The following is a 57,671-nucleotide window of genomic DNA, read 5'->3' on the forward strand; positions in this document are numbered from 1 at the left end:
CCGACAATGGACAAACCCGAAGCATCCACATAATTATGACAAGGTGTTGTTACCCTCGTCACTTATTTGACTAAGAGTCACGTTGGCATATGATTGCATGGTCATCTTTCTCGATGCAAACATATATTCAGAATAGTAGCCTCTTTTATTCGCTGAATAAGCTATCTGATATTCATATTGTTTAACGTTCTTATCGGAATACAACCTGCATATTTGAGGCGCTTTGTCATAAGTGAGTATCCAGTTCCAATCCGGCTCAGCGACGAGGCGCTTCGCAACCAGAGAGTGGATGGTTTCGGTTGCATATGAATTATAAAGATTCCGTCCCTGCACATAGTAAGGAGGATCCGCAAATATGAGACTGTTCTTCATATCGCAGAATTTGCCATCAGAAAGCAATTTGAAGAAATGGCTGGCCTCTAGGTTGCTAACAGTGATTCTCTCTTTTTCCGCTGCTATTCGCTCTATCCTCTTCTTGAGTGTGCTTTTGTTAAATCGAGAAGAAATGTTGTATTTCCCGTCTTGGGCGGCACCTCCTATCGGCCCACCTTTGATGACACCACTTACGTTCATGCGATTAAGCATGAAGAAGTCGAATCCTTTCCGTCGAATATCCGAATAATGGTTGAAATCGTATCTTTTCCTGATAGCCTTCCAGTATTCCGAGTACTTCGAAGATTGAGCCGTGGGTTTTTCATCCGAATAGTCAAAGGGGACGCGGTCGATTTCACGTAGCAGATATTCGGGTTCGTTGACAAGAGAATACCAAAACGAATATACGCCGTCATCAAGGTCGTTGATAATAACTGCATCTACACGACCCGACAACAAAAGATTGATAGCAACGCCTGCTCCGCCTGCAAAAGGCTCGATATAGGTTCCGGTTATATGGTTAGTCTCCAACACGTTTGCCACGAAACGTGTGATTTTGCCTTTCCCGCCGGGGTATCGCAACGGGGTATTGGAACCATTTGTCAGCTTACTTTGCGCCATAAACATGAATGATATTAGAAGATTCCCATTTTGGCCAGTTCGTTCGAGTCATACACCCTGTTTTTTGAACTGCACATATTGCTGACAGAGCATAGCAAACAATACCGCATCATTCGACAGCCTCATGATGGTATCTATGTCGTAATCCTTCATAGACTTGTGCGACCCAAGCGATGAGTATTCAACGGACTCTCCGAAATCGGTATTTTCGATTACATTATGAGCCTCTTGGTAGGTGTCGAATACAATCCTCCCGGCCTGCAGATAGTCTTGGAATTTGTTGTTTTTAAACAGGCTATGGACATATGAGACGTTCTCTTTATGCTTTGCGCTGACCCCTGTGTTGGGAAGATGAATCTCATTGCAGGATTTGTCCAATGCAAGAAGGGACAGTTCGAAGATCACACGTATCGCCGGCGCAATCAAGAATGCTTTCGCCCATCTTTTGGTGCTGTCGTCCTCCAGTACTCCATATGCGTTCAAAGCGGAAAGCATAAAGTTCGTGTCTTCGAATTCCGGCGCGTCGGTCATCCATTCCGGATTGTTGTACATCGCACCAAGGTGCCGGTCTCGATTTGTGGCGAACTTGCTGGCGAAATCATGATTGAGGCGTTTCGCGGCAAGTCTTGGCGACCTGACCGTTCCTTGTCCTTTTTCCTGAAGAGGAATGATTATGTCCTGCTTGATGACATCGTTATTGAGGCGTGAAATAAGGGTGCCGTTCTCTTGACAATATCCCTTAACCTCATCAGCCAGTTCTTTGACTTTGTCCAGTTGCTCGGGGGTTATTATATCCGGATTCTTGATATCAAGATATTCCTTGACCGGAGCCGAGTTGAAAACCCTTCTCGTGCTGGTCGTAGCGTTCGAACCTCCGAGATAGCTTGTCAAGGAATCTCCAAACTGATTCTGGAACGGCGTTTCAAGCTTGTCCGAAAACGTCTGCCTTCCTGAGAAGCGGGCTTTGGCCTCAGTGCTCCATGGAATCGTGCCGGCACCGTCCTGAGGGCCGTTGTGCTTTCGATTGAGGATTTCCCTCAGCTTATCCTGTTCATTGTCACCGAAAACAACGATGTCCAGACTGCTCGGAATGTTCTGCGGATATTCCGCAACAAGGTTCTTCAATCTCTTGTAATCTCGGTCATCAAGAAGTTCACGGTAACAATCTGGGTTTTGCAGCAATTTGATTGCAGACAATCTCCTATTCGCATCGTGAATCACATACTTGTCGCCGGCCCTTGTCGCAAGGATCGGCTCAACATCGTTCTGATAGCCATTCTCCGCTATTGACGATGCAAGATTCATCAATTGCCGCTTTGATGTCGATTGAGACTGTGCACTGAAGTTATAGATTTTATTGAGTTCATCCATCTGGTCGATTGATGGTTCAACTCTCGGGTTCGTCTCCCAGAGACATAAATCCGATACATTGACATTTATACGTTCCATAAATAGTTCCTCCGCTCCACCGAAACAAACTCAATTCATTACCTTATCCTATGTCCAATGATATCCCCAGACCTCAGTGTTATCCTCTCCCCGTTATCTAATTGAAAGTACAACACACCCGTTAGACTCAGCTTGATGATCCCGAACACCGCGCACGCTTGGAGGAGCTGTGCCGGCGGTTGAGAGCACCCATGCATGAGTCAGTGCAGCCAACATGCGAGGAGGTCACCGACTGGGTGTGTAACCTCGCGTTGTCCGTCTGCCGGAGGGAGCATGAAGTCTTTGGCTTTCCCTGCGAACGGCCTCGCATTGGCTGACGCTCATGAAAGAGCGCGTTCCCGAATCAGTTTCGATGAAGCTCCCGTCACCCATCACCGTTCACGAATCAGAGCCCCGGATCGCTGCCGGGCAAGCCGGTGCCCCCGTCTGATGGCGCGGGCACGGACCATCCCGGCGAGGCTCCGCCCGTATTGGTGGAGGACGACGAGCCTCCCGAAGACGGACGTCGAACGGTTTCGGAACCGGATCCGGAACTTCCTTGGGATTGGGATTGGCTTCCTCCCGAATATGAGGGTGTTTGCCGCTGTGGAACCGATTGGGATTGCGATGCCTGCGCCTGCTGCGCGGCGGCCGCAGCGGCTTCCTGTTCTGCCTTGGCTTTCGCCTCCGCGTCGGCCTTTTCCTTCGCCATCTTCGATTCGTTGACCTCTTTCACGGCTTTTGCGATGGCGTCCGCGTCGCGTTTTTTGATGGCGTCCAGCAGGCTTGCGCGGGTCTTGTCGTCCGCCACCTTGCCGTCGGTCTGCTTGTACAGCGCGTTCGCGTCGTCCACGGTCTTGTCGAGTTTGCTGTCGGTGACGGCCTTGGCCGCGGTCTTGAGGTCGGTGAGACGGTTCTTGAGCTCTTTGGTCGTTCTGCGCAGCGCCGCAGTGGTCCTGTCCACGTCGGATGTGACGGCGTCGGGCGCGCAGGAACCCTTGATGGTGGACGTCTTTGCGTCCAGGAGCCGATTCAACGCATCAAGCGTCTTGGGATCCGCGACTTGGCCGCGACTGGTGTCCTTCAATAGTCTGGAGGCTTTGGCCGTGGTCCTGTCCAGGTCGGACTGGATGGTCTTGCGTGTCGCTTCGGCCGAGTCGCATGCGCTGATTGCGGTCTCATGCGCCTCTTGCCGCACGGCGGCGGCGTGGCGGGTTTTGATTTGCAGTCCCATCCAGGACACGGCGATGAGGCTCGCGGCCATGACGATCGCGACGAGCGCTTTCCCGACCGGGAAGACGCGACGCACCTTCAGATCGTCGGGGTCGGCCGAGTAAGTGACGGTCAACCCCGACGATTCCGCTTCCGGTATTGGAGGGATGTCCGCTGTATCCGATTCCAAGTCGGCGATTCGTTCGAGTGCGGCAAAATCGTCGTCGGCGTCCTTCAGGGCCTTCTCCGCCGGCGCAGACACGGGTTCCTGCCCCGGCTCGTCTTCCGGCGGCAGCGGCGCGGACGGTATGGCGACGCGACGGCGGCCGCGCATGGACGCGGGCGGCAGCGGCGCGGCGCCGGCCGTGTCAAAGCCTTGCTCCTGCGCGGTATGCCACCAGTCGGCGAGCTCCGGCCACGCGTGTGGGTGTTCGGCGATCAGGCGCATCCATGGACGCCAGCCGGGCTCGTTGGCCATGGCGTACAGCTGGTCGTCCGTAAGCTTGGGGCTGAGAATCGGCTCACCCGTCTTCCTGTCGATCCTGGTCATTCCTCTCCGCCCTCGTCTTTGATGAGGACTGGCTGATCCTGTTCGTTTGCCTTCATCACTTTTGTTCCTCTGGTTTGCCTTCATGCACCCGGTATCCGCCTTCCAATGGGCCCTTGACCGCCGTGCATCGCCAGCCGTCGTCAGTGAGCGTGTAGTCAAGCACCCAGGATGCCTCCAGCCCGGTGGATACGGCGCATGTCGCCACCCGCCGCCCCGTGGACACGGGGAAGCCGGTGAACTCGGTCTCGGGCAATGGCTGCGGGGCTATGGATGATGCCGGTATGTCGAGGCCGGCGGCATCCGGCGTGAAGTATTCGCCTTCGAGTTGGCCTCGTTCGTCGCCCATGTAGACGCCGAGCGCTTTCGGCGCGAGGTCGGCGCACGGATCATCCTCCGTCGGCGTCGCCGGCTCGGTCTCTTCGTCTCCAGCCGTTTTTTGTCCGGGTTCGGTTTTCGTTCGCGGCCGGGCGACGGTGCTTTGCGTGTCCTCCGCGGTTCCGTTGCCGGCGCATATCACCGCGACGTTTCCTCCCAGGATGAGGAGCGCGACCGCAAATCCCGTCGCGGCGATGATCCTGTTCCTCTTTGGTTCCATGCTTGGTTTTCCTTTCAGTGGATGTAGCGGACGCCACTTCCGGCTGCGGCCAGTTGGGAGGCGCTGATTTCGCGTGTGGATACGACGCCGAGGCCAAGCGCGTTGGACTCGCTGATCAGGATCGACCCGTCCCCGCGGACCTCCTCGACCATGGCGACATGCCCGTAGCCGGCGGACGCGCCCAATACTCCCGGTTGGAACACGATGACGCTGCCGGCGGATGGGGAGCCGTCCACCGTGTAGCCGGCCGACGCCGCGGAACCTGCCCATGTGGCGGCGTTGCCCCACCCTGGTATCGGTTTTCCTATGTCGGCTCTTCTGGTCGCGGCCCACCAGGTGCACTGCCCCCATGGGTATCTCGTGTCCGGCGTGATGCCGGCCGTGGACACGATGCCGCCGGAGACCGTCAGTTTCGGTTCGAGGGAGCCGACCGTGCCACCCTCGGCGGTCCCCGTTGCGGTGTATTTGGTCGCTGCGAGTTCCTTGATCCGCCGCACATAGTTGATGGTTTCCTCGAAGGGCGGCACCATGCCGTATCTGAGCACGCTGCCGAGGCCAGCGTTGTACGCCGCGAGGGTCAGCTCCAACGTGTCGCCGGTCAGTTTCCCGGACTTCTTAGCCGTCTCGACCTGCGAGGCGAGGCCGCACATGTAGTTGCCCTGGCTCCAGATCGCGTCGTGCGGGTTCCAGATGTCGGCCTTGCCGTCTCCGTCGCCGTCCTTGCCTGCGGACGCCCAGGTGGACGGCATGAACTGTGCGATGCCCTGCGCTCCGGCGGAGCTGCCGGCCTTCGGATTCCAATTGGACTCCTGGTCGATCTGGGCGGCGATGATGCTCGGCGTGACGACCTGGCAGATGGATCCGGCGCGGATCACGTCGGTCTCGTATTCCGTGGGAACGCCCGTGACCGTGGATTCGCTGGCGTTGGATCCGAGGAACGCGCCCATGGCGGCCAGGAGCACGCCGAGCACCGCGAGCATGGCCGCGATGACGGGCATGATGGGAAGGCTGATGGAGGCGGCTCCCGCGATGACGCGGGACGCGGCCATGCGCACGAAGTTCGCGGCGACGCGAGCGGCGCGCATGGCGGCCTGTCCGGTGGCTTTCACGCTGCGTACCGCCTTGACGGGCGCGCGGCGGTGCCGCCAGATGAATTTGGCCGACGAGTTGACGCCCTTCACGCCCGCCCGTGCCGCTTTGAAGGACAGGTCGCGTGTGGTGCTTCCCAGCTTCGACGCGAAATCGTCGTCGGCAGCGGTGAGCCTCGCGCCGGCTTCGTCCATCCAGCCCATGCCGGTGGATCCCATCCGTTTGACGCTACGGCCGGCTTTCCCAAGGCCCGCGCCTATGTGCTTGCCGATCCGCTTGCTCGCCTTGCCTTTCGCGGCAAACTTGCCTATCTTCTCGCTGGGCTTCGCCTCGGACAGCGCCTTGGGTTTGCCGGCCGTCTTGCGCATTCCCTTGCCAGACCGCAGGGCGCGTTTGCCGCGGTTCATGATGCGCCGCGCCTTGCCGGCCGTCCAGCCCACGCCGTGCATGGTGGAGGACATGCCGTGCATGCCGGCGCGTCCCGCCATCTCGGCGGTGGTGTGGCCCATGGAGTCGGCGATGTCGGTCCGGTCCGAGCCGAACTGGGCGGCGCTGGACACCACGCCGGTGGCCGCGCGTCCGATGCGGGCGCGTGTGCCTCCGGCGTGGTGGGCTTGGGTTCCGCTCATGCGTTTACTTTCCTTCCTGGAAGGTCGTGGAGTACAGCCGGTAGAGGTCGCCGCCCGCGGGGATGCGCCCGTCGAACGGCACGTAGGCGCTGCCGATCTTCATGAGTCCCTGGCCGGGCAGCACGCCGGTGAAGTACTGGCGCTGCTCCTCGCTCAGGGTCAGCAGCTCGCACAGGGCGTCCGCGTCGGTGCTGTTCTGGCTCAGGAGCATGAGGAAATCGCTGTTGGACAGCATCTCGCGCGCGTCCTGGAGGTCGAGGATCTCCTCGACGTTCTGCGTGATGCCGGTGACGCCGAGCCCGTATTTGCGGGCGCGCTTGTAGATGTCCTTGAACTGGGCAGCGGCGTACTGGTTGGAGAAAAAGCGGTGGAACTCGTCGACGTACAGCCAGGTGCGCCGCCCGTTGGCCTTGTTGCGGATGACGCGGTTCCACACCTGGTCGATGACGACCATCATGCCGAACGTGCGCAGCTCGCCGGACAGGCCGGACACGTCGAACACGGTGAACCGGTTGGACAGGTCCACGTTGGTCTGCCCGTTGAAGCCGCTCATGGAGCCGGTGATGTACGGGTTGAGCGCGTCGGCAAGGTACCGGCTCACCTGGTCGCCGCCCGCCTGCAATTCGTCGTGCAGGTCCTGCAATGTGGGCTGGACCACTCCCCCGCCCTGGTTGCGGTAACGCGTGTACAGGTTGCTGACGCACTGGTCGACGAGTCCCTTCTGGAGCGGGTCGAGGCCGTCGATGCCGCCTATGAGCGCGCCGATCATGGAGACCACGTTGTTGGTCTTGTCCTTGACGGGGTCGGAGGCCGAGTCGTCCTCCAGGACGATGTCCATCGGGTTGACGCGCGTGCCGGTGCCGGCGCTGATCTGGATGATCTGTCCGCCGAACGCGGCCGCGAGGGCGAGGTATTCGCGTTCCGGGTCGATGACGATGACCTCGTCGTCACGGTTGAGGAACATGCCGGCGATCTCCTGTTTGACGGTGAAGGATTTGCCGCCGCCGGACGTGCCGAGCACGAATCCGTTGGAGTTCATGTGGCTGCGCCGGTCCGCGAGGATCGGGTTGCCACTCCTCGCGTTGCTTCCGTAGAACAGGCCGTGCGGCTCGAACACCTCCTGCGTGGTGAACGGGATGAGGATGGCCGCGCTGTTCGTGGTCAGGGTGCGTTTCATGGGCAGAGGGTTGTTGCCCAGCGGCAGTTCGGCCGTCAGTCCCTCCATCTGCATGAACTTGAGGCTCTCGGCCGTGCAGGACTGCGCGTTGACCTTGGCCTTCACGTTCCTGCACGCGACTTCCAGCTCCTCCTGGCTTGCCGCGGACACTCCGATCACGATGATCGAGTCCACGAGCCTCTGGTTGGTGGAGCGCAGCTCGTCGCGCAGTTGGCCGAGCTGTTCCTGCTGGTCGGCGAGGTCGTCGGGAAGGTCGTCGGGGTCGAGGCCCTGCTTGCGGTTCTTGCGCCGCTGGTCCATGATCTGCATCTTGACCTCGGCGTTCTTGCGTCGCACGAGCGTCATGCTTTCGCCGCGGTCCATGGGCGCGAGGTGGATGCTCACGTCGACGCGGGCGCGCAGTCCGGTCAGGTCGTTGACCAGCTGGTCGGACAGTTCCGGCGGCAGGCTGGACACCCACATGGTGCGGTGCAGGTATTTCGAGTCCAGGGATTCGATGTCGAGCATGGTCGGGTTGCGCGCGTCGATGCTCCACGGGCACACGAGGTCCTTGGTGTCGGGTTTGCCGGGCTGATGCTCGAAGCGGCGTTCGTCGAACCGGAACTCTTCTCCGGGGCGGAGCACCTCGGCCATGAGGCGCAGCCGGTGCTCGCGGTCGAGGCGGGTGGCCTTGCATACGTCGATGGAGCGCATCTGGCTGACGAGGTTGTTGCACAGGGCGTTGAGGTTCGCGACGGCGGCCTGCTCGTCGCTTTCGCGGACGGTGACGGTCAGGGTCTTGACGGTGCTGGTGTTGCGGCTGACGGATTCGAGTTTGCCTTGGGCGAGGCGGTTGTAGTCGAGCCTGTAGTGGTCGAGGCTGTCGCCGGTCTCGTCCATCATCACGTCGGCGAGGAGTTCGCGTACGCCGCGTGAGCGCGTGTAGGAGGCGATCTGCACGCTTTGCCCGGCCTCGAAGCTGTTGATGAGCTTGGCCCACCGGTCGATGATCTCCATCTGATGAGATTCCGGGCTCAGCTGGTAGTTGATGTCCTGGAAGAGGATGGTGGCGCTCCACCGTCCGTCGCCCAGGCTGGCGATCCCGTTGCGCAGCATGGCGTCGTATCCGATGAGCTGTTTGACGCCTTTCGGCAGACGCGTCGCCTTCTTTCTCCGTGCCTTCGCCCTGGCTTCGGCACCACCTTCGTCCGACGCGACCGGGGGTTTCTTCTTTCCGAACATTCCTCACCTTTCCTTGATCGTTGGTTTCACGCCGGTGCGGTATGGTCTTCCCGGACCGTCGAGCAGGTAGACCTCGCGCTGCGTGTAGTGGCGCAGGATGTATTTCAGGTATTTCTCGGGCATGAGGCCCTTTGGCCTCACCCATCCCCATACGGCTATGGGCAGGCCGGGCGGGAAGATCAGGTACATGGCGAGGTTGGGGTCCATGCCCAGCCCGAGCCACAGTCCGACGTATCCTCCCCCGCACACGATGGCGAGGATGACGGCGGCGAGGCACTGCCTCCAGCTCATTCCCATGAACACCTTCGATTCGATGGTGGTCAGTTCCCTGTAGACGGGCATCTGCAACGCCATGATTGCTTCCTTTCGTGGATTGCGTTGTGTTTCATTCGCCGCCGAAGAGCTTCTTGGCGACGGAGTTGGCCGCCATGACGATGCCGATGAGCATGACGCTCGCCAGGAGCAGGCCGGTGAAGTTGTCCATCACCCAGCCGGAGAGGCTGTCGCCGTCCTTGAACTTGCTCGGGTTGAGCGTGCCGCCCACGAGCGTGCGGTACATGAGGATCGCCAGATACAGGGTCGCGCATTGGAACACCAGCGACGCATACTGTTTGAAGTAGTTGATGCCCCACTGGCGGGTCTCCTCCTGGGCGATGAACGCGATCGGCAGCGGGTTGAACGCGGTGAGCATGTATATCTGCACGAAACGCAGGAGGATGACGACGGTGACGACGATGGTCGCGCCCTTGGAGACGAGGAACGGGATGAGCAGCAGGATCAGGCACGGTATCTGGCCCATCCAGCCGGCGGAGTCGATGGCGTCGCGCATGCTGTCGCCAAGGCCGAGGCCCGACGACGCGCCGGTGGTGGGCGCCGCCGAATGGATGCCGCCTAGCACGCTGTCGCCGATCTCGTCGATGGCCTGGAGCATGAGCTCGCTGTGCTGGGCCGCGGTGAACACGAGCGTGAGCTTGAACATCGCCATGGCGACGAGCTTGACGCCCAGCTCGCGGTCGCCGTCCGCCCGGGTGCTGACCCTGGCGAGTTCCAGGACGCACATGATCGCCAGTATCGTGCTGGCTATGGGTTTGACCGCCGAGCGGGCGACGGTCAGGCTCAGCTGGTACATGCCCGCGTTGTATTCGGCGGGGGTCTTCAGCAGGTCGGCCACGAGGTCGTCGCCGACGCCGGACCCTATCGAGTTGAGGATGCCGACGATGAAATCGACCATGCGTGGCCTCCCGTCTACAGGGCGATGTTGGAGAACAGGGCCGCGGCCGCGATGATCAGGCCGCCGCCGACGACCTGCCAGACGCCCGACTGGGTGGCGGGGCCGTTCTGGTCCTTCAGTCCTCCGGCCAGGGTGACCACGCCCCACACGGCCCACAGGCCGCCGCCGATGATGGCGAACTGGCTGAAAAGCTGCAACGCGCTGGTGACGACGCTGCCGCTGTCTGCCGCGATGGTGATTCCGTACATGATGTTTTCCTTTCGACTTGTTTTGGATGACATGACCACGGTATGGCTGTCGAGAAGGCTCCGGTTTGGACGTTCCCGACGAAACCGAAGAGGCTCGGACGATGGTATGGAAAAGGCCCCGCCGACCGTTCGCCGGTGGGGCCGGGTCCCGCCGGCGCGCGCCGGGCTTCGAGTGCCATGGTTCCACGGGTTCACGGGTTCCGGGCATGGGAAAGGCCCTCCGCCGGGAGAGGCTGGCGAAGGGCCTGGGGGTTCGCACGCCGTCCGGGGCACGGGATTCGGAAGGTATGCCCCTTTCCGGCATGTGAAGTCGATGGAGGGCGTCCCGGCCGTCATCGGACGACGAGGCCGGAACGCCACGGGTCACTTGCCCGCGTTCACGGCCGTGTGGCGGCCGGAACCCTGTGCGCAGTGGCGCTTGCGGAACACGAGCAGGGAGCCGCCGGCGAGCAGCACCGCCAGGGCGCCGCCGGCAAGGCCGAGCACGGCCGTGCCGGTGGAGGCCAACGGCTTGGCACGGTATCCGTTCCAGTCGTCCGTGTTGGATTCCACGGTGGTGTCCTCGCACAGGGTCCTGTCGCCGACCTTGACCTGCTTGAGGCCGGTCGTGTCGGACGCGTCGCCGTCGACCTTCGTGTCGCCGGTCTGGTTGCCGTCGGTGGACTGCTGGCCGCCGAACTGGTCGGTGACGGGGCATTCGACGAGCGGCGTGCCGGTGACCTTGACACGGTCGGTGTGCTTGCCGCCCTGCTCGACGCCCTTGAGGGTGCCGGTGATGATGGTGGATTCGCCGGGCTTGAGCACGAGGGTGTCCCAGTTGTCCGGATACTTCAGGTCCGTGACGTCGCCCTCGCCCGCGATGGTCCTGTCGACCATCTTGAGGTCCTTGGCGAGATACCAGGCGCCCTCACCGGTCGAGGAGTCCGTCTTGGACGTGTTGGTGATCTTGAACGCGATCTGCTGGCTGTCGCCGGCCATCTTCAACGCGTCCTTCACGTCGTCGCGGTCGCCGGCCTGTTCGCCGGAGGCCACGTCGTACTTCTCGATGTGGATCGACGGGGTCATGTCCGGAGTGCGGGTCCACACGATGTTGGATTCGAGCTCCTTGTCGTTGAAGTATTCGGTGAACCGGTTTTCGACGCGGTCGGAGACCTTCAGGCGCTTGCACTGGATGTACGCGCGCCAGCCGTTCTCGTGGCTATTGTCCGCGGACACGAGGGTACGGTACGCTTCGGTCGCTTCGACGGTGACCACGCCGTTGGCGTCGGCCGCGGCGTCGAACAGGTCGCCGCCGAACTTCGAGGAGTCGAAGCCGCTGCCGGCGAGCTTGTCGCCCTTCGCGGCGATCACCTTGCCGTCCCTGTACAGGTCACGGCTCGCGTACACGGCCCACTGGCCCGTGTACTGGTCGTACTCGGTGTTCAGCGGGTCCACGATCCTCCACTGGTCGACCCGCGGGTAGGCGCGGCCGGCCGGGATGATGGAGCTGTCGAACAGGTAGAGGAACGTGCGGTCCTTGTACACGCTCCTGCCGTCGATGCTTTCGCCGCCGACCTTGACGGTCACGTCCTTGGCGGGGTTGATTTCCTTGAGCGGGTTGGACACCTCGTTGGTTTCCCGGGTCAGGTCGTTGGTGACCTGGATGGCCTTGTTCCTCACCGTGTAGCCGTCCTCGACCTTGACGACCTTGTACGGCATGACGATCCGGTATTCCTGGCCGAGGAGGTTCTGGTCGATGCTCGGATCGGAAAGCGGATCATGCTTGGACGAGGACGCGTAGGCGGCGAGGTCCGTCGGCTGGGGATCGCCCTTCACGGTGACGCCCTTCTTCGGAATCCACGTGTCCACGGTCTTCGCGTACACGTACGCGACGCCGTCCTTGATCTGGATGTTGAACTTGCCGGTCACGTCCTGGCCCTTGGAGTCGAGTACTTCGATCTTGGTTCCGTCGATGGCGAGATGCTCGTCGTCGAAATCATCGGTGATGCCGGCCTTCCACACGCGGTACGCGTTGTTGGTCTGCTTCAGGTCGAGGGTGACGACGTAGTTGCCGGTGTCGCCCAGCAGCATGGTCTTCCCGTCGATGCTGACGGACGGGTCGCCCTGCTCCTTGGACTGGTTGTCCTTCTTGGAGGGATCATGCTTCGGGGGTAGGTTGTCGACGATGTTGGACGGGGTGATCGAATTGTTCAGGGTGAGCATCCACTGGTTGTCCACCCTGCGGTCGGTCGGTGCGTCCTTCGCGACGGTGCCTTCGAAACGGACCTGGACCTGCGGGTGGGAGCCGGCCCGCCAGTGTTCGGCCACGTACTTGTCGGAGTACGTGATGGTGAACTGGTGGTTGGCGTTGTCCCAGGCGACGGTGTAGTCGCCTTCGACGCCCATCTGCGGATCACTGGTGGTCAGCTGGTCGCCGGTGGCGAGGTCGGTGACCTCCAGGGTCTGCTGGTCGGGTTCGAGGTACCGGTCGTACGTGTCGGTGTCGCGGATGGACACGATGCGGTACGCGAGGTCCGACGGGATTTGAGGACGGGTGGTGAGCCTGTATTCGACCTTCTGGCCCGGATACACGACCTTGTCGTTCGCGTCGTTGTTCGCGCCGCCCTGGCTGCCTTCGGCGACGACCTTCTTGACGACCGGCGGAACGTAGCCGCAGATGTACGGCTCGTTGGTCGGCTGGGACTCGTGGTTGACCTTCTCGGAACCCTTGTTGGTCAGTTTCGACCCGTCTGGATTCTCGCAGAACGTGAGCTCGTCGCCCGCGTTCTTCCCGAAGTCCTTGCGGACCTGGGCCGCGCCCTTGCCGTTCGCGAAGTTCACGACGCCCGGCAGGAGCAGGCTGATCTGCTTCGGATTCTTCAATCCGGCCTGCGCGGCACGGTATTCCGGCTTCGCGGTCGCGGTAACCTTGGTGCCCGCCACGGTGATGTCGAACTGGTCGGTCACGTCACGGCCCTTGTTCGCGATGTCCGCGACGGAGGACGCCGCGTCGGTCGTGGCGTCCGCCTCGTACACGCGGATCTGCGACTGGTCGGACGCGAGGTCCCAGATGTAGTCGGCGGTCGCGTAATCATCGGTCAGTTTGATGTCGGTGACCTTGACGAGGTCGGACGCGATGACGCCGTTGACGACGCTGGCGACCTGGTCGCCGTCGAGGAACTTCAACGTGTCGGCGCCGGTCTTGTTCGACCCGGTCGGATCGACCACGGCGGCCCACTTGCCGTCCTCGCCGAGACGGATCCAGCTCTTGTCCGGGTTCGGGCTCCACTCCTTGACGGGCGGCTCGTTGCCGGGCACGGTCTGCTGGTTCCACTTCTCCCAATCACCGTTGGTGAGCTGGACCTTCTGGCCGGCCTTGAGCACGTCCTTGAGGAACGTGCCCTTGATGGTCATGCGGACCTTGCGGTCGGCGGCCTGGTTGTAGGTCGTGTCGAGCAGCTCCTGCTTCGCGCTGACCCACACCCTGTCGTCCTGCTTGTGCACGTCGAACAGGTTCTTCGCGTCCTTGCCGTCGATGGTGACGGTCACGGTCGCGGAGTCGAGATCAATGTTCCTGGCGCTCTTGGAGAAATCATCGCCAAGCTCGTAGGAGCTCATCTTCCTGGCGAGGTTCCTGGGCAGCAGGCCGTTGACGGTCACGCCGAAATCGTCCTGCTGGACGAACGTGTGCGTGTCCGCGTTGACGTTGTTGGCCCACGCCGAGTCCTCGGCGTTCGCGGCCTGGCCCTGGTCGGCGCTCCATACCTTGTCGGGCTTCGGATTGCGCACCCAGACCGGCGGCTCGTTGGTCGGCCGGGATTCGTTGTTCCAGGTTTCGGTGGCCTTGTTGGTCAGTTTCTTCTGGTCGGCCGCGGCCTGGGCGTTCGGAACCTGCCTGACGATGCCGCCGATGTACAGTTTGACCTTGCGGTCGGCGGTGCCGAACGCGGTCTTCGTGAGGAACGACTGCTTCGCGGTCGCGGTGGTCGTGTGCTTCGCCGTGTCGATCGTGATGTCGAACTGGTCGGTCACGTCCTTGCCGTCCACGTACACCCTGACCTGGTCCTTGTGGTTCCAGTCGATCCACTGGGCCGACGCGGTCCAGTCGTCGGTGATCGAATAGGAGGTGAACGGGTTCAGGAGGTGGGCGGGGATGCGTCCGTTGACGACGGCGCCGATCGCGTCGCCGGTCACGAACGTGCGGTTGTCGCTGCCCTTGTCGTTCGTATGCTCCGGATCCTCGGCGTTCAACGCGCCGTTGGAGTCCAGCACCCACACCTTGTCGGGCTTCGGGGTGACCTTGCCGACCTGTTCGCTGTTGCCGGTCTGGCAGTGGCTCTTGTCCGTGCTGCCGTATTCGTCGCCGGTCCAGCAGGCCTGGCTATCGTCCGGAATGGTGTAGTCCGAACCGGTCGGGGTCGCGGACTGGGGCACGTTCAGCGTGTACTGTCCGGACGCGGGGTTCAACACGTGCGCCTTGACGATGCGCTTGCCCGGCTGGCTGTCATCGACCGTGATGTCGGCCTTGACGGCGTTGCCGTCCTGGTCGGTCACGGTGACCTTCGAAACGTCGTCCCTGTCGGTGCCGCCGATCAGGACCTTCTGCGCGGTCACGTCGATCGTGTCGTACAGCCAGAAATGCTCGCTCGCGTTCGACTGCGCGGCGATGTGCGCCGTGTACAAGGAACCGGGCGCGATCTGCTGCGCGTCGGAAGTGACCTGCTGGCCGGCCGCGTTGGTGAGCTTCTTCGACGGCGGGGTCGGTACCGGCTTCCAGGATTCCCTCGCATCGGCCGCGCCCGCATGGCCTGCGTCGGCCTTCATCTTGCCCTGCTTCGGGACGTTCACGTCGTAATAGTAGGAGCCGGCGGGCCAGGATTTCCATGTCTTGTCCACGTCCCTGAAACCGAACGACACGTTTTGGGTCGTGTTGTTGTCCTGCGTGAACTGTTTGGACGCGGTGCGGGTCGTGCCGTCCAGTCCGGTCCAATGCAGGGTGATGGTGCCCGTCACGTTCTCGCTGATCGAACTGTTGCCACGGCTCGTGGTGATCGCGTCGGACACGTCGCCGGTCGCGCCGGCCTGAGTGAACGTGCCGCCGGCCTGCGTGCTGACGGTCAGATCATAGTTCGGCGGCGCGGGCTGGTACTTGTCGAGCACGATGACCACGATCGACGGCTTCGAGGAAGCCCCCACATTACGACGCATGATCGCATCCACGCTGTTCGACGGATCATCCGAGAAACCATCAGATGTGCGGTAGCTCTGAGTACCCGCATAGTTATATGTGTTTGGCGCAACGTAGGTGTTCCAGTTGTCATACCAGCCGCCGGGCAAAGAGGGCGAATAGTAACCGGTGCCGTCGTAGATGAAGCTGCGGCCTGAGATGTAGGGCACCGCGCCGACGGCGACCACTCGGCAGTCACCATCGCCCTCGCCGGGATGGCGCTGCCGGAAACCGGTCTCGCATTCCGTGCGGGCCTGGTCCAATGCGGCCTGCGCCTTCGTGACGCCACCGCCCTGCAACGCGACGCCGGCATTGTTCATGGCGGTGCGCACCGAATCAAGACTCGTGGCCGGACCCCATGCGCCCGATGCGTCGTCCTTGTACTGCCAGAACTGCAACACGTCCATGTTTCCGCCCGCGCCGGGCTGGTTGCCGCCGCCACCGCCCGCGAACGCGGTCGATGCGACGACGCCGCCGGCACCAAGCGTGGCGATCGCAGCCACCGCCGCGACACCGGCCTTCATCATCTTCCTGCCAAAGTTCAAAATGAACCTCCGTTAACCTTGTCTGTTCATCCCCTCCCCTCAAACTTTCCGGTCATGGCCCCGCCGCCTTTTTTCAAGGGGTGGCGGGGCTTCCGACCGCAGGAATAACGGGAGGTAGCCGCCGGTTGGCCCGGCAGCCACCAACAAGCCTCACAGACGACACGCCGAACCACGGAGCATGGCGTCTACAAAAATCCGGAAGTATTTCCCGGCAACACGGATACACGGGAATGCGGGGACACGGGTTCACGGGGAAATGGGTTTCCTTTGCGAAATCCATGGAAAAGGCCCGTACCGGTTTCCCGATACGAGCCATAATCAGCCAATCGTCAATCAGTGATGAATCAAACCATCACTAGACGGCGGAGGGCAGCTATTGCCGCACCCGTGGCCTCCACTGAGGTTCGGCTTCGGGGCGGAGCCGCCGGCCGGGCCGGAGCCGGACGTGGAGCCGGAGCCGGTGCCGCCCGATGTGGTGCCACGGTATGTGTTGGAGCCGGAAGCGGAGCCTTCCGTGCGCCTGTACGCGCCGCCGGAGTAGGAGGAGCCGCCGTTGTAGGCGGATCGGGCCTGCGCCTGAGCCTGGGCGGCCGCTGCGGCGGCTTGCGCATCCGCGTCCGTCTTTGCCTGGACGCTCGCGTTCACGCCATTGATGGCATCCTCCACCGTCTTGCGCGCCCCGTCGATCTTCGCCGGATCGTTCCCGTCCTTCAGCCCGTTCGCCGCGTCGATGGCGTTCGACAATGCGTCGCGGGTGGCGTTGTCCGCGACCTTGCCGTCCGAATCCGCGAGCAGCTTCGACGCCTCGTCCAGCTTCGCCGTCAGATTCGTTTTCGCGGTTTCCAGGGTCTTCGCTGCCTTGGATTCGGTGACGGCCCTCACCGCCTTCGACAGGCTCTTCTCGTGGGTCCCGTACCAGTCGGCCTGTTCATTGAGCTTCACGGTGGCGGCATCCAGTCCTTGCGCGTCTTCGGCCACGCAGCCCTCGTATTCGGGCGCCATGGCCTTGAGCTCCTTGCCCAAGGATTCGACGGTCTTCGAGTCCTTGACCTGTTCGGCCCTGACGGCGGCGGCATCGGCGGCATCGCCGTTGAGCAGCGCGTTGTACTCGTTGGCATTGCTGCGCACGGTGTCGGCGGCGGCGCACGCCTCCTTGGCCTCGGCGAGCTTCGCGCCGCTGTAAGCGTTCCAGCCGACGACGCCGGCCGCGACCAGAATCACCGCGCAGACGGCCGCGACCAGGGGCGGCAGCCACTTCGGACACTTCCTTCCATCCTTGCTTGGCTCCGTGATGTTCTCGGCGGGTGTTTCGACGGGTTCGATGGCGCTGGTGGTCTTGCCGACCCCGCCCTTGAGGTTGACGAAGGCCACCTTTTTCGTGTTCGTGGTCATTGGGATTGTTCCTTTCATCTGTATCGGATTGCCTTCAGAAGAGGGTGTCCTGCATCGGTTCCTGTGTGGCGGCGGCCGGGGCCTTCGCCTTGCCGGTCGAGCGTGTGGCGGCGCGCCATCGTTGCTGGCGTGCGTTGCGCTGCTCGGTCTTGCGGCGTTTGCATTCCTTCTCGCGTGCCGCCGCCACGATCTCGGGGTTCTCGCGGATGTACCGGGCGAGCCGCCGTGCGGCGGTCGGGTCGTCGGGGTCGAACCGGAATCCGGCCTCCTGCGCGGTCTTCAGCACCTGGCGTCGGGCGCGCAGGGGCAGTCCGCCGTAGATGCCGTACTGGTCCCGGACCATGATGCCGAACGCGAGGCATTCGGCCCTGACCGGGCAGGCCTCGCAGATCCGCACCGCCGCACGGCGCAGATCGTATTGGCTTCGCTGGTTGGGAAGGTCGTCGGGCCCCCACATGCGGTCCGACCACGAGCCGGGGAAATCCGCGCACTCTCCCTTCAGGAACATTGTTCTCCTTGTTCATAGGTTCACAGCTTATTTCAAGCCCAGGTACGTTTCGAGGGCAGCATCGACCACTTCCTGAATGCGCATGTCATGCTCGGCGGCCCAGGTCTTGAGCCTGCGTCGGGTCGAGGCGCGCAGGCTCACGCTGGTCTTCACCCAGCCCTCCGCGTCGCTCGGTTTCACGGTCTTCCGGTTTTTCGGTATTTCGGTTTCCACCGATTCCGGTTTTCCGGTATCCGCCGGTGCCGGCCGGCCGCCGGTGAGCAGCATGGTCAGGTCGCGCGGACGGGGCGTCAAATTCATGTTCCTCACAGGTCCTCCCCCTTGAGCTGTCGCATGGTCCGCTTGAGTTCGGCTGCCAGGTCGCGGTACTCGTGCAGGCGGGACCCGCGGGGGCGGGTGGATTTCGCGTTGAGGATGTCCTGGCGTTTCGGGATCAGCGTCTCGAAGCACGCGATGCCCGCGTCGTCGATCCACGCCAGGGCGTCGCGCAGGGCGGTCGTGTTGGCCTCGGTGCGGCACAGGAGAATCGCGGCGGGGACGCCGCGCCGGTCGCACAGGTCCTTCACCCCGACGGCCTGGTCGAGGTCGATGCGGCTGGGGCTCGACGGGATGACCACGAGGTCCGCGTTGTTCACCGATTCGTCCAACGCGCGCCCGTACGGGGCGGAGTCGATCAGCACCCAGTCGACGGGGTCGTCGAGACGGTCGTTGATCCCGTGCAGGTGCGTGATGTCGGCCGGCGCGGCGGACATCACGTCGAACGGCAGCGGGTCGCCCAGCTCGGCGGCCCTGTACCACCAGTCCTTCGCGTCGCCCTGCACGTCCGCGTCGGCGACGAGCACATGCTGCTCGCCCCGGGACTGGTCCACGAGGGCGCAGGCCAGGAACACGGCGCTGGTGGTCTTCATGCTGCCGCCCTTGCCCGTCGCCAACGCGATCACCATCGGCTCGCGGTTCTTCTTGTCGTTCATCGGCTTCTCCTTATTTCGGTATGTCGGTATCCGGTTTTTCGGCATTCCGGTTAGTTGGTTTTTCGGTATTGCGGTTTATGCCGCGTCCCACGCGGATCACGACGGGAAGCGGTCAGAAGAGGCTGCCCTGGACCAGGCCCTTCGGCACGGGTTCGGTCGGAAGGGACAGCGGATCGTCGTGCGTGTATTCGCGGCGCGAGCGTTGGCGGCGTTTGGTCCGTCGCCAGTAGTCGCGGCCATCACGGCGCATGCGTTCGCCCCAGTCCGGATGTTCGGCCAGCCAGTCACGGACCCGACTCCGTGGGATCCGGTGCAGACCGCCGTCGGCGATGTGGAGGTCACGGGCGATCAGTCGGGCGAGGGTCCAGCGGCTCGCATAGTCGAGCCCGCCGTACACGGCCTTGTCCTTCCAGCCGTTGACGAGAGCGCGGCTGATGCAGTCGAGGCGCATGGGGCACGCGGCACACAGCACGCGGCCCTTGCCGCGCATCCGTTCGTCGACCAGGTCCCGGCCATCGTCGTCGGTCGTCGTGTTCCACATGCGATCCGCCATGGCCGGGTCGACCGCGGCGATTCTCGCGCAGGCCGGCATCATGTCCCGCCCGTTCATGGCCGCCGTCCTTGCGTCATCGGCGTCTTGCGGGCCTGGAGGCGTCCTATGGCGGTTTCGCCGGGATTGCGGGCGGCCCATGCCCGGGCGTATTGGATCAGCAGGCCGACGGCCTTGGGATGGCCGAGGCGCTTGTTGCGCCAGTAGACGGCATGCAGCTGCCAGATCAGGTCCCCATGCCCGTCGAGCTGCGGGTTGGCGAGGAGGAATTCGCTGAAGCCCGCCTCGGAACAGTCGATGCGCGTGATCATGCCGTCGCCTCCCCTCCGGCCGTCGCGTCCTGGCCGTCCAATTCGGCCAGCGTCTCCACGGCCCAGTCGGGCAGCCATGGCGCAGCATCCGGCTCCGGCACGGCCACCGGAACCGCCTGCGCGTGTGCGTCGCCGTCTGTGCGGCCGGCTGCGAGGATCATGTCGTCGTTGAGTTCGTCCCAGCGTCTGGCGAGGGCCCGGCCGGTGCGGATGCGTTTGGGCCACCAATCGCCGTTCATGGCGAAGCCGATCGCGCCGACCATCACAAGGGTGGGCCATTGCGCTCCCTGGTCGACGAGCCTGCGGTACAGGCCGATGATGGCCTTGCGGTCGGCTTTGGTCGGTGAGGGCGTGGCCAGGCCGAGCATCGAGCGCTGCACACCGAGCGAGGCGAGGACCCGTCCGGCCGCTTCGGCGATCTCGGTGTCGTCCTCGCCGAGTTGTTCGGTTTTATTTTTTCGGCGGCGGTCGCCCCGCTTGCGGGGAGATGCCCCGTAGGGGCAGAGGGGAAGGAGGGTTTACTCGGAGGGTTTACCTGGAGGGTTTTATCCTTATATAGCAGCCCTGCGAGATTTGCAGTGCTGGGGGTGCAGCTCTCGCAGTGCTGGAGGTGCGAGATTTGCAGTGCCGGTTCCGGGTCGTTTTCCAGCCCTGCGAGATTTGCAGTGCTGGGAATCGGCTTCGTTCCAGCGTTTTCCGGAGTCACGTCCTTGGATTCGCCGTTTTCCATGATGGTGGAGGCGGCAGGGTCCACGGTATTGCCCATGGTCTTCGGGTCGTGTTCCGCCGTGTGCGTCTCCTTGATCCATTCGAGGGTCGACGGGTCGGATTCGACCGCGAGGTCCCACACGATCTGGCAGTACTGGGGCAGACGGTTCCTGCCGCCCTTGCCGAGGCGCGCATACCGTTGGTCGCCACGGCGAATGAAGCCGCGCTCCTGAAGAGTCTTCAACGCGGCGCGCACGGTCCGTTCCGAGAGTTCGGTGACGTTGACGATGGTCGCGATCTTCGGATAGGCTGCGGTGCCGTCGTCGTCCGCGCGGTCCGCGAGGTAGACGAGCACGGCCTTCGCGCTGGCGTTGCCCACATGGCATTTGAAGGCCCAAGACAGTGCGATGTTGCTCACGGCCGCTCCTCCTCACGCTGCTGGGCGGCACGGCGTTCGTCGGCCAATCTGGCGGCCATCTCGTCGCCGAGACGTGCCGCCCGGCACAGGGCCAGCGTCATCAGCCATGAGAACGCGACGAACACGATCAATACGATTGCAAGCCAGTTCACGCGAGTCTCCCTTCCATGGACGGGTGCGCCATCATCGACGCCAGGCGACGGGAATCGACGGAGCCCGGACCGTTGTGGCGGGCGAATGCCACCACGACCGGGAACGTCCAAACCGGCGCCTGAAAATCCCGGTTACACTCGGGAAACACAGAGCAAGACATGCGGAATGCTTTAGTAAAGTCGTTCATGTGTGATCACTACTCCAAGACAATGCATTGGGCGGCCACGGACCGGGATCCGGCAAGATACGGGATCCGCGGCCGCTCGGAATATTGGTTGCACCGCCCGTCCCCGACGCTCCAACATCGGGAACGGGCATTTTTTATCGATTGCAGAGAAAGAGAGAATTCCAAATGAGATCAGACCATCGCACCACCTCCCTCAACGAACCTGATATTCGTCCGGCGCGAAACCACGCCGAGGCAGAGGAAATCGGAAGTCTCCTGCTCGAAGAAATCGCGCATCCAGGATTCATTCCTGGACCAGAGTTCGTCTGGCAGGGTCAAGGCTTTCTCAGGCCGACGCTCATAGGCGCATGGTCCCAGAACCGCTTGGTAGGTGGTGCCTCGCTCAGTCCATACATGGAACACACCAAGGCCTTTTTGGGGATTGGTCGAGCAGACGCAGCGAAGGCGGTCGCACGGCTGATAGCTGAAACTGACGGCATTGCCGTCAGACCCGACCATCGGTGCGAAGGCGTCGGACGAAAGATCAAGCTGTTCTGCGACTCCTTCGCGGCACAGCACCACGCTGCGATCATGGTCTCCGTCACCACCAACGAAGCAGCGGCAGGCCTCAACCACGAAGCGGGCCACATCGTCTTTGAACGGTGCGACGGCCTCGTCATCAAATACGTAGACACGGTCGGCGAGCCACTCATATGGCTTCATGACCTGGATGGGACGATCCCCGAAGCGGCATGGTCCGTCTCCGTACTCGGCAAAACGTATGGACCGACCATAATCGTCGGTGAGCAACGGGCCATACGGCGTGGAAACGCTGACAAGGACATCCAGTGGGTTTTCGCCGTTGACGCGGCGGGCCACACTGTCGCATGACATTTCGTTGCTCATGACGCCCTCCCCTCGGTCAACAGCAGGCCCGCCACCATCCGTTCGCGGGCGGAGAGCTGTGCATCGACCTCCCGGAAGGCATGCGTGTAGACATGCGTGGGGCGGAGCCAGGAGTCGGCCAGTCCGCGGGTCTCGCCGCGGCGCAGGGCGCGCACGGCGCAGGCCGGGCAGAGCTCCAAAATCTCCGTGTCGCCCGGGACGCAGTAGTTGCGCCAGCCGTTACGGGCGAAATAAGCGTCGCGGGCAGCCGAATCGTAGTCGTCCCAGAACGTGCTCCAGACCATTGTGTGGCAGCCATCGCACACCGTGACGCAATCCCACCGGCTGTCCGGCCATTCGGACTGTTCGTAGATTCCACCAGCCATCACGCCACCTCCTCATGATCAGCATCAAACCCCAGCAAATAGTCGGTAGACACATGGAAGTGCTCGGACAACACAACGATGTCTGAAGTTGTCCAGCCAATGCGTCCCAAGAGTTTTCCATTCGCCGAAGTTTTCGATAAACCAAGCAATGAACCGAGTTGGGCACAAGTAAGTCCCTCATCCTTTACCAGAGCACTTATTCTTTGGGTCACTACATTCATAGTTCTTTCTTCCTGACTTGGTTCATTTTTACTGTACTTCAGCATAGCGTACAGTTTGACTGAACGCAAATCGTATGAGACACTTAATTAAGAAATTCTGAACCATTTTGGGAAGTGATCATATGTCCACATCGGAAGTCTCACCAGAAACACCTTTGGATAAAGGACAACGTGCTGAAGCGGCGATCCCGACCAACGTGAGAGTCTATCTAGGACTAAGCGGAAAAACACAAAAAGCACTTGGAGAAGCTTTGGGCATTACCAAAAGTGCTATGTCCATGAAGATGTGCGGCAAAGTTGGATGGTCAGTAAGCGATCTTGTAACGACCGCCGATTTTCTAGGTGTCACGCCGAGCGCCCTAATGGATGACACAATTCTCAGCAAAGCCGAGGCTGGATATGCAAAATCGGCCGAGTATGGAGTTTTTGCCGAGAAGCCAGGTGCTTTGGTAGGTGCTGGCTCCCCCAGGTTCCTTGTCAGTCCCTTCAACCCCGACGCCCCGATCGAGGGCAGAATCTCGGGTGCTGCTAAAGGCGCCTTGGCTGGTTTCGTGCCATCCGGGGTCCCGTCCGGCTCGAGTTTCCCGTCCATGCCCTCAAAGCATGACGGGATTGGGGTTCCCGGCCGGTCTCAAGCCCATGAGACACTTAAGACCATGACTACCGTAATCATGCGCACCTCTGAGGGCGATATCACCATCGACCTGTTCGACGACAAGGCCCCGAACACCGTGGCCAACTTCCTGGGCCTCGCCACCGGCGAGAAGGAATGGGCCGACCCGTACACCGGTCAGCCTTCCCACGGCAAGTTCTACAACGGTCTGACCTTCCACCGCATCATCAAGCAGTTCATGATTCAGGGTGGTTGCCCGCTCGGCACCGGCGGCCCTGGCTACGAGTTCGACGATGAGATCGATCCGAGCCTGAAGTTCGACAAGCCGTATCTGCTGGCCATGGCCAACGCTGGTCTGCGCCGCGGTATGGACGGCAAGGTGCACGGCACCAACGGCTCCCAGTTCTTCATCACCACCGTGCCGACCCCGTGGTTGGATGGCCACCACACCATCTTCGGTGAAGTTGCTGATGACGCTTCCAAGAAGGTTGTCGACAAGCTCGAGGCCGTCGAAACCGATCCGATGGATCGCCCGCTCGAGCCGGCCGTGATCCTCTCCGTGGACGTGGCTGAGTAAGACCCACCACAACCGACAACAAAGCCCTCTGATCGATTCCAATCAGAGGGCTTACTCGTTCTTGGCTCCCCTCTGGAGGGGAGCCAGAGTACGGTACGGACTACTTCATCTTGCGCATACGCGGCTCAGCGGACTCCTTGGCACCGGTCAGACGGTACACGTCAAACACGCCATCGATTTTGCGCACGGCGGCCAGCAACGTGTTGAGGTGCTGCGGATCGGCCATTTCGAAGCTGAACTGGCTGGTGGCCACACGGTCGGAACCCGTGGCGATCGTTCCGGAGATGATATTCACGCCATGATCGGACAGCACGCGTGTCACGTCGGACAACAGGTTGCGACGATCCAAGGCCTCGACCTGGATCTTGACCATGAACAGACCTTTGGTGCTGGTCCATTCGACCTCGACCACGCGCTCGGGCTGCTTGTTCTTCAGATCGATCATGTTCTGGCAATCGGTACGATGCACGGACACGCCCTGATTACGGGTGATGAAGCCGATGATCTGATCTCCCGGCACCGGCATGCAGCAACGAGCCAATTTGACCCACACGTCGCCCACGCCCTTGACGGACACTCCGGTAGAGCTGCTGGAGCTCTTACGCTCAACAGGCTTCAGAGGCAGGGCTTCCTGCTCGACTTCCTCATCGACCTCGTCGGCCCCGGCATCCTTGACCAGATGCGAGATGACGTTCTGCGTGGAGATCTGCCCATCACCGATGGCGGCGAACACAGCGTCGGCGTTCGGGAAATTGAGGTCGTCGGCCACACCGATCAGTGCCTCGGTGGTCAGCAGCGCATTGACCGGCAGGTTACGCTTGCGCATAGCGCGGGTCAGTTCGTCGCGGCCTTCCTCAATGGCCTCGGTACGACGTTCCTTCGAGAACCATTGGCGGATCTTGTTTCGTGCCTTCGGGCTCTTGACGAAGCTCAGCCAGTCGCGCGAAGGACCGGCAGTATCGGACTTGGAAGTCAGGATCTCCACCGTATCGCCGTTATCAAGCGTGGTGTCGAGCGGCACCAAACGCCCGTTGACACGCGCGCCCATGGTGCGGTGGCCCACTTCGGTATGCACGGCATAGGCGAAATCAACCGGTGTGGCATGAGCCGGCAAGGAGACGATCTTGCCCTTCGGCGTGAACACATAGACCTCGGACGAGCCAAGATCCTCTTTCAAAGAGCCCAAGAATTCGTTGGAATCCGGGGTTTCGCTGGTCCAATCGGCGAGCTGCTGAATCCACTTGAGGTTATCGGCCTCGGACAGCTCCTGATTGTTCACATCGCGCTTGCGGTCGGACTTGTCTGGCGAGCTCAGGGCACGACCGGCCTGGCCGTTCTCCTTGTACTTCCAGTGCGCGGCGATACCGAATTCGGCACGACGGTGCATGTCCCACGTACGGATCTGGATTTCGACCGGCTTACCGCCGGGGCCGACCACCGTGGTGTGCAACGACTGGTACATGTTGAGCTTCGGCATGGCGATGTAATCCTTGAACCGGCCGGGAACCGGATTCCACCGCGCATGCACGGCACCAAGCGCCGCATAGCAGTCCTGAATGGTATCGACGATGATACGTACACCTACCAGATCGTAGATGTTCGCGAAATCATGGCCGCGCACGATCATCTTCTGGTAGATGGAGAAGTAGTCCTTCGGGCGTCCGGTGACGTATGCCTTGATGTTCTGCTCGTCCAGATCCTCGTTGATTTCGGCCAGAATCTGCTTCAAGTACACGTCACGCTGGCCAGCCCGACGAGCCACCAACACCACGATCTCGTTGTAGATCTTCGGGTAGAGTACCTTGAAGCTCAGTTCCTCGAGCTCCGTCTTGATGGCGTTCATACCCAGACGGTTGGCCAGCGGCGCATACACGTCGAGGGTTTCGCGCGCCTTCTTCTGGGCGGAGGTGGTCTTCACGTATCGCCAAGTGCGGGCGTTGTGCACACGATCGGCGAGCTTGACCACCAAGGTGCGCACGTCACGGCTCATGGCCACCACGAGCTTGCGGATGGTTTCGGCCTGGGCCGAGTCTCCCACTTCGAGCTGGCTCAACTTGGTGACGCCGTCAACCAGACCGGCCACAGTATCGCCGAACTCGGCACGGCACTGATCCAGTGTGTAGTCCGTGTCCTCCACAGTGTCATGCAACAGACCGGCCGCCACCACGATCGGGCCCATGCCCAGATCGGCAAGAATCTGGGAAACGGCCAATGGGTGGATGATGTACGGCTCGCCGGACTTGCGGCGCTGAGCGGAATGCTGGATGACGGCACGCCGATAGGCGCGATCGAGGATGGACAAATCCTCTCCAGGGTGATGAGCCTTGCACACCTGTTTGATTGGTTCAAGCGGATTAAGCGGATCAGCACTGATCTCGCATCCCAGCTTACGGGCGGCATACTGCTCGCCATCGATCTCCGACATGCCAGTCACCTCCCTCATATGACACTCATTGTAGCCGTGTATCGGGGTTGACTGCGTGTTGGCAATCGCATCCAGACCCCGCCTACGGTTGAATCAGGACGCCACTCCCGTGGATCCGAATCCCCGTTCCGCCCTGTCTGAGCCGGGCAAGGTCTCGGCGGGGATGAATCGGGCTTCGACATAGCGCTGGATGACCATCTGGGCGATGCGGTCGCCCGGGTGGAAGACGGCGGTATGCTCCGGGTCGAGATTGATCAGCGGCACTTTGATCTCGCCACGATATCCGGCATCGACGGTGCCGGGCGCGTTGAGCACGGTGACGCCTTGCTTGGAGGCAAGGCCGGAGCGCGGATGGACCAGTGCCACATATCCTGCGGGCAGGGCTATAGCCACACCGGTGGGAACCAGTGCACGCTCAAACGGTTTCAGGGTCACGTCAACGGTGGTGATCAGGTCGGCGCCGGCGTCGCCCGCATGGGCGTAATGCAGCCGGGCCGGGTGCTCGGGGTCAAGGCTTTTGACCAGGACCTCGGTGGACTCAGGCTCATTGTAGGTCTCGTCAAACGCCATCAGGCGGCGCACTCCTCACACACCGGCTGGCCATCCTCGTCGGTGTAGGCGAGCTGGCTGCGGTGCTTGACCAGGAAGCACTGGGAGCAGATGAACTCGTCACCCTGCATGGGGATAACGGTCACCGAGGAGTCCTCGTTGCTCAGATCGGCACCCGGCAGTTCGTAATCCTCGGCAATGGCGTTCTCATCATCGTCGATGTCGCTCGAGGTATTCTGCGCGGACTTTCCCAGAGCCTGCAGCGATTCCTCGTCCTCGTCCTTGTTACGGGGGGAATCATAATCCTGAGCCATTATGGTCCTTTCGTCGTCTACCGTTGGCGTTCGCGCGGTTTCGCCGCGTTGTACTCGCCCATAGGATACATGATTTGAAATACTTGTAAAGTTCGACACGTGGGGCATACTGGGAATAAGTAATGTCTTTGCGACGGAAAGTGGTGTGCATATGCCTAAGGATCGGCTCGAGAAGGCCCGTTTCGAGCGCGTAAGCGAAACGGGGGACCTCGTATTCTCCTTGGGAGGCCGTCAGTTCGCCGTCAGCTTGGACGACACGCTCGAACGGGCGATTCTCGAGGCCAAGCAGATTCGCAGCGAACAGCAGCAGCCGGAACAGCCCCATGAGCAGTCCACACTTCCCATCTCGCAGATCCAGTCGCTGATTCGTGCGGGCGCCGACCCGTCCCGCGTGGCGGAACGCTACGGACTGAGCACAACGCTGGTACGGCGTTTCTCCGCCGCGGTGGAAACCGAAAAACAGTATGCGATCGAACAGTTCCTGACGGTGCCCGCTCCGAAGGACAGCAAGGTGCGCACCATCAATGAGCTGGTCGAACGCACTTTGGCGGCGGCGTCCATCGGCATGGAGTCGGTGACCTGGAAATCCACCCGCCGTGGGCTGGAACCATGGCATATCGTGGCGATTTTCACTTCCGCCGGACGTGAGATCCACGCCGAATGGACCTGGAACATGCACGACAATTCCGTGGTCTGCCTGAACAATGCCGCACGCAAGCTGCTCGGCGAGCAGAATCCGAGGACCGAGAACGCAGGCGGCGCAAAGGCTTCGCCGGAACCTGCGCTGCCGGGCGATTCCGTCCGTTCGGCGCGTATCGAGCGTGCCGTGTCTGCATGGGCCGCGCCAAAGCCGTCTGCTCCGCAGACCCGTCCGGCGTCCTCGAATCCGGTGACCTCCACCGGCTCGATGCCTCCGATCGATCTCTCCGCCTCCGGGTCCATGCCGCCGGTCAAGCTTTCCGCACCGGTTTCGACCGGTGCCGCGAGTACGCAGACGCCGCCCGATGACGGCCGGATTCCGGCTGCCCAATCCGATGCCCCGATCCATGACGAAGTCACCTCCGATTCCGGTGCGGCGCCAGTGGAAACCGGCAAAGCCGCAAAAAAGGAACAGACCGCAGCACCCGCCAAAGCAGCTCCGGCGGAACCCGCTGCGAAGCCGTCCAGAAGGAAGTCGGGACGCTCGGCGGTGCCCAGCTGGGATGAGATTCTGTTCGGCGACTGATTATTCGCTATATCTGGCATAGCCGGATATAGCCGCCTGACGATACGACTCTTTTCCCCGGAATCATATGACTATGCCATGTCGATATCGGTCAGACGATATCGGTCAGGCGACGTCAATCAAACAGGGAATATCCATCTCCATCATCGTCTGCGACCCATGCACGCTAGGCAAATGGGTGGCCTTATCCCCCTGAGTACGCGAATCCACGAATGTGGCCGCGCCGGCAGCCTGTACCATCACGTCGCCGAGGATCGGCCGAATACGTTCCGATACAGGGCCGAACAGCCCATCGGCACATGCCTGTTCCTTGGTACGCACCAACGCCGCGTCCCCCAAGCGGTCACGCCAGCGATCGGCTATGGCGTCCGGTGATTCGCCGGGTTCGGCGTACAGCATCAGAGAGCGCGGCTCTCCCCCCACCAGTTCCACGCCATGGATCAGCGAAGGCTCCGTCGCGATGTCGAGCCGCTGATCCATGTCGGTCTGCACCATGCCATGGTCGGCGATGATGACGATCAAGGTGCCGGCTGACGCGCTACGTTTCAATAATGCAAGCTGTGCGTCGATGTGTTCGAAAGCCGCCACCCAATGCTCGGAATCCCAGCCGTAATTGTGACCCACCTTGTCCGCGTCACGGATATACAGATAGGTCAGGCCGGGCCTCCTGGCGGCGCGTGCTGCGGCGAGCACGCGATCACGCGGGGTGACATTGGCCTGATAATCAGTGCCGCGCAAGGCTGCCTCGGTCAGTGGAGAGCCGGCAAATTTGGGCAGTCCGGAACTGGTGACGCGCACCTCCTGACGGCGAAGCTTCTCGAACACGGTCTGTTCACGTTGCAAATCATGAGGATCGACCATGGGAGGGGTGGTGATTCTTGGATTGACGGGTTTGGGCGCCAGTGCATCCTTGAATTGGATGAGTTGGATGAGCTTGTGGTTGTTCGGCTCCAGCTGCGTGTATCCGGCCATACCGGTCAATCCCGGGCAGGTGCCGGTGCCGAACGTGGCCATGGCGGCTACGGTGGTGCTGGGCGCGCAGGTCGCGATGGGACGCTGGTTGGCGCTCTCGTTCATCAGCGAGCGCAGGTAGGGTGCATGGCCGAGGCGCATGGCGAGATTCCAGTAGCCAAGTCCGTCCACGAGCACCACGATGGCCGATGTGGCGTCAGGCAGCCCGAGGGCTTTTTTGCAGGCTTGGGGATCGGCGTGGACCTTGGTCGAGATCGGATGACCAATGGCGGCGGAAAGAGCCGGCAATACGGCGGAAAGGTGCAGCGCTCCCCCACGGCCCGCAGCTGTGTCCCCATAAGTCACTGTGGGCACCAATCGCAGCAATTCGTCCATATCCGGCGTCTCAACACTCATAATTGCTCATTATAGGGCTCACAGAAAACCGTGCCCCATCGCAAAAGTGTGAGCCAAACGCACAATATCAATCAATCGCACATAAGTCATTGTGCTGAAGTTCCGCCATTTTTCGTCGTCTTATGTGCGATTGGACTGGCCGAGCACTCACACTTTTCCTATTGAGAACCATTCGCTGCGCGCCGTTTCGCGACCTGACGCTAATATAGGGCGAGTTCGAAAGGGAGTTTCATGGCATCACACCGCAAACCGTCCGCGCAAACCTATGATCCGCGTACGGTCAAGGAGCATATCGTCGAGACGCCGCTGAACGAGGAGATGAGCAAGTCCTTCCTCGAATATGCGTATTCGGTGATCTACGCGCGAGCCCTGCCCGATGCGCGCGACGGCCTGAAGCCGGTGCAGCGCCGCATCGTCTACCAGATGGGCGAGATGAACCTGACCCCCGACCGCCCGTACATGAAGTCCGCCCGCGTGGTGGGCGAGGTGATGGGCAAGCTCCACCCGCACGGTGATTCCGCAATCTACGAGGCCATGGTGCGTTTGGCCCAGCCATTCGCGATGCGTTTGCCGCTGGTGGACGGCCACGGTAACTTCGGTTCCTTGGACGACGGCCCGGCAGCCTCCCGTTATACCGAGGCTCGACTCGGCCCGGCAGCTCTCGGCATGAACGCGGATATCGACGAAGACACCGTTGACTTCACGCCGAACTACGACAACAAGCTCAAAGAGCCGACCGTATTGCCGGCCGCAATTCCGAACCTGCTGGTCAACGGCGGTTCGGGCATCGCCGTAGGCATGGCCACCAATCTGGCCACGCATAATCTCGGCGAAGTGGTGAATGCTGCAAAGTTCCTCATGGCTCACCCGGATGCCACGCTTGAACAGCTGATGCGCTATGTTCCGGGCCCCGACTGGCCCACCGGAGGTACGATCATCGGCCGCGACGGCATTCGCGAGGCCTACGCCACCGGCCGAGGCACGCTCACCACGCGCGCCGCCACCCATATCGAGCATGTCACAGCCCGCAAGCAGGCCATCGTGGTCACCGAGCTGCCGTACATGGTAGGTCCGGAAAAGGTGATCGAGCGTATTTCCGACGGTGTGAAGAACCGCAAGCTGGAGGGTATCTCCGGCGCGTTCGACCTGACCGATCGTCATAACGGCACACGTATCGTCATCGAGATCAAGACCGGTTTCGATCCGCATGCGGTGCTCGTCCAGCTGTTCAAGCACACGCCGTTGCAGGACAACTTCGCCATGAATAACGTGGCGTTGGTGGACGGCCGTCCGCACACGATGGGCTTGAAAGAGATGCTGCAGGTATGGGTTGATCACCGTCGCGTGGTGATTCGCCGCCGTAGCGAATACCGCAAGAAGAAAGCCCTGGAACGCCTGCACCTGGTCGAGGGACTACTCCTGGCCATGCTGGACATCGACGAGGTAATCCAGGTGATCCGCACTTCGGATGATGCGGATGCCGCGAAGACCCGTTTGATGGCCGTATTCGATCTAGACGAGGTCCAGGCCCAGTACATTCTGGATCTGCGTCTGCGCCGATTGACCAAGATGAACCGCATCGAACTTGAGGCCGAGCGTGACGATTTGAAGAAGCGCATCGAGGAGCTCACCCGCATTCTGGCCTCCGCCGAAGCGCTCGACCATGTGGTCACCAGCGAAATGGATGAGGCCGTCGATAAGTGGGGATCGCCGCGTCGCACCGTGCTGTTGGACGCCGATCCCGACGGCACGTTGACGCCGGTCGTGGCACAGGGTTCCGGCACTTCCGGAATTTCGAAATCCGCGCTGGAGGCTGTGAAGTCCGCCACCACCATTTCCTCCGCCGAGGCCGATGTGGCTGCCGCCGCTGCGGCCGCCAAGAAGACCGGCGAACAGTCCGCTTTGACCGGAGCCCTGAAGATCGAGGACGAGCCGTGCGTGGTGATGATGAGCGCCACGGGCCTGATCGCCCGTACCACGCCGAGCGCCATGGATGTGTTCAACTCACGTTCCGCGTCCGACGAACGTCTGCACGATGATCAAATCACCACGATTTTCCGGACTTCCACCCGCGCCACCTATGGTCTGGTCACCTCGGCCGGACGCCTGGTGCTGGCACATGTGGTCGATCTGCCGGCCTTGCCGGCGTCCGCCACGCTTTCTCTGCAGGGCGGAGTCCAGGCCGACGACCTGATCAGCATGACCGAATCCACCGACCCCGTACGCGGGGAACGAGTGGTGACCGCAATCGCCATGGAGCAGTCGGCCGATAACGGCGAAAACGGCGGCGACGGCGAAACCACGGCGGAGGCCAAGCCGCTGCCGTCGCTGGCCATCGGCACCCGCAACGGTGTGGTCAAGCGTTGGAACCGAGAAGCTCCTACCACCATGGATTCCTGGCCGGTCATCGACGTGAAGGACGGGGACGAAGTGGTGTTCGCCGCCGTGGCTGAGAATGACGACCGTCTGGTGTTCGTTTCCTCTGATTCCTCGCTACTCACCTTCGATGCGAAGAACGTGCGCCCGCAGGGCCGCACGGCCGGCGGCATGGCCGGTATCAAGCTCGCCGAGGGTGCTCATGTGATGGCCTTCAATGTGGTGCCCGCCGGCAAGGTGGCTTGGACCTACGAGGAAGGCGAGAACGGTCTGACTTCGGGTGCGGGCGCGGTAGTGCTCACCGTGGCCGGGGATGAGGATGCTCTGCCCGGTACCGAAAACGGCGCCGCCAAGGTGACTCCGCTGGAGATGTATCCCACCAAGGGTCGTGCCACCGGTGGCGTGCGTTCCCAGCGCTTCCTCAAGGGCCAGAACACGCTGATTCTCGCCTGGGTGGGCCCCTATCCGCTGCACGCCTCCACATCCGCCGGCTCCCCGGTCGAGCTTCCCAAACCCGACATGCGCCGCGACGGTTCCGGCGTGGACCTCGCATCCCCCATCGCGTTTATCGCATAGGAATGCTCACAATGAGGCGGGTCCACCGTTTCTGGTTCCGCCTCATAACTTTTCCAAATTCAACGCAGTAAGTGACAACCCGGTTTATTACGGCCGAATCACACGACCCATACGTTCCGCAATCAGGCCGGCGATGACATCGTATCCCCGCTGATTTGGATGAATGGTGTTACCGTACAGTACCCTTCGCTGATTGAAATTCGACGCATAATCGAGGAATCTCCAGCCTTTGTCCTGGCACATCCGTTGGTAGCGTTCGTTTAGTTGCTCGACCGCGTGGTTCAATTCCATAAGAGTCCTCATGTTGAAACGAGTCATGATTGGCTGCTCGAGCGCGAATTCCGGGACGGAAAGAATAGTAACGTCCAATCTCGGCTGAAGCGCAATAGACTCTTCTATGATTCCCCTCATCCGAGCTGCCACGGTCCATATGTCTGATAGTCGACAGTGCTGGCACCGCAATATCCGCAGTTGACGACGTTGATGCCCAGTCGTTCCCCCACTTGCTCGGGCCATGGACGGTGAACAGCCTACCGGCGACTTTGATATTCAATTCGCCTTCCCTGATGTAGGCAAGCATGAAATTATCCATTGATCGGTGACGAAGCGAATAGCCAGGAAGATATGACAGAGAGCCGGCAATCAAAGGATACAGGAATGTATCCTTTACCTCATTGTTCGGGGAGGCCAGATAATAAGTCGATTCCGTGGAATCAAATCCTGAGCCGCTCATTCTCATGAATATGAGTGTATCAGCGTCTCATCAATCGCACTGGATCGTTCTGCCGCAATGATTCTGACAGATACTGCGTTTTCTCATTATGAGCGCAATGGTATGCCTGCCATACGGAGTTTATGCAAGAGTGGGGTACGCTTCATCACTTCGTCGAATCCGAAACGCACGATGGCACTGACTCCGCCTCGCTTCAGACCTTCTTCGCGAATGCGCTCGTCAGCAACGACTTCTCTCACACCTTTGTTATCCGTCATTTCTGGGTCGACGTATTTGCGGGTTCCATCATATTCGCCCACGATCATGCGACCATCTTCAAGCCGCCACAGAAAATCAACACGATATGCCATGCCGGTTTGGGGGTCGATAATGGTCTGCTGTAATTCGGGAATCTTGTATCCGCCTTCGAGGATGGTGCCACGTGTCAATGATTCGCCGCCATTTTCACTGGTAGGATCAGCATAATGCAACAACCGCAGCGCCGCAGTGCAATCGCGTTGCATACTGGCGCATATGCCGATGATGTCGTTAATAGCAACGCCCCGACGCAATGCCGAGTCGACAATGGGCAGTGCATAGCGGAATTCAAGAGTCAGCGCGCAATCCACCACTGTTCGTGCTTCACTGGTCACGGCAACACCATCAATATGCCGTATATCCGTCTGCTGGCTTTTCGGTATGAACAATCGCCGTATTCGTCCGTTACCGGTATCACTTCCCTGAGTATGTGTGGCAATGGTTATTGTGCCGTCATGCAGTAACCATTGATGTTCGAACCCGTGAAGATTTGCGGCGGTCAGACCGGCAAACACCCAGTGACCATGGCGGAGTCCCAATGTGCGCGCAATATGAGCGGACTTCTCGGCAGGGTTCAGCGACTTCCAAAAGTCAGGTTTCACAAACAGGCCGGGGAATACCCGTTCAAGCTCCTGTGCAGAAGCCCGTCTTTCCAATGCGCTTCGCTCTGCTTTGGTTCTGCCGAATGCACAACGACGCTCCTGTTGCGACACTTCCAATAATGTTTCCACTGCTTTGTGATGCTTCATAATATCGACGATATGCAATGATGCACTATTCCAGAAACCCGAACAGGTAATGTGGTTCCAGCTTCCTTTGGTCCCGTCTGGTTATCCGACGAAGACAATATCTCATACCGTTTTTGCAATATGGCAGTGTCGGTTTTTCTCAAATCGCTCACGCCCGGATGCATTCGTTATCGTCTTTCCCCTGCAACTAATTCGCAATTCGTGACTGGACGAAATCCATCATCTTTTGTTGATCGCATCCGACCGAAGTCCACCACCCGGTGCCGATCTCGATTCATTTGCGATCATTTCAATAGAGCGGAACAGAGAGGTATCGCAGTTTTGCCCTGCTAAGCTCACTTCATCGAGGCGAATCGGATATCCCAACCACGAAATTCCCCTCATGGGAAATCCAAACGAGGCAACACCAAGATGGCAGTCGTACTATTGCCCCGTTCCAGATACCTTATCGAGGCCCTGATAAGGCTGGAATCACGAAATTGCCCTACTGACGACATCTAAGCAAGGCAACGGCAAGAGAGCTATCAACATTCTGCCTCGCTCACTCATCTCAGCAAAGCAATTCCAAGACCGCCATCACGGTGCAACCCCACTAAAGCCATACCAACAAGACGATTCCAAGACCGCCATCATGGCATTGCCCCGCTGAAGTCATCCCAACAGGGACAATCCCAAAACCGCTATCACGATGCCACCCCACTAAGGCTTTTTGGCGAAGTGACACCCAGACCGCCATCGCAATGTCGCCCCGCTGAGCCAGCCATGGAAAGATACAATCCTCGACAAAATAATGCACGATGCCATAATTCCCACGACAATGCGGCGTAGTAGACCGCATGCATCCATCCAGTACAGCCGCATGCCTCAATGCGACCACATGATGTCTCAGTACAACCGCATACCTTGTGGCACGGGGATGAATCCGGCCTGATGAAGAATGCGGGCGAAGGGATGTCGGGCATTGAGAGGCTCGCCATTCATATCGCTGAAAGTTACGGTGCCATTGCCGCTGCGTTTGAGGGCATATGCGAGTTCTGTGGCCGCCTTGCGTAACTGTTCATCATTCGTCATGCCGAAATCAGGGGAAGTCTCAAAAGCTGACTCGGTAGAAGAGACACCACCCTCAGTCAGCCCATTAGACGCTGCACCAGTTTCAATCGACCCAGCGGAAACGACACCGACATCGGCAGATCGCTGGAATGCGGTCAAATGCTTGGCTTTGGCGGCTGCATAGAGCAACGCACCTTGCGACCCAAGTACGACTACAGCTCCGGCACGGCGTACAGGCCTGCCTGCACTTACTGGCACATCAGGCCAACCGATTGCCGAACCACTGAGGTTCGCGGGATCAAGTACGCTCACGGCCACCACGGATTGGCTGCGATGCTCCGACGGATGTCTCAGCTCATCCACCGTGTCGCTTTCGGCGAATTGCGCCGCGCCGAAGCCATGTATGAACATGCCACGCACCAGTCGTCCATGTTCCTCCATGCGTTTCAATATCGGATAGACGGCCGAATAACCACCCGGGATATCTTCCTTGTCGATCAGCGGCTGTGCGATCACGCCGTAGCGGTCCAACAATGTTTCGACTAATGCGAGCGCACGCTCCGTCGACTCGTCCTCCCCCATACCGGGAACAGCCGACCATAGGCCGCCCAACGTCATATCCGCAGAGGCACGACGAATTGGTGTCACGCGACCGCGGCGACGCAAGGTCGAAGCCTTGCGAGAGCCACCAGTTCCCGCAGTCAGCGCACGCACAGGTGCAAAACTGGAATTGCTGATTCTGCCTTGCCACACCAGACTCCACAAGGCGTCCTTGAATTGCCGTTCGCTCCACTCCTGCGGGATAATCTCGCCGGTATCTGGGTTGATGTCCGGCTCGGAGGTCTCATTCCAGACGCGCTTGGCGGCATCTGCCAGCTGACGGGCATGAAATGCGCCGCCCGAAGTCAACGCCGTCATTATCGATTCAGGCATGGTCTCGCTATCGCCATCAGCCGATGCATCCGGCTTGGAGTCGAACCGTCCGGAGGATGCGGCACCTGCCGAAAGTTCCGAGGCCTCGGTATCGCCAAGCAGTACCGAATCCGCGGGATGGAAGGCGATCTCTCCGGGCTCCAAGGCACCGGTGCCGCCGGCTTTGGACCCCACCCACACCACATCGCCACCGGTAAGAAGTTCGTCCAGCATCGACGGTTGATAGTCACGCACGCGAGCGGGGAATATCGCGGTCTCCCAGAGACCAGCCGGCAGCGCGACACCCTCCAGCTGCTCGATGACACGCATGAGCCCATCCGCACCCTCGTATCGCTCACCGCCGACCGGACCGATGCCCTGCCTGTCGATAAGGAACATTTGGAAGGCTTCCGGTTCCACTGGCCGCACTGCCTTGCGTGCCTTGTCCAATGACCGCGAACGAATACGACGGAACACGTCCTTATGAAGCCATTGCTGTTCGCTCCCGCTGGCGGGAGCTGTCGACGGAGTCGACTGAGGGCGACCCTTCTCCGGATATGGACCACCCTCAGTCCGCTTCGCGTCCAGTTCCCGCCAGCGGGAGCATGAAGTGGAGTCCACGAAATGACCTTGGAGAAGGTCCCCTTTGGCGGCCAACTCGTCCAATGCATGTACGACGCTTGCGGCGTCAAGATGCAGGTAGGCGATGATCTGATCTGCGGTGAACGGACCATGGGTTTTCGCGTAACGGGTCACTCGCCCGGTCACGTCATCGGCGGCAAGTTCGTTCCAGAAAGTCCGCTTCTCCAGCTCCTGCTCAACTTCTCGGATCACATCAGGATTGAGCACCTTGGCCATGTCGGTGGTGCCGAGCAATCGCTCAAGCATCTGCGAGTCCAGGGACAGCAGTTGTGTGCTGCGCTCGGCCTGAGGCTGATCGTATTGGTACATCACCGTGCCCACGAAGCCGAAGAGGATATTCTCGGCGAACGGCGAAGGCGACTCGGTTTCCACGTCCTTCAAGGCGATGGTTCCGGAGTGCAATCCGGTCATCACCTCGTTCAGTGCGGGCATGTCGTAGACGTCCTGCAGGCATTCGCGCGCGGTCTCCAGAAGCAGCGGAAAGTTTTTGACCGTGCGTGCGGATTGCAGGAGTTGTGCGCCACGAAGACGCTGTTGCCAGAGCGGCACACGACGACCAGGATCGGAGCGGGGCATGAACAGTGAGCGTGCGGCGCATTCGCGGAATCTCGAGGTGAACAACACGGATTCGCCCACTTGGCGTTCCACGTCCGCCCTGAGATCTTCAGGGTCGAACAGGAATAGGTCACACGCGAGAATGTGTCCGTCGCCTTCCGGCAACTGCAGTACGATGCCGTCATCAGCGGCATATACCTGACCGTCAAATCCATAGCGTTGGCTGAGTCTGCGACTGATGGCCATGGACCAGGGTTCGTGGACGCGGCGGCCGAACGGGCTTAAGAGCACAATGCGCCAGCCACCATCTTCATCTCGGGTACGTTCCACGATAAGGGTCCGATCACTGGGGACCGCACCGGTGGCGGCCCGTTGTTCGGAAAGTAGACGGGCGAGGTTGGCGATGGCGTTAGAGTCGAGACCGTCTTGGTGGAGGCGGGTGAGGATTGCGTGGGTGAAGGTCGGAGTGCTCCTCCCCTCAGTCCGCTCCGCGGACAGCTCCCCTCGGAGAGGGAAGCCAGAATAGCCACCTTGCTCCATCACCAATCCGTCGGCGATTTCACGGGTGAAGCGGGCTATGGCGCGGCTGAAACCGTAGTCACGTCCAGCTCCCTCACCATGCCAGAACGGCAGTCGGGCGGTTCGTCCGGGCGCCGGAGTGACGACCACACGGTCGCGCGTAATGTCCTGAATCTGCCATGTGGAAGTGCCGAGTGTGATCACATCGCCGACACGCGATTCATAGACCATCTCCTCATCGAGTTCGCCCACACGGCGCTGCCCTTTGCCGGCATCCACCTCAGGCAATACCACGGTGTACAGGCCTCGATCAGGAATCGTACCGCCTGAAGTGACCGCCACTTTCTGCGAGCCAGGACGTGCCGAGATAAGACCGTTATCCCGATTCCACACCAGTCGCGGCCGGAAGGCGGAGAACTCCTCGGTGTTGTATTCGCCGGACATCATGCCGATCACCGCGTCGAACATGTCACGCGGCAAATCGGCAAACGGTGCCGACCGGCGCACGGTGACATACCAGTCGTCCGCTTTGAGGTCATGCATCACGGCGGCGGCCACGGTCTGCTGGGCAAGTACATCAAGCGGATTCTTCAATACGGCAAGCGGCTCGATATCGCCGGCGATCATGGACTCCAGACTGGCGGCGCCGGTAACGATCTGCTGGCGGGTCAACGGATAGAACAACGCATGCGAGACACCGCCCACCTGATGGTCGGCACGGCCCACCCGCTGCAAACCCGAGGAAACAGACAGAGGCGTGTCAATCTGAATCACCAGATCGACCGAACCCATATCAATGCCCAGTTCCAAGCTCGAGGTGGCCACCACACAACGCAATTCGCCGCGTTTGAGCCGTTCCTCGATCATCTTTCGTCGCTCTTTGGAGACCGAACCATGGTGGGCCATGGCGATGACGTCATCGCCTTCATGCGAGCCGACCAACATGGTGGTGGAACCGACCACCGCATCATAATGCGAGGCGAAACCCTCACGGCCTTCGGGCGACCCCATGTCCCGTACCAAGTCGGGATCGACTTCATGCCGGGTTTGTGCATAAAGGTCATTGAGCCGCGCAGTGAGCTTCTCGGCCACGCCACGCGAATTGACGAACACCAACGTGGTGCGATGTGCCAGAATCTCATCAAGCACGCTGCGTTCCACAACCGGCCAGATGGAGCCAGAAGTCCGGTCTCCGGCCGCACCGACCAGCACAGCGGAGTCAAAGGCGCCGCCTGTCGTACGCTCGCCCGACAACAGGGCGCCATCTCCACCAGCACCGGCTTCGCCGCCGACCAGCACGCCATTCCCACCCGCAGACAAACCGGAATCGCCCGTTTGCACGATTCCCTTGCGCTCCGCCAACCGTTGCATGGCCGGCGTAACACCGCTGATATGCGGAGTCGGACGTTCGGAGTCCACGCCGCCGACGCGCTGCTTGGCGTTCACAGATTGCAGATCGCGCATGTTTTCCAGTGGTTCGACCATACGCAGATCCATCGCGGGCCTGCCGCCGGGATTCACGATGGTAACCGGTCTGCCGCCTGTCAGAAAACGTGCGGCTTCTTCGGGCGGATTGACCGTGGCGGACAGCCCGATACGCTGCAGAAGAGGTTCATTACCGGAATCATCCGAAACCTTGGATTCGCCGTCATTGCGGTCCATCGCGTCGCGTCTGCGCGATTCGGCGACCAGGTTTTCCAACCGTTCAAGGCTCAATGCCAGATGCGAACCACGCTTGGTACCGGCCACCGCATGAATCTCATCGACAATTACCGTGTCGACGGTGCCGAGAATCCGCCCGGCCTTGGAAGTGAGCAGCAGATAGAGCGATTCGGGCGTGGTGACAAGGATGTCCGGCGGACGGGAGGCGATGCGCCGACGCTCCTGAGCAGTGGTGTCGCCGGACCGGTTGGCAACCGCGATTTTCGGCGCGGGCAGCCCCTGCGCCTCACATTGCGCAGCGATACCCTCCAACGGCTGTTCGAGGTTTTTGGCCACGTCGACTGCGAGCGCCTTCAATGGCGAAACATACAGCACACGCACGCCCGCACGCCGCGTACGAGACACGGTCATCAGCCGGTCAATGGCGGAAAGAAACGCGGCCAATGTTTTACCGGAGCCAGTAGGAGCGATGACCAATACGTTCCGTCCGGAATGGATCGCCGGCCATGCCTGAGCCTGTGCCTCGGTCGGCTGACCGAAGGCATGTTCGAACCACGCTTTGGTAGGTTCAGAAAACAGACTCAAGCTTTCGCACATATGTTCGATTATAGCGATGCGGGGAAACATCGTGAAGATTCCGGTTGGGAGTCCATTGCTCGCAGGCGGGGCCTGCGCATCTCTCCCTCACCCGCTTCACGGGAGCCCCTCGTCAGAGAGGGGGCAAAGGGAATCACATCATGACCGTCCTTTGTGAGGAATCAGTCTTATCACAGAGGGGAACCGATCGGGTCTCAGCTGAAGTATGCGATGACCTCGTCGGCGGTGCCGTAGGCGCTTTGGGCGCCGATCTTCGTGGCGGCATAGGCGGAAACATAGGAGCCGATCTGCGCGGACTGCAGCAGCGTATAGCCGGCGGCAAGCCCCGCAAGCACGGTGCCCATGAACGAGTCGCCGCAACCGGTGGTGTCCACCGCCTTGACTTGCGCTGCAGACACACGATGCCAACGGCCGTTTTCGATCACCACGGAACCGGATGCACCAAGCGTCACGATGGCGCGATCAAAGCCGTAATCCGTGAATCGTTCGGCGACTTCATACCAGTCGAGCGACTCCACATCGCCGTCCGGCAGCCCCAACAGCTGGGCCACTTCATGCTGATTGACCAGCAGGATATCGGTAACCTCCACCAGTTCATGGGGCAGCTCATCCATGAACGGCGAGTCGTTGAGCAGCACAGTCACACCGGCGTCATGCGCAGTCTGAGCGGCGGCGACCACGGTGGAAATCGGGCTTTCCAGGCACAGTCCCAGCACCGAGCAACCGGCGATGGTCAATCGATGCGACTGCACATAGCCCGCAGCCGCCTTGGAATTGGCTCCCGGAGAATAGACGATGGTGTTCTCTCCCTCGGCACTGACGGTGATCACCGTGGTGCCGCTGGGGCCTTCGACATGCAGGATATCGGCGGTGCCAACGCCGGCCTCGTCCAGTTTGCTCAGCAGGAAATCCGCATTGGCATCGTCGCCCACTGCACCCAGCAGCTGGACGTTCAAGCCGAGACGGGCTGCAGCGGACGCCTGATTTGCACCCTTGCCGCCGGGCATCACCTTCATGGCACCGCCCTGGACGGTCTCGCCCGGCTTGGGCAGTCGTTTAGTCGTCACTGTGTAATCGGCATTCATCGAACCAATTACGATTACCGAGCCCTGCGCATCCTTCAGCGCTTCCAGTCGTTCCCGTACGGGCTCCGGCATCTGTTCATGTTCTTCTTCACTTATCACCATGGGCTACAAGCATAGTAAGCGGAGAGCCCAAACGTGCACACGGTCAGCCGCGCAGCTTGCGCAGACGCTCATGCATAGCCACCATGAGCACCAACAGCACCAGCAAATACCATGGATACAGGCTGATGGTCACATACTGCGCGATGACGCCGAATAGCGGCGGCATCAGCAGCGATCCCACATAGGCACAGGCCATCTGCACGCCGACAATGGCCTGGGAATTATCCTCGCCGAAGTAGACGGGAGTCGAATGAATCACGCATGGGTATATGGGCGCACAGCCGAGGCCTACGATAATCAGCCCCGCAACCACACCAAGATGATGCGGCAACGGCACAAACATAACGAGGATACCGGCCAATACCAGTACCTGGCCGAGGCGGATCATAACCGGGTCCTTGAATCGCATGGTCAGGAAGCCGGAAAGCGCGCGGCCCACAGTAATGCCTACATAGAATAGGCTGGCCCAGCTGGCGGCGGTGATCTTATCGATACTGCTGTGCATCACCATGTAGCTGGAGGCCCATAGACCAGCTGTGGATTCGATGGCGCAGTAGCAGAAGAACATCACGAGGATTTCTTTGGCGCCGCGTATGGCCAGTACACCGGCAACGCCGAGGGGTTTACGCTCGGCGACCGTCTCTCCATCAGTGTTTTCGTCCGACTGCGCGGTTTCGCCGGATGATTCGCCGGCTGCGGCAATACCACGCTTCTTCCACAACGGCAGGCTGAACACCAAAATGACGGTCAGCATCACTTGCAGGATGGCGATGTACCGATAACCCCATGGCCAGCCTTGGCCTTGCGAAAGCGCATAGCCCATAATGTACGGCCCCACCGATGCGCCGACGCCCCACATGCAGTGCAACCAGCTCATATGCCGGCTTTCGTAATGAATGGCAACGTAGTTGTTCAACGCCGCATCAACGCCGCCTGCGCCAAGACCGTATGGTATGGCAATCAGCAACAACACCCAGTAATTCGGGGCGACGGAGAAGCCGGCCAAGGCCATTGCGGTCAGCGCCACGGAAACTGCAGTGACTTTGCCTGCGCCGAATTTCAACGTCATACGGTCCGAGAGCAACGCCGAGACGATGGTAAACATGGAAATCACCGCGGAAATGCCGCCCGCCCAAGATACCGGCACGTTCAGATCTTGGCTCATGGTGGGCCATGCCGACCCCAGCAGGGAATCCGGCAACCCCAAGCTGATAAACGCCACGTAGATGACGGCAAGCAGCAGACTGGCCATAACCCACTTCCTATCCCATAGACGACACTGGCTGTGATAACGATGTCATCAGTCTATCGAATAACTCATGGGCAACACGCATAAAACATATGACAACGTGCTCACCTCAAACGCCAATTACGGAAATTCTCGGTAAGCACGATGTCATTATCAGCGACGTCTTCGATCAGGTATCGATCTTGGAACGGTCGAAGTCATCGGCGTTATCCACGATGAACTGTTTGCGAGGCGGCACTTCATCACCCATCAACAGATTGAAGATCTCGGAAGCCTGGGCGGCGTCTTCCATGCGAATGCGGCGCAGCATGCGCGTGCGCGGATCCATGGTGGTGTCTGCCAGCTGATCGGCATCCATTTCGCCGAGACCCTTGTACCGCTGAATATCATCGTTGTAGCCGATGCGCTTCTTATCGAGGTCGGCCAGTTTGCCGGCCAATTCGTCATCGGAATACGTGTAGATGTATTCGCCCTTATGCGAGCCGGTCAGCGCGATACGGTGCAGCGGAGGCACGGCCGCATACACGTAACCATGTTCGATAAGCGGGCGCATATACCGGTAAAACAACGTCAGCAGCAGAATACGAATGTGCGCGCCATCCACATCAGCATCAGTCATCATGATGATCTTGTGATAACGCGACTGTTCGATGTCGAAGCTTTGGCCCGAACCAGCGCCCACCACCTGGATGATGGCCGCGCATTCCTTATTGGACAGCATCTGTGTGATCGAGGCCTTCTGCACGTTCAAGATCTTGCCTCGAATCGGCAGCAGCGCCTGAAAGCCGGCGTTGCGGGCGGCCTTGGCGGTACCGAGTGCGGAATCACCTTCGACGATGAACAGTTCGGCCACGTCGTCGTTGCCCGGCTGGCAGTCGGACAGCTTGGCCGGCATGGAAGCGGATTCGAGCGCGTTCTTGCGGCGCGTGACCTCTTTGGCCTTGCGCGACTGGATACGCGCGTGCATCTCGCCGACGATCTTCTCCAGCACGCGGGCGGACTGCTCCTTGTAGCCGCGCTTGGAACCGGTGATCATCTCGCCGAACTGCTTGTCGGTGAGCCTGGTGACGATCGGCTTGACCTGCGCGGTACCAAGCACATCCTTGGTCTGCCCCTGGAACTGCGGTTCTGCCACACGTGCGGTGACCACGGCCACGAGCCCGGCCTGGATGTCGTCACGCTCCACCTTCATGGCGGAGTCCTTGAGGTTCACCTTGAGCTTGCGGGCGTTGTCTTCCACGGCCTTGCGAATCTGCTTGGTGATAGCATTCATGAAGCCGTCCACGTGCATACCGCCGCCAGGCGTCTCCACGATGTTCACGAAACTCATGATCGTGGTGTCGTAACCATTCACCCAACGCAGGGCGATGTCTACGCCGCAAGTGCGTTCGATCTCCTGGGCATGCAGTTCGCCGCCCTCGCCCACGGCCTGGGTCTCTTCCTTGTAGGTGCCCTCACCCTGAATACGCCAGATATCGGAGATGGGCTCGCCTTTGGACAGGAAGTCCACGAAATCCTTGACGCCACCGGTGTGCAGGAATTCGACCGTACGCGGATGGGCAGGCTGTTCGCCAAAAGCGCCATCAACCACTTCAGTGGCGGATGACAGCGAGAAATCCTCCTCGTCCGGAGCCTCGGTGTCGCCGTCAACAGACGCATCGTCCGAAAGCTCGGCGAATCCGTCAAGTGGGGAGTCTTCGCCGGAGAATGACTCGGTTGCGTTAGCCGTTTCGTCCGCATTCAGTGATTCGGCTACGACTGCGACATCTTCGTTGGGCTCAGTGCCGACCGTATCGGCCCCGTTGGTTTTCGGCACATTCTCATCGACGATGGTGATTTTAAGACCGGGCACTAGGAAACTGGTCTGACGCACACGGTCGATGAGCTGCTCATATGAGAATTCAGCAGTTTTATTGAATATTTCCGGATCGTACCAGTAACGAATGCGGGTTCCGGTGGTCTTGGGCGAAACCTTGCCGATGATTTCCAGCTCGGTGGGCTTATTCTTACGGGTACGTTTGAACGGCGAGTCCGGAGATGGGTTGACTGGATCAGCGTCTGCGTATACGCCGGGATGCCCTTGATGGAAGGCCATGTGATGGGTTTTGCCGTCACGATCGACTTCCACATCAAGACGGGAACTCAATGCGTTGACCACAGAAGAGCCCACACCGTGCAGGCCACCGACCGCGTTATAGGACGAATTGCCGAACTTGGCGCCCGCGTGCAGCTTGGTCAGGACAACTTCCACGCCGGATAGCCCGGTTTTCGGTTCCTTATCGACCGGAATGCCTCGGCCGTTGTCTGCGACTTCCACCGATCCATCAGTGTGCAGAGTAACGACAATGTTGTTGCAAAAACCGGCCAACGCCTCATCGACGGAGTTGTCGATGATCTCCCACAGGCAGTGCATAAGACCCTGCGAGTCCGTGGTACCGATGTACATACCCGGACGCTTGCGTACCGCGTCCAGACCCTCAAGGACGGATAAATCCTTAGCGCCGTATTCTTCTTTGGGCATACAGTCCTATTTTCTAATAATTTGGCTCCCCTCTTCAGGGGAGCCTTCAACGGATGGCTCCGTCGTTTGACAGCCCTGTGGGCTGTCAAACTCCTCGCGCAGTCGGCCTGCTAAGCGGGCCGACCGTCATTGATCCAGGAAGTCGCGCAGGGTCTGCGAACGGGACGGGTGGCGCAACTTGGACATGGTCTTGGATTCGATCTGGCGGATACGCTCTCGGGTCACGCCATATACACGGCCAATATCGTCCAAGGTCTTCGGCTGGCCGTCCTCCAAACCGTAACGCATCTTGATCACACCGGCCTCACGCGGAGACAGGGTTTCCAGCACCTGCTTGAACTGCTCCTGCAGCAGGGAGAACGCCACTGCATCGGACGGAGCAATGGCATCGGTATCCTCGATGAGATCGCCGAACTCGGAATCGCCGTCCTCACCGAGCGGGGTGTGCAGGGAAATCGGCTCGCGGCCGTACTTCTGCACTTCCTGCACCTTTTCGACCGGCATGTCCAGCTCGCGGGCCAGCTCGTCCGGCGTAGGCTCACGGCCCAGATCCTGCAGCATCTGGCGCTGCACACGGCTCAGCTTGTTGATCACTTCGACCATGTGCACGGGCACACGAATGGTACGGGCCTGATCGGCCATAGCACGGGTAATGGCCTGACGAATCCACCACGTGGCGTAGGTGGAGAACTTGAAGCCCTTCTTCCAATCGAACTTCTCGACGGCACGAATCAGACCAAGGTTGCCTTCCTGAATCAAATCGAGGAACAGCATGCCGCGGCCGGTATAGCGCTTGGCAAGCGAGACCACGAGTCGCAGGTTGGCCTCCAGCAGATGATCCTTGGCCTTTTTGCCGTCGGCGGCGGCCCACTTGAGTTCACGCTTGCGCTTGAACTCCATGCCTTCACTTTCGGTATCGAGCAGATGCTGGGCGTACAGGCCGGCCTCGATGCGCTCGGACAGGTCAACTTCCTGTTCGGCATTCAACAGGCTGACGCGACCAATCTGCTTGAGGTAGTCCTTGACCGGGTCGGCGGTGGCGCCTGCCGCAATCACACGACGCTTCGGATTGCCGGCGGGGATGATGTTCTCTTCTTCATCATCCGTGTCGGAAACCACATAAGCACCCTTTTCCTTGGGCTGCTCAGGAGCCTTCGATGCGGCCTTGCCTTCGTCTTCCTCGTCTTCGTCATCCTCATCGTCAATGTCTTCGTCGTCCGACTCGGCATCGGCATCTTCAAGATCATCGACGTCCTCGGATTCGACGTCGTCAAGATCCTCATCAAGGTTATCGACGTCAAGATCTTCCGGGTCATCGCTTTGGCTGATGTCGTTCTGAGGAAGCTCCTCCTCTTTCTTGACCTTCTTGGCCGAAGTCTTACGTGAAGTCTTCTCACCGGTCTTGGCAGCCGTGGTGCCCTTCGTGGCCTTGGTCTTCTTGGCGGAGGTCTTACGCGCGGTGGTAGAGCTGGCCTTCTTCTTGGTCTCGGTCTCCTCGCTGGACTCGGCTGTCTGCTTGGTTGCCGTCGTTTCCTTCGTGGCCAAAACTGCTCCTCCTGATCTCTTGCCTCGCAGTGCGCATACCACATGGGCACACTTCTGGCAAGGGCAAATCGTCAACTATGTGAGTAAACCACCCTCCACGGACGATTATTCCCATATCGAACAAGGTTCATGTCACTGTCCGAGCACGCCACTCTTCACACCGCCCCTTCAAGGCACAGCCGATTACACCATTTTGAGCCCTCTACCCCGAGCACCAAGCCGGCGCCACACCCCGCTGCGCAGCGGAAAACACCATGGCCGCCAGAGAACATTCCTCATCGAGCAATAGGCACTGCAGGGCCATGGTCACTGCTCGGGAATCGCCCAACCACCATAAGGTGTAGGCCGCCACAGCCAGTGGCTGTACACAATATGGCACTGGCGCCGCATCGGCTATATCGAGAAGCATGGCAATGCCTGCATGGCAGCGTTCCTTATCTGGCACGATGCCCTCGTCCTCGAAAGCCACAGTCAGCAATTCGCCCATACGACGCTTATTCCGTTTGCTGTGCGGACGTGCGGCAAATTCCATAAGTTGCGTTTTGGGGCATCGTTGTTCGTCAATAATCAGAGAGAGAATCAGGGCATCGCGTATCGAGAGCGTTTCATTCATGCCGACCGCGAACGCAGCCATAGTGTCACGATCCAATACCGTCTCCCCGCTGTCCAGATTGACCAGCCACTCATCCAGTGGATCCGACATCCAGTCGGCATCTGCCTGCTGCGGACCAAGCGTCTGCCTGGTCTCATGGAACAAACGAGAAAGTTCCTCCAAGGCATCGGCATCAAAAAGATTAGATTTGGATTCCGCATGTTTGCGGGTTTTCCGTTTCGCGTTCATCATGTCCTCCTCGACGTGATTTCCATGCCTCGCAAATTAAGGCTTTATCTTGTGTGCGCCCGCTCGAATGGGCGTATGCCCACTATGCATGAGCGGCGCCGTAAACCGGGCAAAAACCGACCTTTGTGGTTCCAGCTTCGCAACCCCCGGTTTTCCAACGTTCTTGTGTTCTTCATAACCTGTGGATAAGTTATTAGTCATGTGGACAACTGCTGACGACCTTGCAATCATCGAACCGCGCATCATACAGCTGGTGCGTGAGCTGACTGCCGCCCCTGATACCGATGAGGTATCCGACGCCTTGAAACCCGTGATGGCACAGGTCGTCGATCAGGCCGCAGCCTCCAGCCAGGGAGGCAAACGACTGCGGGCGTTGCTGACCCTGGATGCCTTCGATGCTCTGATGGCCCAGACCGGCAGCTCTACTCCTGATATGCGTGACGCCATGACTGATCTCGCGTGTGCCATAGAAGTATTTCAGACCGCTGCCCTGGTGCATGACGACATCATCGACGAATCCGATTTGCGCCGCGGCAAACCGTCCGCGCACCGTGCTCTTGAACAGGCTGTGCACAGTGGCGCCATCGGCCACGGGCTTGGTCTGATGCTTGGAGACATTCTGGCCACCGCATGCATCGAAATTGCGCGCCGGGCCGCGCGCCGTCTTGACAACACCGACGCCATCAACGAAGCGTTTCTGACCATGCAACGCGAAGTGGAAATTGGCCAGGTACTGGATCTCGCTGTAGAATTAACGCCACTCGAAGACCCGGATGCGTTGGTAGACGCCTCGCTGAACGTCTTCCGGTGGAAAACCGCAAGCTACACCACCATTGCACCGTTGCTGTTCGCTCTGCTGGCAGCCGGCGCTGACCCCGCTGAAGCATGGCAGCAGGCATTGGCGGTCGGACGGCCTCTTGGTCTGGCTTTCCAGCTTGCCGACGATCTTCTGGATGTTGTCGGTTCCAGCCGGAATACCGGCAAACCAGTGGGTGGCGATATCCGAGAAGGCAAGCGCACGGTGCTGCTGGCCGACGCACTGGCCGCAGCGGGTACGCAGGACCGGCAACAACTTATCGATTTGTTTGAGTCCGACGCTCGCACTGATGATCAGGTGGCATTTGTCATCGCGCTGTTCCAATCAACTGGAGCCGTCGAACGTTCCCGCAATCGTATTCACGCCTTGTGGCTGGAATCCCGCGCAGCAATCGCCAATCTCAATCTGGAACCCGAGGCCGAAAACCATCTGATTGCAGCCTGTGCACGGTTCGTTCCCGAAAATCTTCGTTAGGTTTCGCCGGGCAAAACACCCGTGAAAACTATGCGTCCGTGTTTCCAAAGCGTAGCCAGTGCCATGTAGACTAAACGGTGTTCAGTCTTATCAAAGGAACCGTGCAGTACAACCATGAGTGAGAACGAGCCCACACAGATGATTGAGGGACGCTACCGCATCGTGCGCAATATCGCCGAAGGCGGCATGGCCACCGTGTATGAGGCGGTCGATGAGCGTTTGGGCCGTACTGTGGCGATCAAGGTCATGCACACGCAGCTGGCACAGGGACCGCATCGAGATCAGTTCGTGGAGCGGTTCCGCCGTGAAGCCAATTCAGCCGCGGCCATCGCAAACCCGCATATCGTTCAGGTTTACGACACCGGTGAGTTCAATGGCCTTGATTTTTTGGTTATGGAATATGTGCATGGCGTCAATCTGCGCCATGAGATGAACGTTCAAGGCACATTCTCCGTCCGCGAGACACTGCGCGTTATCGCGGAAACGTTGGACGGCTTGGCTTCGGCACATCGTGCAGGCGTGGTACATCGTGATATCAAACCCGAAAACATCCTGATCAACGATCGCGGCCACGTTCAAATCACTGATTTTGGTCTGGCCAAGGCCGCCAGCCAAGCAACGCTGAGTTCCACCGGCATGCTGTTGGGCACTGCGGCCTATCTGGCTCCTGAAATGATCGAGAATAATCAGGCCACCCCACAAGGCGATTTGTATTCCGTGGGCATCATGGCTTGGGAGATGCTTGCCGGTAAAGTGCCTTTTGACTCCGATAATCCGGTCACGCTTGTGTTCAAGCATGTTCATGAGGATGTGCCGTCCATAGCCACGGTCTGTCCGGATATCGATCCATCCGTGGCCTCGTTCATTGCGCACCTGACTGCCCGCCAGGTCGAGGCTCGTCCTGCGAACGGCTCCGAGGCCGCCCAGGAACTTCGTCAATTGGCCGCCAAACTCCCTATGGAGGCATGGCAATATCGTTTGCATGTCGAGTCTGCGGATGCCGCCAGAACCGATGCTACCGCACCGGCTTTGGTTGGCGGACTGGTTTCGCCGGAGACCGCTCCTAGGCAGAGCTCTGGCACGCCCCCGGAGCCTCCCACCGCCCCGACCACCGCTTTCAATGCGTCTTCCGCACGAGAAGACCTTACGCAAGTCATGCCCAACCCCGGTAATGAGACAACGATTCTGGCAAAGACCGGGGATGATTTCGACCAGGTGCTCGCCGCTGAAGACGATGCCGGAAGCCCCGATGCCAAGCCAACGGACGGAAAGCGCAACAAGAAGCCGCTCATCATCGCCTTGGTAATTGTTCTGGTACTGGCTGTAGCTGCCGGAACCGGCGCATGGTGGTGGTTCGCAGGTCCCGGCAGCTATTGGAGTGTGCCCAAGCCCGATGACGTGACGTGTAAGGAGGACACCGAGTGCTCGTTGTCCGGTGCTGACTGGGCCACGTATGAGAGCACGCTGAAGGTGGCAGGAATCCCCTATAAGGCCGAGAAGCAGTACAGCGACGACATCGCCGAAGGCAAGATCGTCTCCGCCTCGGTGAGTGAAAACAACGCTGTTGTAGGCAGTCACGTCAGCAAGCGTCACAATCAGCAACTGACGGTGACGGTCTCGCAGGGTGTACACATGGTCACCATTCCGAACGATGTCCTCGATACGAATTCCGCGAACGGCAAGGACCCTCTGTCCGCGTTGAAGAAAGCGGGCTTCGACAACATCAAGCACGATGATTCGAAGGACGAGTATTCGCTGGATAAGCCGGAAGGCGCAGCGCTCAGCATAAGCCCCGACCCCGGCACCACGATCAAGCACAATGATGAAGTGACAGTGACGCTCAGCAAGGGTCCCATGCCTGTCAGCATGCCTGACGTAGTCGGCAAAACCAAGGATGAGATGCAAGCGGCATTCGATGAGCTCAAGCTCACCGCCAACATCACCGAACAATTCGATGACAAGATTGCCGCAGGCGAGGTCATCTCCGCTTCCCAAGACGCTGGCGCGCAGCTCAAATGGGGCGACAGCGTAGACGTGGTGGTATCCAAGGGACCTGAGACCACGGTGATGCCGAATGTGGTGGGTCAGCAGTATGACGCGGCAGCCGCACAGCTGAAGAAGCTGGGCTTCACTGTCAAGAAATCCGCACCGCTGGGCGACATTACCCATGTGGTGCGTATCCAGAGTCCCAATGCCGGAGAAACGGTGCGTCTACGCGACGAAAACGGCACTCCAACCGTTATCACGCTGACTGTGGTGTGAGAATCAAAAGCTCCCTCTGATGAGGGAGCTTCATTATGGGTTATTCTGCAGATGCTTCTTCTTCAGCGGCCTTCTGGGCTTTCAGCTCTTCCTTGACTTTCTGGGCGTACTCGTTCACGTACTCCTGGCCGCTCATCTTCTGGATTTCCGCGGAAATACGGTCGGTCAGCGAGCGCAAATCGTCATGGGTGATCTCGTCGTCGGTCTTCTTCTCAACCTCAATCGGCTTACCGTAAATCACCTGCGTCTTGCCTTTGGCTGGAATCACCGTGCCCGGCTTCTGCAGTTCGCGCGAACCGATAATAGCGGTCGGTACAATCGGACAACCGGTTTCAAGCGCAAGCCGTGCCACACCGGTGTGCCCCTTGTACATACGACCATCCGGGCTTCGCGTGCCCTCAATGTGGATGCCGAACAGGTGTCCATCTTCGATAATCTCACGTGCGTGCTCCAGAGCGCCAAGCGACTTGTTGCCACCGGAACGGTCCACGGGGAACACGCCCACGGAAGTGAACCACCACTTCTTGAACTTGCCCTTCAGTCCCTTGCCTTCAAAGTATTCGGCCTTGCCCATGAAGTGCACCATACGCGGGCAGGTAATCGGAATCAGCGCATCATCGATGACGGCCAGATGATTCGCGGCAATGATGGCACCGCCGGTGCGAGGCACATTATTGAGCCCCGATGCGGTGGGTCCAAGACGATGACGCGCGATGGGTCCAAGAACCTTGACGAAGAACCAGTAGAGCACTTAGCATTCCTCCCTCAAACGGACTGGCTATTGGCCGGCCGCTTGATTAGAGTGACAGTTATGACTGACAACCAGAATAGCAATGTCGACGGAGAGCAGCCAATCCCCACGCCGGGCAATGGACGAGATTCGGCCACGCCCGCGGATCCGCAAAAGGCAACCGATACCGGACATAACGCCAACGGCAACGGCGCCATGCCGTCCGGAAAGCATGACATAGGCAATCTGGATGACGCTTGGGCGGCGTTCGAGGCCGAGCACCAAGCCGATTTAAACGACGTGGCATCCTCCCGTCAGGCCAAGAAGTTCGAGAAGCAAGCCAAGAAACGAGAGAAGGAAGCATTGCTTTCAGTGGATGATCTTGACATTGGCTCGTTCACCGATGACGCACGCCCAGACCGAGGCCGTAAGGGTGGTCCGCGCGATTTCACCGGTTCCGGCTGGTTGGACACCGATAATGTCATGGATACCTATGATGACGGCGGCTTCACTCCCCCGAACCCGGATCTCGGGCCGGTCAAGGCATCTACGGTGCTGTTGGTGGCGTTGCTCATCATCGGTCTTGTCGGCGAGACGGTGATGATATTCGTTCCCGGATTAAACGCGATTCCCCTACTGGGCGCACTACTCAATATTCTCTTCGGGTTGGGCGTCATTCTGGGATTGGGCGGACTGGTCGCCAAGATCCTCAACCGCAAAGACCGTCCCGGCGACCAAGGCGGCTACTACGACGACGGAGCACGCGTATAGCGCTCTCAAGGACAATACGCAGCAGTAATTGGTCGACAATACCAATGAGGGGCCAACTGTTCAGCTGACCCCTCATTTTTTGAATTCAGTTCACGCCTTGGACTTGGCGGTTTCGATCCACTTGTTGAACAGGGCTTCGGCCTTGCCGGAGTCAACCGTTTCCTCAGCAAGCTTGTAAGCCTCTGCAAAGCGCTCGGCCAGCGTGCCATTGCCGACCAGATTGCCGTCGGCCACGATGGCGGAGGCAGCATTGAGCAGTGCGGTGGTACGGGACGGGATGTCCTTGCCGGCCAGGAAGTTCTTGAATGTGTTGGCGTTGACGTCCGGCACGCCGCCCTTGAGCTGGTCGACGGTGATCTTAGCCAGACCTAGATCCACGGTCGGATCGAAATCGGTTTCGGTGACTTTGCCATCACGAATCTCCCAGACGGAGACCGGACCGGTGGGCGCAAGCTCGTCCATGCCCTCGTGCGAGGTGTAAACCAGACCGGACTGCCCACGGCTGGCGTACACAGCGGCCATAATCGGGCTTACCTTGCGGTTGGCGCAGCCGATGGCCACGTGTGCCGGGTTGGCCGGGTTGGTCAGCGGTCCCAGAATATTGAAGACGCACGGAATGCCGAGCGCAGCACGAATCGGGCCCACGAAGCGCATGGCCGGGTGGAAGGTGCGGGCGAACGCGAAAGTGATACCCACTTCGTCGCCGACTTCGCCGACCTCTTCCGGCTTCAGATCCAGCGGCAGACCTAGGTCTTCGAGCACATCGGCAGCACCGCACTTCGAGGAGGCGGCACGGTTGCCGTGCTTGACAATCTTTACGCCAGCTGCGGCAGCAGCCACAGAACCCATGGTGGACAGGTTCACGGTGGCGAAGCCGTCACCGCCGGTGCCCACGATGTCAGTGGTCTCACCGGAAACGTTCAGCGGCACGGCGTGCGAGACCATGGCCTTGGCGGCACCACGCACCTCGTCGGAGGTCAGTCCCAGCTGCTGCTGCATGGCGAGCGCGGCGCCCACAGCGGTCGGGTTCGCATTGCCCTGCATCAGGTCGTCCACAAACCACTCCGATTCCTCAGCAGTAAGGTGGTCTCCCCCGACCAGCTTGGTGAGAATCGACTTCCATGTGATCTCGGCCATGATGCCCTCCTTGGCGTTTTGCTACGCCGTGTTATGTATATTCGCCGCTAATTGTAATGACTTCCCATTTCGCGGCCTTGAATCTTCCATATAGCAAAATTGGCTCCCCTCTTGAAGAGGGAAGCCAATGCCCAGTATTCAGCTAGAGATGTGTCACTTCTCGTTCTGGCCGTGGCACATCTTATACTTGCGGCCGGAACCGCACGGACACGGGGCGTTCTTGCCGGTGCCGGGGAAGGTGCGGCCGTCGGCCCACGGCGTCTTGAGCTCGTCGCTCTTCGGACGCTTGCTGGCCGGGACCTTGCCTTCGGCATGGCTGATTGGGGCGGGGCCAGCGACCGGTAGGGTGGATTCGCCGGACTCGGAGACGGCGGCGGATTCGGCGATGGCCTGCTTGGCGTCCTCTTCCTCGACCTCGCCTTCGGCGGCTTCGACCTCGGACTCGCCGTTCTCGTCGGGACCGGCGGCCACAGTGACGGAGTCGGCGGTCTCGTCGGATTCCTCGACCTCGTCAACGGCATCCTCGGTGGAGGCGACCTGCTTGACGTCGATGTGGAACAGCAGCTGGACGGACTCCTCCTTGATGGCCTCGATCATGGAGTTGTACATCTGGTAGCCTTCGCGCTGGTATTCGACCAGCGGGTCGCGCTGGCCCATGCCGCGCAGGCCGATGCCGTCCTTGAGGTAGTCCATCTCGTAGAGGTGTTCGCGCCACTTGCGGTCGAGCACGGCGAGCACCACGCGGCGCTCGAGGTCGCGCAAGCCGGTCTCGCCGATGGTCTCCTCCATTTCGCCGTACTGCTGCCTGGCGTCCTCGACGATCAGGTCGCGCACGGCCTCGACAGCCTTCGCACCCTTGAGGCCGCCGACGATCTTCCTGACCTCGTCTTCGTCGACCTTGGTTGGGATCACGGTGTTGAGCGCCTTGAACAGGCCCTCCCAATCCCAGTCCTTCGGTTTCTCGGATCCCTTGTTGGCACCCTTGATGTAGGACTCGACGGTGTCGGAAATGAAACGCAGGATGTCCTTGTGGATGTCTTCGCCCTTAAGCACGGCCTGACGCTCGGAGTAGATGACGGTGCGCTGCTTGTTCATCACGTCGTCGTACTTGAGCACGTTCTTACGAATCTCGTAGTTGCGGGATTCGACGGCCTTCTGTGCGGTGCGCACGCCCTTGGTCACGGACTTGGCCTCGATCGGCTGGCCTTCCTCCATGCCCTTGGCCATGACCTGGGCCACGAGCTGGGTGTTGAACAGGCGCATCAGATCGTCTTCCAGAGACAGGTAGAAGCGGGACTCGCCCGGGTCGCCCTGACGGCCGGAACGACCGCGCAGCTGGTTGTCGATTCGGCGGGATTCGTGGCGCTCGGTGCCAAGCACGTACAGGCCGCCAAGTTCCTTGACTTCCTCGTGCTCGTCCTTGACCTGGGCCTTGATCTCGTTCAGGGTGCCCGGCCAGCGCTTCTCGTACTCCTCCGGGGTGTCTTCCGGCGAGTAGCCCTCGGACTTGAGCTTGGCGTCGGCGAGGAACTCGACGTTGCCGCCGAGCATGATGTCGGTACCACGGCCGGCCATGTTGGTGGCCACGGTGACGGCGCCCTTGCGGCCCGCGACGGCCACGACGGCGGCTTCCTTCTCGTGCTGCTTGGCGTTGAGCACTTGGTGCGGGATCTTGGCCACGTCCAGCAGGGTGGAGACCACTTCGGAGCTTTCCACGGAGGCGGTGCCGAGCAGCACCGGCTGGCCCTTGGCGTGCCTCTTGGCCACGTCCTTGACGATGGCGGCCAGCTTCTCCTTCTTGGTGCGGAAGATGAGGTCGTCCTGGTCCTTGCGGATCATCGGCTTGTTGGTCTTGATCGGCAGCACGCCCAGCTTGTAGGTGTTCATGAACTCGGCGGCCTCGGTCTCGGCCGTACCGGTCATGCCGGCGAGCTTGTCGTACATGCGGAAGTAGTTCTGCAGGGTGATGGTGGCGAAGGTCTGGTTCTCGGCCTTGACCTCCACACCTTCCTTGGCCTCGATGGCCTGGTGCAGGCCCTCGTTGTAGCGGCGGCCCGGCAGGATACGGCCGGTGTGCTCGTCGACGATAAGCACCTCGCCCTGAGTGACGACGTAGTCCTTGTCCTTGAGGAACAGCTCCTTGGCCTTGATGGCGTTGTTGAGGTAGCCGATCAGGGCGGTGTTGGCCGGCTCGTACAGGTTGTCGATGCCGAGGAAGTCCTCGACCTTGGTGATGCCCGGATCCAGGATACCGACAACCTTCTTCTTCTCGTCGACATCGTAGTCCTCGTCGCGGGTGAGCTTCAGGACGAGCTTGGCGAACTGACGGTACCAGCGGGTCACGTCGCCTTCGGCCGGACCGGAGATAATCAACGGGGTACGGGCCTCATCGATGAGGATGGAGTCGACCTCATCGACGATGGCGTAGTGGTGGCCGCGCTGCACGAGGTCGGCCTTCTCCCAAGCCATGTTGTCGCGCAGGTAGTCGAAGCCGAACTCGTTGTTGGTGCCGTAGGTGATGTCGGCGTTGTACTGCTTGCGGCGTTCTGGCGGCTTCTGGTCGGTGATGATGCAGCCGACGTTCATGCCGAGGAAGCGGTAGATACGGCCCATCAGCTCGCTCTGGTAGCTGGCGAGGTAGTCGTTGACGGTGACCACGTGCACGCCTTTGCCCTCGAGGGCGTTCAGGTAGGTAGGCAGGGTGGCGACCAGGGTCTTGCCTTCACCGGTCTTCATCTCGGCGATGTTGCCCCAGTGCAGGGCGGCGCCGCCCATGAGCTGCACGTCGAAGTGACGCTGGCCGAGGGTGCGCTTGGAGACCTCGCGCACGGTGGCGAACGCCTCGGGCATGATGTCGTCCAGGCTCTTGCCGTTCTCGATCTGCTGCTTGAACTTCGGGGTCTGGGCCTTCAGATCCTCGTCGGAAAGGGCGGAGATCTCATCCTCCAGCGCGTTCACGGCCTTGGCCACGTTCTCCAGCTTCTTGAGCTGGTGGCCTTCGCCCATTCGCAGGGCTTTGTCAACAATATCGACCACAGGGTTCTCCCTTGACTGATTGAGTGGTGATGTCCGCGTACCAGAATACAGCCCATCACCGTCAGACATCGATATTTTTCGACCTATTTACAAAAAAATGGGCCGCTCCTTGCGGGAGCGACCCATTTCATATCAGCTGTCTACGTCAGCGAACCAGCAATTCAGTCCTTCTTGACGTTTTCCGGAGTGTCGATCTCGAACACGCCATAGCTCCAGCCGTGACGGTGGTAGACGACGGACGGACGTCCGGTCTCCTTGTTCACGAACAGGAAGAAGTCGTGTCCGATCAGTTCCATCTCGTACAGCGCCTCGTCGATGCTCATGGGCTCGGCGATGTGCAGCTTGCGACGGATGACAATCGGCGTATCCCCAACCTGGACTTCCACAGACTCGCCCGGGCCAAGATCGGAAGCCACTGCAGCCTGCGGACTGTTGTTCGGCTCCCCCTCCAGCTCCTCTGGCTCCGGCTCCGGGGCGATAACGCCCAGATCCACCGGCACCGGGTTCGCGTAGCCGCGACGGTGATCCTTGCGGCGATCACGGGTGCGGCGCAGACGCAGCGTCAGCTT

The 57,671-nt window shown here is 60.2% G+C and carries 45 protein-coding genes (2 of these 45 only partly in view); 8 read left to right on the plus strand and 37 right to left on the minus strand.

The window, feature by feature from the left end; all coding sequences use genetic code 11:
• Positions 1-74: the 3' end of a hypothetical protein gene (locus BBBR_RS05760; protein ID WP_019727511.1), read on the plus strand. 550 nt of this gene lie to the left of the window's left edge; 74 of the gene's 624 nt are visible here — the last part of the coding sequence; the start codon falls outside the window, past its left edge; the stop codon is at positions 72-74.
• Here the strand turns inward: BBBR_RS05760 and BBBR_RS05765 are convergent.
• From BBBR_RS05765 to BBBR_RS10910, 19 genes are all read right to left on the minus strand, one after another.
• Positions 34-993 carry a DNA adenine methylase gene (locus BBBR_RS05765; protein WP_225851444.1) on the minus strand — a complete coding sequence of 320 codons (960 nt, stop codon included), beginning with the start codon at positions 991-993 and terminating at the stop codon, positions 34-36. The two genes, BBBR_RS05760 and BBBR_RS05765, sit on opposite strands and share 41 nt — an antisense overlap.
• Positions 994-1,041: 48 nt before the next feature.
• A complete protein-coding gene (locus BBBR_RS05770; RefSeq protein WP_019727510.1) occupies positions 1,042-2,442 on the minus strand; it encodes a ParB/Srx family N-terminal domain-containing protein in 1,401 nt (466 codons plus the stop codon).
• A gap of 385 nt (positions 2,443-2,827) precedes the next feature.
• The gene (locus BBBR_RS05775; RefSeq protein WP_003830703.1) at positions 2,828-4,183 is read right to left on the minus strand and encodes a hypothetical protein; all 1,356 of its coding nucleotides are present in this window, start codon (positions 4,181-4,183) and stop codon (positions 2,828-2,830) included.
• A gap of 55 nt (positions 4,184-4,238) precedes the next feature.
• Positions 4,239-4,778: a hypothetical protein gene (locus tag BBBR_RS05780; RefSeq protein ID WP_003830702.1), complete on the minus strand. Its 540-nt coding sequence runs from the start codon at positions 4,776-4,778 to the stop codon at positions 4,239-4,241.
• A gap of 14 nt (positions 4,779-4,792) precedes the next feature.
• Positions 4,793-6,496 (minus strand): lytic transglycosylase domain-containing protein, encoded by a 1,704-nt coding sequence (locus tag BBBR_RS05785; protein ID WP_003830701.1) that lies wholly within the window; start codon positions 6,494-6,496, stop codon positions 4,793-4,795.
• 4 nt (positions 6,497-6,500) lie between these two features.
• Positions 6,501-8,894: a VirB4-like conjugal transfer ATPase, CD1110 family gene (locus BBBR_RS05790; protein WP_003830700.1), complete on the minus strand. Its 2,394-nt coding sequence runs from the start codon at positions 8,892-8,894 to the stop codon at positions 6,501-6,503.
• Between the two features lie 3 nt (positions 8,895-8,897).
• Positions 8,898-9,248, minus strand: coding sequence for a PrgI family protein (locus BBBR_RS05795; RefSeq protein WP_003830699.1), 351 nt, complete (start codon positions 9,246-9,248; stop codon positions 8,898-8,900).
• 31 nt (positions 9,249-9,279) lie between these two features.
• Positions 9,280-10,125 (minus strand): type IV secretion system protein, encoded by an 846-nt coding sequence (locus BBBR_RS05800; RefSeq protein WP_003830698.1) that lies wholly within the window; start codon positions 10,123-10,125, stop codon positions 9,280-9,282.
• A gap of 14 nt (positions 10,126-10,139) precedes the next feature.
• Complete coding sequence (locus BBBR_RS05805; RefSeq protein ID WP_003817136.1) at positions 10,140-10,373, minus strand: hypothetical protein; 234 nt, start codon at positions 10,371-10,373, stop codon at positions 10,140-10,142.
• A 363-nt stretch (positions 10,374-10,736) separates the two neighbouring features.
• On the minus strand, positions 10,737-16,124 hold the full coding sequence (locus BBBR_RS05810; RefSeq protein WP_225851443.1) for an LPXTG cell wall anchor domain-containing protein: 5,388 nt from the start codon (positions 16,122-16,124) through the stop codon (positions 10,737-10,739).
• A 333-nt stretch (positions 16,125-16,457) separates the two neighbouring features.
• Entirely contained in the window at positions 16,458-17,516 is a 1,059-nt protein-coding gene (locus tag BBBR_RS05815; protein WP_019727507.1) for an FIVAR domain-containing protein, read from the minus strand.
• A 34-nt stretch (positions 17,517-17,550) separates the two neighbouring features.
• Positions 17,551-18,024: a WhiB family transcriptional regulator gene (locus BBBR_RS05820; protein WP_003830693.1), complete on the minus strand. Its 474-nt coding sequence runs from the start codon at positions 18,022-18,024 to the stop codon at positions 17,551-17,553.
• Positions 18,025-18,051: 27 nt separating this feature from the next.
• Positions 18,052-18,324, minus strand: a complete 273-nt coding sequence (locus BBBR_RS05825) for a hypothetical protein (RefSeq protein WP_003830692.1) — start codon at positions 18,322-18,324, stop codon at positions 18,052-18,054.
• Between the two features lie 5 nt (positions 18,325-18,329).
• The gene (locus BBBR_RS05830; RefSeq protein WP_019727506.1) at positions 18,330-18,995 is read right to left on the minus strand and encodes a ParA family protein; all 666 of its coding nucleotides are present in this window, start codon (positions 18,993-18,995) and stop codon (positions 18,330-18,332) included.
• A gap of 112 nt (positions 18,996-19,107) precedes the next feature.
• A complete protein-coding gene (locus BBBR_RS05835; RefSeq protein ID WP_003830690.1) occupies positions 19,108-19,605 on the minus strand; it encodes a WhiB family transcriptional regulator in 498 nt (165 codons plus the stop codon).
• Positions 19,602-19,856, minus strand: a complete 255-nt coding sequence (locus tag BBBR_RS05840) for a hypothetical protein (protein ID WP_003830689.1) — start codon at positions 19,854-19,856, stop codon at positions 19,602-19,604. The genes BBBR_RS05835 and BBBR_RS05840 overlap by 4 nt, the downstream gene beginning before the upstream one ends.
• Positions 19,853-20,119 carry a hypothetical protein gene (locus BBBR_RS11135; RefSeq protein ID WP_003830688.1) on the minus strand — a complete coding sequence of 89 codons (267 nt, stop codon included), beginning with the start codon at positions 20,117-20,119 and terminating at the stop codon, positions 19,853-19,855. The genes BBBR_RS05840 and BBBR_RS11135 overlap by 4 nt, the downstream gene beginning before the upstream one ends.
• Positions 20,119-20,982, minus strand: coding sequence for a helix-turn-helix domain-containing protein (locus tag BBBR_RS05845; protein ID WP_003830687.1), 864 nt, complete (start codon positions 20,980-20,982; stop codon positions 20,119-20,121). The genes BBBR_RS11135 and BBBR_RS05845 overlap by 1 nt, the downstream gene beginning before the upstream one ends.
• Positions 20,979-21,134 (minus strand): hypothetical protein, encoded by a 156-nt coding sequence (locus tag BBBR_RS10910; RefSeq protein WP_003830686.1) that lies wholly within the window; start codon positions 21,132-21,134, stop codon positions 20,979-20,981. Before BBBR_RS10910 ends, BBBR_RS05845 begins: the two co-directional genes overlap by 4 nt.
• Positions 21,135-21,487: 353 nt before the next feature.
• Here BBBR_RS10910 and BBBR_RS11260 point away from each other — a divergent pair, with 353 nt between their 5' ends.
• Entirely contained in the window at positions 21,488-22,192 is a 705-nt protein-coding gene (locus BBBR_RS11260) for a GNAT family N-acetyltransferase (protein WP_003830684.1), read from the plus strand.
• An 11-nt stretch (positions 22,193-22,203) separates the two neighbouring features.
• Here the strand turns inward: BBBR_RS11260 and BBBR_RS05865 are convergent, their stop codons facing one another.
• Complete coding sequence (locus BBBR_RS05865; protein WP_003830683.1) at positions 22,204-22,572, minus strand: hypothetical protein; 369 nt, start codon at positions 22,570-22,572, stop codon at positions 22,204-22,206.
• Positions 22,572-22,838, minus strand: a complete 267-nt coding sequence (locus BBBR_RS05870) for a helix-turn-helix domain-containing protein (RefSeq protein ID WP_003830682.1) — start codon at positions 22,836-22,838, stop codon at positions 22,572-22,574. Before BBBR_RS05870 ends, BBBR_RS05865 begins: the two co-directional genes overlap by 1 nt.
• A 611-nt stretch (positions 22,839-23,449) precedes the next feature.
• Here BBBR_RS05870 and BBBR_RS05880 point away from each other — a divergent pair.
• Positions 23,450-23,983 (plus strand): peptidylprolyl isomerase, encoded by a 534-nt coding sequence (locus tag BBBR_RS05880; RefSeq protein WP_032738358.1) that lies wholly within the window; start codon positions 23,450-23,452, stop codon positions 23,981-23,983.
• Between the two features lie 100 nt (positions 23,984-24,083).
• Here BBBR_RS05880 and BBBR_RS05885 read toward each other — a convergent pair whose 3' ends face one another.
• The 3 genes from BBBR_RS05885 to BBBR_RS05895 form a co-directional block, all read right to left on the minus strand.
• Positions 24,084-26,408, minus strand: coding sequence for a RelA/SpoT family protein (locus tag BBBR_RS05885; RefSeq protein ID WP_025341798.1), 2,325 nt, complete (start codon positions 26,406-26,408; stop codon positions 24,084-24,086).
• A gap of 93 nt (positions 26,409-26,501) precedes the next feature.
• Positions 26,502-26,978, minus strand: coding sequence for a dUTP diphosphatase (gene dut / locus BBBR_RS05890; protein WP_003830677.1), 477 nt, complete (start codon positions 26,976-26,978; stop codon positions 26,502-26,504).
• On the minus strand, positions 26,978-27,271 hold the full coding sequence (locus tag BBBR_RS05895; protein ID WP_003830675.1) for a DUF4193 domain-containing protein: 294 nt from the start codon (positions 27,269-27,271) through the stop codon (positions 26,978-26,980). The genes dut and BBBR_RS05895 overlap by 1 nt, the downstream gene beginning before the upstream one ends.
• Before the next feature lie 151 nt (positions 27,272-27,422).
• On the opposite strand from BBBR_RS05895, the gene sepH reads away from it, so the two are divergent.
• Positions 27,423-28,496, plus strand: a complete 1,074-nt coding sequence (sepH, locus tag BBBR_RS05900) for a septation protein SepH (protein WP_003830671.1) — start codon at positions 27,423-27,425, stop codon at positions 28,494-28,496.
• A gap of 105 nt (positions 28,497-28,601) precedes the next feature.
• Here the strand turns inward: sepH and BBBR_RS05905 are convergent, their stop codons facing one another.
• Positions 28,602-29,864, minus strand: coding sequence for an alkaline phosphatase family protein (locus tag BBBR_RS05905; protein ID WP_003830669.1), 1,263 nt, complete (start codon positions 29,862-29,864; stop codon positions 28,602-28,604).
• A gap of 231 nt (positions 29,865-30,095) precedes the next feature.
• Between BBBR_RS05905 and BBBR_RS05910 the strand changes: the two genes are divergently transcribed.
• Positions 30,096-32,816 (plus strand): DNA gyrase/topoisomerase IV subunit A, encoded by a 2,721-nt coding sequence (locus tag BBBR_RS05910; protein WP_003830667.1) that lies wholly within the window; start codon positions 30,096-30,098, stop codon positions 32,814-32,816.
• Between the two features lie 87 nt (positions 32,817-32,903).
• Here BBBR_RS05910 and BBBR_RS11140 read toward each other — a convergent pair whose 3' ends face one another.
• From BBBR_RS11140 to BBBR_RS05950, 8 genes are all read right to left on the minus strand, one after another.
• Complete coding sequence (locus BBBR_RS11140; protein ID WP_223261712.1) at positions 32,904-33,107, minus strand: SGNH/GDSL hydrolase family protein; 204 nt, start codon at positions 33,105-33,107, stop codon at positions 32,904-32,906.
• Positions 33,108-33,635: 528 nt separating this feature from the next.
• On the minus strand, positions 33,636-34,595 hold the full coding sequence (locus BBBR_RS05920) for a hypothetical protein (RefSeq protein ID WP_003830665.1): 960 nt from the start codon (positions 34,593-34,595) through the stop codon (positions 33,636-33,638).
• 885 nt (positions 34,596-35,480) lie between these two features.
• On the minus strand, positions 35,481-40,532 hold the full coding sequence (locus BBBR_RS05925; RefSeq protein ID WP_032738357.1) for a DEAD/DEAH box helicase: 5,052 nt from the start codon (positions 40,530-40,532) through the stop codon (positions 35,481-35,483).
• A gap of 194 nt (positions 40,533-40,726) precedes the next feature.
• Complete coding sequence (locus BBBR_RS05930; RefSeq protein ID WP_003830660.1) at positions 40,727-41,719, minus strand: ribokinase; 993 nt, start codon at positions 41,717-41,719, stop codon at positions 40,727-40,729.
• Between the two features lie 43 nt (positions 41,720-41,762).
• Positions 41,763-42,971, minus strand: coding sequence for an MFS transporter (locus BBBR_RS05935; RefSeq protein WP_003830659.1), 1,209 nt, complete (start codon positions 42,969-42,971; stop codon positions 41,763-41,765).
• A 166-nt stretch (positions 42,972-43,137) separates the two neighbouring features.
• Positions 43,138-45,489, minus strand: coding sequence for a DNA gyrase/topoisomerase IV subunit B (locus BBBR_RS05940; RefSeq protein WP_003830658.1), 2,352 nt, complete (start codon positions 45,487-45,489; stop codon positions 43,138-43,140).
• Positions 45,490-45,615: 126 nt separating this feature from the next.
• The gene (locus BBBR_RS05945) at positions 45,616-47,034 is read right to left on the minus strand and encodes an RNA polymerase sigma factor (RefSeq protein WP_003830657.1); all 1,419 of its coding nucleotides are present in this window, start codon (positions 47,032-47,034) and stop codon (positions 45,616-45,618) included.
• A gap of 202 nt (positions 47,035-47,236) precedes the next feature.
• Positions 47,237-47,878, minus strand: a complete 642-nt coding sequence (locus BBBR_RS05950) for a DUF4192 family protein (RefSeq protein ID WP_003830656.1) — start codon at positions 47,876-47,878, stop codon at positions 47,237-47,239.
• 196 nt (positions 47,879-48,074) lie between these two features.
• On the opposite strand from BBBR_RS05950, the gene BBBR_RS05955 reads away from it, so the two are divergent.
• Positions 48,075-49,166 (plus strand): polyprenyl synthetase family protein, encoded by a 1,092-nt coding sequence (locus tag BBBR_RS05955; protein ID WP_003830655.1) that lies wholly within the window; start codon positions 48,075-48,077, stop codon positions 49,164-49,166.
• Between the two features lie 114 nt (positions 49,167-49,280).
• Positions 49,281-51,428 carry a Stk1 family PASTA domain-containing Ser/Thr kinase gene (locus BBBR_RS05960; RefSeq protein ID WP_003830653.1) on the plus strand — a complete coding sequence of 716 codons (2,148 nt, stop codon included), beginning with the start codon at positions 49,281-49,283 and terminating at the stop codon, positions 51,426-51,428.
• A 40-nt stretch (positions 51,429-51,468) separates the two neighbouring features.
• Here the strand turns inward: BBBR_RS05960 and BBBR_RS05965 are convergent, their stop codons facing one another.
• The gene (locus BBBR_RS05965) at positions 51,469-52,179 is read right to left on the minus strand and encodes a lysophospholipid acyltransferase family protein (protein WP_025332326.1); all 711 of its coding nucleotides are present in this window, start codon (positions 52,177-52,179) and stop codon (positions 51,469-51,471) included.
• 60 nt (positions 52,180-52,239) lie between these two features.
• Here BBBR_RS05965 and BBBR_RS05970 point away from each other — a divergent pair, with 60 nt between their 5' ends.
• The gene (locus BBBR_RS05970) at positions 52,240-52,929 is read left to right on the plus strand and encodes a hypothetical protein (protein ID WP_032738326.1); all 690 of its coding nucleotides are present in this window, start codon (positions 52,240-52,242) and stop codon (positions 52,927-52,929) included.
• A 90-nt stretch (positions 52,930-53,019) separates the two neighbouring features.
• On the opposite strand, the gene trpD is transcribed toward BBBR_RS05970, so the two are convergent.
• The 3 genes from trpD to hpf all read right to left on the minus strand — a co-directional run.
• Complete coding sequence (gene trpD / locus BBBR_RS05975) at positions 53,020-54,066, minus strand: anthranilate phosphoribosyltransferase (protein ID WP_003830650.1); 1,047 nt, start codon at positions 54,064-54,066, stop codon at positions 53,020-53,022.
• A gap of 153 nt (positions 54,067-54,219) precedes the next feature.
• The gene (gene secA / locus BBBR_RS05980; protein ID WP_025341805.1) at positions 54,220-57,102 is read right to left on the minus strand and encodes a preprotein translocase subunit SecA; all 2,883 of its coding nucleotides are present in this window, start codon (positions 57,100-57,102) and stop codon (positions 54,220-54,222) included.
• Positions 57,103-57,263: 161 nt separating this feature from the next.
• Positions 57,264-57,671, minus strand: the 3' portion of a protein-coding gene (gene hpf / locus BBBR_RS05985; protein WP_014483651.1) for a ribosome hibernation-promoting factor, HPF/YfiA family. It continues 255 nt past the right edge of the window; only the last 408 of its 663 coding nucleotides appear in the window; its start codon lies beyond the right edge, outside the window — the gene reads right to left on this strand; its stop codon occupies positions 57,264-57,266.

The organism is Bifidobacterium breve DSM 20213 = JCM 1192 (genome assembly GCF_001025175.1).
GTDB classification, from domain to species: Bacteria; Actinomycetota; Actinomycetes; order Actinomycetales; family Bifidobacteriaceae; genus Bifidobacterium; species Bifidobacterium breve.

Excerpts from the sequence above, each read along its gene's own strand:
- BBBR_RS05765 (WP_225851444.1), bottom strand. The coding sequence starts at position 993 with ATGGCGCAAAGTAAGCTGACAAATGGTTCCAATACCCCGTTGCGATAC.
- BBBR_RS05770 (WP_019727510.1), bottom strand. The coding sequence starts at position 2,442 with ATGGAACGTATAAATGTCAATGTATCGGATTTATGTCTCTGGGAGACG.
- BBBR_RS05775 (WP_003830703.1), bottom strand. The coding sequence starts at position 4,183 with ATGACCAGGATCGACAGGAAGACGGGTGAGCCGATTCTCAGCCCCAAG.
- BBBR_RS05780 (WP_003830702.1), bottom strand. The coding sequence starts at position 4,778 with ATGGAACCAAAGAGGAACAGGATCATCGCCGCGACGGGATTTGCGGTC.
- BBBR_RS05785 (WP_003830701.1), bottom strand. The coding sequence starts at position 6,496 with ATGAGCGGAACCCAAGCCCACCACGCCGGAGGCACACGCGCCCGCATC.
- BBBR_RS05790 (WP_003830700.1), bottom strand. The coding sequence starts at position 8,894 with ATGTTCGGAAAGAAGAAACCCCCGGTCGCGTCGGACGAAGGTGGTGCC.
- BBBR_RS05795 (WP_003830699.1), bottom strand. The coding sequence starts at position 9,248 with ATGGCGTTGCAGATGCCCGTCTACAGGGAACTGACCACCATCGAATCG.
- BBBR_RS05800 (WP_003830698.1), bottom strand. The coding sequence starts at position 10,125 with ATGGTCGATTTCATCGTCGGCATCCTCAACTCGATAGGGTCCGGCGTC.
- BBBR_RS05805 (WP_003817136.1), bottom strand. The coding sequence starts at position 10,373 with ATGTACGGAATCACCATCGCGGCAGACAGCGGCAGCGTCGTCACCAGC.
- BBBR_RS05815 (WP_019727507.1), bottom strand. The coding sequence starts at position 17,516 with ATGACCACGAACACGAAAAAGGTGGCCTTCGTCAACCTCAAGGGCGGG.
- BBBR_RS05820 (WP_003830693.1), bottom strand. The coding sequence starts at position 18,024 with ATGTTCCTGAAGGGAGAGTGCGCGGATTTCCCCGGCTCGTGGTCGGAC.
- BBBR_RS05825 (WP_003830692.1), bottom strand. The coding sequence starts at position 18,324 with ATGAATTTGACGCCCCGTCCGCGCGACCTGACCATGCTGCTCACCGGC.
- BBBR_RS05830 (WP_019727506.1), bottom strand. The coding sequence starts at position 18,995 with ATGAACGACAAGAAGAACCGCGAGCCGATGGTGATCGCGTTGGCGACG.
- BBBR_RS05835 (WP_003830690.1), bottom strand. The coding sequence starts at position 19,605 with ATGAACGGGCGGGACATGATGCCGGCCTGCGCGAGAATCGCCGCGGTC.
- BBBR_RS05840 (WP_003830689.1), bottom strand. The coding sequence starts at position 19,856 with ATGATCACGCGCATCGACTGTTCCGAGGCGGGCTTCAGCGAATTCCTC.
- BBBR_RS11135 (WP_003830688.1), bottom strand. The coding sequence starts at position 20,119 with ATGGTCGGCGCGATCGGCTTCGCCATGAACGGCGATTGGTGGCCCAAA.
- BBBR_RS11260 (WP_003830684.1), top strand. The coding sequence starts at position 21,488 with ATGAGATCAGACCATCGCACCACCTCCCTCAACGAACCTGATATTCGT.
- BBBR_RS05865 (WP_003830683.1), bottom strand. The coding sequence starts at position 22,572 with ATGGCTGGTGGAATCTACGAACAGTCCGAATGGCCGGACAGCCGGTGG.
- BBBR_RS05870 (WP_003830682.1), bottom strand. The coding sequence starts at position 22,838 with ATGCTGAAGTACAGTAAAAATGAACCAAGTCAGGAAGAAAGAACTATG.
- BBBR_RS05880 (WP_032738358.1), top strand. The coding sequence starts at position 23,450 with ATGACTACCGTAATCATGCGCACCTCTGAGGGCGATATCACCATCGAC.
- BBBR_RS05885 (WP_025341798.1), bottom strand. The coding sequence starts at position 26,408 with ATGTCGGAGATCGATGGCGAGCAGTATGCCGCCCGTAAGCTGGGATGC.
- dut (WP_003830677.1), bottom strand. The coding sequence starts at position 26,978 with ATGGCGTTTGACGAGACCTACAATGAGCCTGAGTCCACCGAGGTCCTG.
- BBBR_RS05895 (WP_003830675.1), bottom strand. The coding sequence starts at position 27,271 with ATGGCTCAGGATTATGATTCCCCCCGTAACAAGGACGAGGACGAGGAA.
- sepH (WP_003830671.1), top strand. The coding sequence starts at position 27,423 with ATGCCTAAGGATCGGCTCGAGAAGGCCCGTTTCGAGCGCGTAAGCGAA.
- BBBR_RS05905 (WP_003830669.1), bottom strand. The coding sequence starts at position 29,864 with ATGAGTGTTGAGACGCCGGATATGGACGAATTGCTGCGATTGGTGCCC.
- BBBR_RS05910 (WP_003830667.1), top strand. The coding sequence starts at position 30,096 with ATGGCATCACACCGCAAACCGTCCGCGCAAACCTATGATCCGCGTACG.
- BBBR_RS11140 (WP_223261712.1), bottom strand. The coding sequence starts at position 33,107 with ATGGAATTGAACCACGCGGTCGAGCAACTAAACGAACGCTACCAACGG.
- BBBR_RS05920 (WP_003830665.1), bottom strand. The coding sequence starts at position 34,595 with ATGAAGCATCACAAAGCAGTGGAAACATTATTGGAAGTGTCGCAACAG.
- BBBR_RS05925 (WP_032738357.1), bottom strand. The coding sequence starts at position 40,532 with ATGTGCGAAAGCTTGAGTCTGTTTTCTGAACCTACCAAAGCGTGGTTC.
- BBBR_RS05930 (WP_003830660.1), bottom strand. The coding sequence starts at position 41,719 with ATGGTGATAAGTGAAGAAGAACATGAACAGATGCCGGAGCCCGTACGG.
- BBBR_RS05935 (WP_003830659.1), bottom strand. The coding sequence starts at position 42,971 with ATGGCCAGTCTGCTGCTTGCCGTCATCTACGTGGCGTTTATCAGCTTG.
- BBBR_RS05940 (WP_003830658.1), bottom strand. The coding sequence starts at position 45,489 with ATGCCCAAAGAAGAATACGGCGCTAAGGATTTATCCGTCCTTGAGGGT.
- BBBR_RS05950 (WP_003830656.1), bottom strand. The coding sequence starts at position 47,878 with ATGATGAACGCGAAACGGAAAACCCGCAAACATGCGGAATCCAAATCT.
- BBBR_RS05955 (WP_003830655.1), top strand. The coding sequence starts at position 48,075 with ATGTGGACAACTGCTGACGACCTTGCAATCATCGAACCGCGCATCATA.
- BBBR_RS05960 (WP_003830653.1), top strand. The coding sequence starts at position 49,281 with ATGAGTGAGAACGAGCCCACACAGATGATTGAGGGACGCTACCGCATC.
- BBBR_RS05970 (WP_032738326.1), top strand. The coding sequence starts at position 52,240 with ATGACTGACAACCAGAATAGCAATGTCGACGGAGAGCAGCCAATCCCC.
- trpD (WP_003830650.1), bottom strand. The coding sequence starts at position 54,066 with ATGGCCGAGATCACATGGAAGTCGATTCTCACCAAGCTGGTCGGGGGA.